The organism is Reyranella sp. (assembly GCF_017305915.1).
Taxonomy (GTDB): Bacteria; Pseudomonadota; Alphaproteobacteria; order Reyranellales; family Reyranellaceae; genus Reyranella.
In genome coordinates this window covers 52,892-102,884 of the sequence record NZ_JAFKJN010000027.1, presented here as the reverse complement: position 1 = coordinate 102,884, position 49,993 = coordinate 52,892, and the positions used below count along the sequence as shown (strand labels likewise).

Annotated in this window: 54 protein-coding genes and 1 pseudogene (1 of these 55 only partly in view); 27 read left to right on the top strand and 28 right to left on the bottom strand. The window is 67.7% G+C overall.

The window, feature by feature from the left end:
- Positions 1 to 116: pseudogene (locus J0J01_RS25260) on the top strand (IS110 family transposase); the annotation flags it as partial.
- Positions 117 to 159: 43 nt separating this feature from the next.
- On the opposite strand, the gene J0J01_RS25255 reads toward J0J01_RS25260, so the two are convergent.
- From J0J01_RS25255 to J0J01_RS25240, 4 genes are all read right to left on the bottom strand, one after another.
- Positions 160 to 1,095, bottom strand: coding sequence for an LLM class flavin-dependent oxidoreductase (locus J0J01_RS25255; RefSeq protein WP_296385781.1), 936 nt, complete (start codon positions 1,093 to 1,095; stop codon positions 160 to 162).
- Positions 1,096 to 1,204: 109 nt separating this feature from the next.
- Positions 1,205 to 1,738 (bottom strand): hypothetical protein, encoded by a 534-nt coding sequence (locus J0J01_RS25250; protein ID WP_296385780.1) that lies wholly within the window; start codon positions 1,736 to 1,738, stop codon positions 1,205 to 1,207.
- Positions 1,739 to 1,864: 126 nt separating this feature from the next.
- Entirely contained in the window at positions 1,865 to 2,800 is a 936-nt protein-coding gene (locus J0J01_RS25245) for an LLM class flavin-dependent oxidoreductase (protein ID WP_296385778.1), read from the bottom strand.
- A gap of 93 nt (positions 2,801 to 2,893) precedes the next feature.
- Positions 2,894 to 3,796, bottom strand: a complete 903-nt coding sequence (locus tag J0J01_RS25240) for an LLM class flavin-dependent oxidoreductase (RefSeq protein ID WP_296385777.1) — start codon at positions 3,794 to 3,796, stop codon at positions 2,894 to 2,896.
- Positions 3,797 to 3,873: 77 nt separating this feature from the next.
- Here J0J01_RS25240 and J0J01_RS25235 point away from each other — a divergent pair, with 77 nt between their 5' ends.
- The gene (locus J0J01_RS25235) at positions 3,874 to 5,463 is read left to right on the top strand and encodes an NAD(P)/FAD-dependent oxidoreductase (protein ID WP_296385775.1); all 1,590 of its coding nucleotides are present in this window, start codon (positions 3,874 to 3,876) and stop codon (positions 5,461 to 5,463) included.
- A gap of 195 nt (positions 5,464 to 5,658) precedes the next feature.
- On the opposite strand, the gene J0J01_RS25230 is transcribed toward J0J01_RS25235, so the two are convergent.
- Positions 5,659 to 6,192 carry a nucleoside-diphosphate kinase gene (locus J0J01_RS25230; RefSeq protein WP_296385773.1) on the bottom strand — a complete coding sequence of 178 codons (534 nt, stop codon included), beginning with the start codon at positions 6,190 to 6,192 and terminating at the stop codon, positions 5,659 to 5,661.
- Positions 6,193 to 6,291: 99 nt separating this feature from the next.
- A complete protein-coding gene (rnk, locus tag J0J01_RS25225) occupies positions 6,292 to 6,747 on the bottom strand; it encodes a nucleoside diphosphate kinase regulator (protein ID WP_296385770.1) in 456 nt (151 codons plus the stop codon).
- Between the two features lie 303 nt (positions 6,748 to 7,050).
- Between rnk and J0J01_RS25220 the strand changes: the two genes are divergently transcribed.
- The 3 genes from J0J01_RS25220 to J0J01_RS25210 all read left to right on the top strand — a co-directional run bounded on the left by J0J01_RS25220 (position 7,051) and on the right by J0J01_RS25210 (position 9,510).
- A complete protein-coding gene (locus tag J0J01_RS25220; RefSeq protein WP_296385768.1) occupies positions 7,051 to 7,947 on the top strand; it encodes a TauD/TfdA family dioxygenase in 897 nt (298 codons plus the stop codon).
- 2 nt (positions 7,948 to 7,949) lie between these two features.
- Positions 7,950 to 8,930: a tripartite tricarboxylate transporter substrate binding protein gene (locus J0J01_RS25215; protein ID WP_296385766.1), complete on the top strand. Its 981-nt coding sequence runs from the start codon at positions 7,950 to 7,952 to the stop codon at positions 8,928 to 8,930.
- 76 nt (positions 8,931 to 9,006) lie between these two features.
- On the top strand, positions 9,007 to 9,510 hold the full coding sequence (locus tag J0J01_RS25210) for a hypothetical protein (RefSeq protein WP_296385765.1): 504 nt from the start codon (positions 9,007 to 9,009) through the stop codon (positions 9,508 to 9,510).
- A 125-nt stretch (positions 9,511 to 9,635) separates the two neighbouring features.
- Here the strand turns inward: J0J01_RS25210 and J0J01_RS25205 are convergent, their stop codons facing one another.
- The 4 genes from J0J01_RS25205 to ggt all read right to left on the bottom strand — a co-directional run bounded on the left by J0J01_RS25205 (position 9,636) and on the right by ggt (position 13,270).
- On the bottom strand, positions 9,636 to 10,265 hold the full coding sequence (locus J0J01_RS25205) for a class I SAM-dependent methyltransferase (protein ID WP_296385761.1): 630 nt from the start codon (positions 10,263 to 10,265) through the stop codon (positions 9,636 to 9,638).
- A gap of 2 nt (positions 10,266 to 10,267) precedes the next feature.
- Positions 10,268 to 10,591, bottom strand: coding sequence for a DUF2218 domain-containing protein (locus J0J01_RS25200; protein WP_296385758.1), 324 nt, complete (start codon positions 10,589 to 10,591; stop codon positions 10,268 to 10,270).
- Complete coding sequence (locus J0J01_RS25195) at positions 10,588 to 11,166, bottom strand: PadR family transcriptional regulator (protein ID WP_296385755.1); 579 nt, start codon at positions 11,164 to 11,166, stop codon at positions 10,588 to 10,590. The genes J0J01_RS25200 and J0J01_RS25195 overlap by 4 nt, the downstream gene beginning before the upstream one ends.
- A 547-nt stretch (positions 11,167 to 11,713) precedes the next feature.
- Positions 11,714 to 13,270, bottom strand: a complete 1,557-nt coding sequence (gene ggt, locus J0J01_RS25190; protein WP_296385753.1) for a gamma-glutamyltransferase — start codon at positions 13,268 to 13,270, stop codon at positions 11,714 to 11,716.
- Between the two features lie 144 nt (positions 13,271 to 13,414).
- Here ggt and J0J01_RS25185 point away from each other — a divergent pair, with 144 nt between their 5' ends.
- The 5 genes from J0J01_RS25185 to J0J01_RS25165 are packed head-to-tail and all read left to right on the top strand — an operon-like array spanning position 13,415 to position 16,678.
- Positions 13,415 to 13,948: an SRPBCC family protein gene (locus J0J01_RS25185; protein WP_296385750.1), complete on the top strand. Its 534-nt coding sequence runs from the start codon at positions 13,415 to 13,417 to the stop codon at positions 13,946 to 13,948.
- Position 13,949: 1 nt separating this feature from the next.
- A complete protein-coding gene (locus J0J01_RS25180; protein ID WP_296385748.1) occupies positions 13,950 to 14,588 on the top strand; it encodes a YceI family protein in 639 nt (212 codons plus the stop codon).
- Positions 14,585 to 15,046: an SRPBCC domain-containing protein gene (locus J0J01_RS25175; protein WP_296385745.1), complete on the top strand. Its 462-nt coding sequence runs from the start codon at positions 14,585 to 14,587 to the stop codon at positions 15,044 to 15,046. The genes J0J01_RS25180 and J0J01_RS25175 overlap by 4 nt, the downstream gene beginning before the upstream one ends.
- Before the next feature lie 4 nt (positions 15,047 to 15,050).
- Positions 15,051 to 16,244: a serine hydrolase domain-containing protein gene (locus J0J01_RS25170; RefSeq protein ID WP_296385743.1), complete on the top strand. Its 1,194-nt coding sequence runs from the start codon at positions 15,051 to 15,053 to the stop codon at positions 16,242 to 16,244.
- 23 nt (positions 16,245 to 16,267) lie between these two features.
- Positions 16,268 to 16,678: a VOC family protein gene (locus J0J01_RS25165; RefSeq protein WP_296385741.1), complete on the top strand. Its 411-nt coding sequence runs from the start codon at positions 16,268 to 16,270 to the stop codon at positions 16,676 to 16,678.
- A 31-nt stretch (positions 16,679 to 16,709) separates the two neighbouring features.
- Here J0J01_RS25165 and J0J01_RS25160 read toward each other — a convergent pair whose 3' ends face one another.
- From J0J01_RS25160 to J0J01_RS25115, 10 genes are all read right to left on the bottom strand, one after another.
- Complete coding sequence (locus J0J01_RS25160) at positions 16,710 to 17,939, bottom strand: PLP-dependent aminotransferase family protein (RefSeq protein ID WP_296385739.1); 1,230 nt, start codon at positions 17,937 to 17,939, stop codon at positions 16,710 to 16,712.
- A 71-nt stretch (positions 17,940 to 18,010) separates the two neighbouring features.
- Positions 18,011 to 19,633, bottom strand: coding sequence for an FMN-binding glutamate synthase family protein (locus J0J01_RS25155; RefSeq protein ID WP_296385737.1), 1,623 nt, complete (start codon positions 19,631 to 19,633; stop codon positions 18,011 to 18,013).
- A 21-nt stretch (positions 19,634 to 19,654) separates the two neighbouring features.
- The gene (locus tag J0J01_RS25150; protein ID WP_296385735.1) at positions 19,655 to 20,734 is read right to left on the bottom strand and encodes a flavodoxin family protein; all 1,080 of its coding nucleotides are present in this window, start codon (positions 20,732 to 20,734) and stop codon (positions 19,655 to 19,657) included.
- Positions 20,735 to 20,764: 30 nt separating this feature from the next.
- Positions 20,765 to 21,115: a LysR family transcriptional regulator gene (locus tag J0J01_RS25145; RefSeq protein ID WP_296385733.1), complete on the bottom strand. Its 351-nt coding sequence runs from the start codon at positions 21,113 to 21,115 to the stop codon at positions 20,765 to 20,767.
- A gap of 9 nt (positions 21,116 to 21,124) precedes the next feature.
- The gene (gene modC / locus J0J01_RS25140; RefSeq protein ID WP_296385731.1) at positions 21,125 to 22,180 is read right to left on the bottom strand and encodes a molybdenum ABC transporter ATP-binding protein; all 1,056 of its coding nucleotides are present in this window, start codon (positions 22,178 to 22,180) and stop codon (positions 21,125 to 21,127) included.
- Complete coding sequence (gene modB, locus J0J01_RS25135; protein WP_296385729.1) at positions 22,177 to 22,863, bottom strand: molybdate ABC transporter permease subunit; 687 nt, start codon at positions 22,861 to 22,863, stop codon at positions 22,177 to 22,179. The genes modC and modB overlap by 4 nt, the downstream gene beginning before the upstream one ends.
- A complete protein-coding gene (gene modA, locus J0J01_RS25130) occupies positions 22,860 to 23,660 on the bottom strand; it encodes a molybdate ABC transporter substrate-binding protein (protein ID WP_296385727.1) in 801 nt (266 codons plus the stop codon). The genes modB and modA overlap by 4 nt, the downstream gene beginning before the upstream one ends.
- A 28-nt stretch (positions 23,661 to 23,688) precedes the next feature.
- A complete protein-coding gene (locus J0J01_RS25125; RefSeq protein ID WP_296385725.1) occupies positions 23,689 to 24,540 on the bottom strand; it encodes a ferric reductase-like transmembrane domain-containing protein in 852 nt (283 codons plus the stop codon).
- 36 nt (positions 24,541 to 24,576) lie between these two features.
- Complete coding sequence (locus tag J0J01_RS25120; RefSeq protein ID WP_296385723.1) at positions 24,577 to 25,110, bottom strand: GNAT family N-acetyltransferase; 534 nt, start codon at positions 25,108 to 25,110, stop codon at positions 24,577 to 24,579.
- Positions 25,110 to 25,781, bottom strand: coding sequence for a DUF4286 family protein (locus J0J01_RS25115; RefSeq protein WP_296385722.1), 672 nt, complete (start codon positions 25,779 to 25,781; stop codon positions 25,110 to 25,112). The genes J0J01_RS25120 and J0J01_RS25115 overlap by 1 nt, the downstream gene beginning before the upstream one ends.
- Positions 25,782 to 25,866: 85 nt before the next feature.
- On the opposite strand from J0J01_RS25115, the gene J0J01_RS25110 reads away from it, so the two are divergent.
- The 3 genes from J0J01_RS25110 to J0J01_RS25100 are packed head-to-tail and all read left to right on the top strand — an operon-like array spanning position 25,867 to position 30,083.
- A complete protein-coding gene (locus J0J01_RS25110) occupies positions 25,867 to 27,051 on the top strand; it encodes a mandelate racemase/muconate lactonizing enzyme family protein (protein WP_296385720.1) in 1,185 nt (394 codons plus the stop codon).
- A 13-nt stretch (positions 27,052 to 27,064) separates the two neighbouring features.
- The gene (locus tag J0J01_RS25105; protein ID WP_296385718.1) at positions 27,065 to 27,703 is read left to right on the top strand and encodes an NIPSNAP family protein; all 639 of its coding nucleotides are present in this window, start codon (positions 27,065 to 27,067) and stop codon (positions 27,701 to 27,703) included.
- A 49-nt stretch (positions 27,704 to 27,752) separates the two neighbouring features.
- The gene (locus tag J0J01_RS25100) at positions 27,753 to 30,083 is read left to right on the top strand and encodes a xanthine dehydrogenase family protein molybdopterin-binding subunit (protein ID WP_296385716.1); all 2,331 of its coding nucleotides are present in this window, start codon (positions 27,753 to 27,755) and stop codon (positions 30,081 to 30,083) included.
- A 3-nt stretch (positions 30,084 to 30,086) separates the two neighbouring features.
- On the opposite strand, the gene J0J01_RS25095 is transcribed toward J0J01_RS25100, so the two are convergent.
- From J0J01_RS25095 to J0J01_RS25080, 4 genes are read right to left on the bottom strand one after another with little or no spacing between them, the layout of a single operon-like run.
- A complete protein-coding gene (locus J0J01_RS25095; protein ID WP_296385714.1) occupies positions 30,087 to 31,052 on the bottom strand; it encodes an alpha/beta hydrolase in 966 nt (321 codons plus the stop codon).
- 28 nt (positions 31,053 to 31,080) lie between these two features.
- Positions 31,081 to 31,806: a DUF2807 domain-containing protein gene (locus J0J01_RS25090; RefSeq protein WP_296385712.1), complete on the bottom strand. Its 726-nt coding sequence runs from the start codon at positions 31,804 to 31,806 to the stop codon at positions 31,081 to 31,083.
- Between the two features lie 13 nt (positions 31,807 to 31,819).
- Positions 31,820 to 32,383 carry a DUF1700 domain-containing protein gene (locus J0J01_RS25085; RefSeq protein WP_296385710.1) on the bottom strand — a complete coding sequence of 188 codons (564 nt, stop codon included), beginning with the start codon at positions 32,381 to 32,383 and terminating at the stop codon, positions 31,820 to 31,822.
- The gene (locus tag J0J01_RS25080; protein WP_296385707.1) at positions 32,380 to 32,739 is read right to left on the bottom strand and encodes a PadR family transcriptional regulator; all 360 of its coding nucleotides are present in this window, start codon (positions 32,737 to 32,739) and stop codon (positions 32,380 to 32,382) included. Before J0J01_RS25080 ends, J0J01_RS25085 begins: the two co-directional genes overlap by 4 nt.
- A 102-nt stretch (positions 32,740 to 32,841) precedes the next feature.
- On the opposite strand from J0J01_RS25080, the gene J0J01_RS25075 reads away from it, so the two are divergent.
- Positions 32,842 to 34,023: an acyltransferase family protein gene (locus J0J01_RS25075; RefSeq protein WP_296385706.1), complete on the top strand. Its 1,182-nt coding sequence runs from the start codon at positions 32,842 to 32,844 to the stop codon at positions 34,021 to 34,023.
- Positions 34,001 to 34,891, top strand: a complete 891-nt coding sequence (locus J0J01_RS25070) for an NAD(P)-dependent oxidoreductase (RefSeq protein ID WP_296385705.1) — start codon at positions 34,001 to 34,003, stop codon at positions 34,889 to 34,891. Before J0J01_RS25075 ends, J0J01_RS25070 begins: the two co-directional genes overlap by 23 nt.
- A 138-nt stretch (positions 34,892 to 35,029) precedes the next feature.
- Here the strand turns inward: J0J01_RS25070 and J0J01_RS25065 are convergent, their stop codons facing one another.
- Positions 35,030 to 36,715, bottom strand: a complete 1,686-nt coding sequence (locus tag J0J01_RS25065; RefSeq protein WP_296385704.1) for an ABC transporter substrate-binding protein — start codon at positions 36,713 to 36,715, stop codon at positions 35,030 to 35,032.
- Between the two features lie 107 nt (positions 36,716 to 36,822).
- On the opposite strand from J0J01_RS25065, the gene J0J01_RS25060 reads away from it, so the two are divergent.
- Complete coding sequence (locus J0J01_RS25060; RefSeq protein WP_296385703.1) at positions 36,823 to 37,809, top strand: ABC transporter ATP-binding protein; 987 nt, start codon at positions 36,823 to 36,825, stop codon at positions 37,807 to 37,809.
- Positions 37,806 to 38,819, top strand: coding sequence for a dipeptide ABC transporter ATP-binding protein (locus J0J01_RS25055; protein ID WP_296385702.1), 1,014 nt, complete (start codon positions 37,806 to 37,808; stop codon positions 38,817 to 38,819). Before J0J01_RS25060 ends, J0J01_RS25055 begins: the two co-directional genes overlap by 4 nt.
- Here the strand turns inward: J0J01_RS25055 and J0J01_RS25050 are convergent.
- The 3 genes from J0J01_RS25050 to J0J01_RS25040 all read right to left on the bottom strand — a co-directional run bounded on the left by J0J01_RS25050 (position 38,808) and on the right by J0J01_RS25040 (position 41,080).
- Positions 38,808 to 39,044: a tautomerase family protein gene (locus J0J01_RS25050; RefSeq protein WP_296385701.1), complete on the bottom strand. Its 237-nt coding sequence runs from the start codon at positions 39,042 to 39,044 to the stop codon at positions 38,808 to 38,810. The two genes, J0J01_RS25055 and J0J01_RS25050, sit on opposite strands and share 12 nt — an antisense overlap.
- Before the next feature lie 195 nt (positions 39,045 to 39,239).
- The gene (locus J0J01_RS25045) at positions 39,240 to 40,127 is read right to left on the bottom strand and encodes an ABC transporter permease (RefSeq protein ID WP_296385700.1); all 888 of its coding nucleotides are present in this window, start codon (positions 40,125 to 40,127) and stop codon (positions 39,240 to 39,242) included.
- A complete protein-coding gene (locus tag J0J01_RS25040) occupies positions 40,124 to 41,080 on the bottom strand; it encodes an ABC transporter permease (RefSeq protein ID WP_296385699.1) in 957 nt (318 codons plus the stop codon). Before J0J01_RS25040 ends, J0J01_RS25045 begins: the two co-directional genes overlap by 4 nt.
- A 128-nt stretch (positions 41,081 to 41,208) precedes the next feature.
- Here J0J01_RS25040 and J0J01_RS25035 point away from each other — a divergent pair, with 128 nt between their 5' ends.
- From J0J01_RS25035 to J0J01_RS24990, 10 genes are all read left to right on the top strand, one after another.
- Positions 41,209 to 42,231 (top strand): aspartate-semialdehyde dehydrogenase, encoded by a 1,023-nt coding sequence (locus J0J01_RS25035; RefSeq protein WP_296385698.1) that lies wholly within the window; start codon positions 41,209 to 41,211, stop codon positions 42,229 to 42,231.
- Between the two features lie 16 nt (positions 42,232 to 42,247).
- Positions 42,248 to 43,606: an LLM class flavin-dependent oxidoreductase gene (locus tag J0J01_RS25030; RefSeq protein WP_296385697.1), complete on the top strand. Its 1,359-nt coding sequence runs from the start codon at positions 42,248 to 42,250 to the stop codon at positions 43,604 to 43,606.
- Positions 43,607 to 43,779: 173 nt separating this feature from the next.
- On the top strand, positions 43,780 to 44,859 hold the full coding sequence (rutA, locus tag J0J01_RS25025; protein WP_296385790.1) for a pyrimidine utilization protein A: 1,080 nt from the start codon (positions 43,780 to 43,782) through the stop codon (positions 44,857 to 44,859).
- Between the two features lies 1 nt (position 44,860).
- The gene (locus J0J01_RS25020; RefSeq protein ID WP_296385696.1) at positions 44,861 to 45,982 is read left to right on the top strand and encodes an ABC transporter ATP-binding protein; all 1,122 of its coding nucleotides are present in this window, start codon (positions 44,861 to 44,863) and stop codon (positions 45,980 to 45,982) included.
- Positions 45,979 to 46,848, top strand: coding sequence for an ABC transporter permease (locus J0J01_RS25015; RefSeq protein ID WP_296385695.1), 870 nt, complete (start codon positions 45,979 to 45,981; stop codon positions 46,846 to 46,848). Before J0J01_RS25020 ends, J0J01_RS25015 begins: the two co-directional genes overlap by 4 nt.
- 13 nt (positions 46,849 to 46,861) lie before the next feature.
- Entirely contained in the window at positions 46,862 to 47,695 is an 834-nt protein-coding gene (locus tag J0J01_RS25010) for an ABC transporter permease (RefSeq protein ID WP_296385694.1), read from the top strand.
- Positions 47,696 to 47,707: 12 nt separating this feature from the next.
- Positions 47,708 to 48,628, top strand: coding sequence for a PotD/PotF family extracellular solute-binding protein (locus tag J0J01_RS25005; protein WP_296385692.1), 921 nt, complete (start codon positions 47,708 to 47,710; stop codon positions 48,626 to 48,628).
- A complete protein-coding gene (locus tag J0J01_RS25000) occupies positions 48,529 to 48,861 on the top strand; it encodes a hypothetical protein (protein WP_296385791.1) in 333 nt (110 codons plus the stop codon). Before J0J01_RS25005 ends, J0J01_RS25000 begins: the two co-directional genes overlap by 100 nt.
- Before the next feature lie 11 nt (positions 48,862 to 48,872).
- Positions 48,873 to 49,628 (top strand): SDR family oxidoreductase, encoded by a 756-nt coding sequence (locus J0J01_RS24995; RefSeq protein WP_296385690.1) that lies wholly within the window; start codon positions 48,873 to 48,875, stop codon positions 49,626 to 49,628.
- A 10-nt stretch (positions 49,629 to 49,638) separates the two neighbouring features.
- Positions 49,639 to 49,993, top strand: partial view of an acetamidase/formamidase family protein gene (locus tag J0J01_RS24990; protein WP_296385689.1) — the beginning only. 587 nt of this gene lie beyond the right edge of the window; 355 of the gene's 942 nt are visible here — the first part of the coding sequence; the start codon lies at positions 49,639 to 49,641; its stop codon lies beyond the right edge, outside the window.

Below are 49,993 nucleotides of genomic sequence, written 5' to 3'. Positions count from 1 at the left end.
TCATCGCTGCCGGCAAGAAGCCCAAGGTCGCCATCGTCGCCGTCATGCGTAAGCTCATCGTCACCCTCAACGCCATGAGCCGACACAACCTCCCTTGGCAGCCTGCCGGCGCTTAGGCCAAAAGACAGTTGCTCCCCATTTGAATGGGGTGGGTTGCTCTCACCAACCCAACGCGCGCCTGATGCGGGCGGCGATGTCGAGGTGGCGCTCGTTGTCGCCGGCGAAGCGCAGCATGATGTGGGTGGCGCCGGCATCGGCGTAGCTCTCGATCCAGGCGGCGGCGGCCGCTTCCGTCCCGGCGAAGCAGCGCTCGCGATTGCGGGTCACCGCGGCCGGCATGCCGTAGTAGCGCACGAGATAGTCGTTCATCCGGGCCTCAGCGCGCGCCGGGTCGTCGTCGATCGCCAGGATCAGATAGATCGCGGCAGTGATCGCCGCCGGATCGCGCCCGGCAGCGCGGGCCGCCGACCGCACGTCTGCCAGATGCGCGGCATACTCCTCGGGCTTCGGCTGGCTGGGGAACCAGCCGTCATACAGCCGGCCCGTGCGCGCGCGGCCCTCCGGCAGGAAGCCGCCGTACCAGATCGGCGGGCCGCCCGGCCGGTGCGGCGTCGGCCCGACGGTGCCCTGCTTCACCGTCCAGAGCTTATCCCAGTCGACCGGCTGGCCGCTCCACAGCGCCCGGCACAGCCGCATCACGTCGTTCATGCGGCCGACCCGCCTGTCGAACGGCACGCCCGTCGCCTCGAAGTCGCGGCGGATCGCCGGCGTGTCGGCGGCGATGCCGATGCCCAGGATCAGCCGGCCCTCGCTGAGTCGGTCGAGCGTCGCCGCCTGGTGCGCCAGCAGCACGGGGTTGCGCAACGCCGGCAGCAGGACGGCGGTGCCGAGCTCGACCTTGCGCGTCCGGGCGGCGACGGCGGCGAGCAGGGCCAGCGGCTCGTGGCGCGGCCGCGCCGTCAGCGAATCGCCGACCCAGATGGAATCGTAGCCCATGCCCTCGGCCTTCTCGGCCAGCGCCAGCAGGGCGCCGGTCTCGTGGTGGCCCTCCATGACGCGCTCGCGCGTCGGCAGGAGGTAGCCGAGCTTGGGCATGCCTCTGCCTATCAGCCGAGATCGCGCTTGATGCGCGCGTCTTCACGCCGCCGCGGCGAATCGCCAATCACGGATGTCTTCATGTCGGCAATCTAGCGCAAATTGCGCGCTAGTTGCGCGTAACGTTGTACCCCGCCGACCTCAAGGCCACCGTTGCGACGGCCGACGCAACCTGTGCCAGCGCCGTCTGCAGGCCGATGTAGCCTGGAAGTTCGCCACCGCAGTAGTTCCATCGTTGATTGTTGTAGCACTGGCAGTAGCCGGTTTCGTAGACATGGCACTGCTGGCTCGCCTGCTGGTTCGCCAGGGGATACCAGTTCGTGATGTGAGTTTGGCCTGGGCTGAGGTTCACGGTATTGGTCGTTGGATCGAAATTGATGACCCAGGTCGCATGGGCGGTGATGGTATTTGGCGGCTGACTCCAGACGAGCACGCCGACGGCCGCGTCGGCACTGTAGATCGTACGACCGCCCGGCCTTTGGACGAACCAGGAGACATCCATCGCCGAGAACGTCGGATTGAGGACCACGAGGCCTCGCCCGTCGGTATAGGTGGTGCTCACCACGACTGAAAACGGTTGGGCTGCGGCGACTTGCGGTATCGCCAAGAGTGCCCCTACGAGAAAGGCCAGGATCGACTTCACTGCAGGCTCTCCCTTCCCTCGAGTTGCGGTCGGTGGAGAGAGTATTGATCGCAATCTGCGGTGGCAACATCGATCGATGTACGCCTGCGGGGCGATGACAGGCGAATCGTCGATGGCCGATCTTGCTTACCAGCCCAGATCGCGCTTGATGCGGGCGCCTACTTCGAGGTGCCGCTCATGGTCGCCGGCGAAGCGCAGCATGATGTGGGTGGCGCCGGCATCGGCGTAGCTCTTGATCCAGGCCGCGGCGCCCGCGACGCCGCCGGCATAGGAGCGCTGGCGGGCGCGCATGCCGGCGGCTGGCACGCCGTAGTAGTTGGCGAGATAGTCGTTGATCTTGTCGTCGGCGCGCTTGGTGTCGTCGTCGATCGCCAAGGTCAGGTACATCGCGCCGGTGATCGCCTGGGGATCGCGGCCGGCGGCCTTCGCCGCCGCGCGCACCTCGGCGATCTGCGCCGGATATTCCTCGGGCGTCGGCAGGTTGGGGAACCAGCCATCATAGAGCTTGCCGGTGCGCTCGCGGCCGGCCGGCAGGCCGCCGCCGAACCACAGTGGCGGGCCGCCGGGGCGGTGCGGCGTCGGGCCAACCGTGCCCTGCTTGACGCTCCACAGCTTGCTCCAGTCGACCGGCTGGCCGCTCCACAGCGCCTTGCACAGCCGCATCGCCTCGTTCATGCGGCCGACGCGCTTGTCGAACGGCACGCCCATCGCCTCGAACTCGCGCCGGATCGCCGGCATGTCGGCGGCGATGCCGATACCCAGGATCAGCCGGCCTTCGGCGATGCGGTCGACCGTCGCCACCTGGTGCGCCAGCAGCACCGGATTGCGCAGCGCCGGCAGCAGCACAGCGGTGCCGAGCTCTGCTTTCTTCGTGCGCGCTGCGACGGCGGCCAGCAGGGTCAGCGGATCGTGGCGCGGCCGCGCCGTCACCGAATCGCCGACCCAGATCGAATCGTAGCCCAGCCCCTCGGCCTTTTCGGCCAGCGCGAGCAGCGAGCCGGTCTCGTGGTGGTTCTCCATGACGCGCTCGCGCGTCGGCAGCAGGTATCCGAGCTTGGGCATCCGTTTCCTCTTTTCGGAAGGAAGCTTACCCTCATGGGACCGCGCCACTCCAGTGGCGCTCATCTCATGAGGCGCCACTGGAGTGGCGCGGTCCTATGAGAAGGCGGCGAACACTTCCTCGAGCGCCTTCATCTGGTTCCCCGCGGCCGACGACGGCACCAGGATCGGCGTGTGCACGCCGGCGTCGCGCCAGGCGGCGACGCCCTCGCGCACCTTGGCGGCCGGGCCGAACAGCGTGTTGTCGGCGAGCCATTTGTCGGCGAGGTACTTCGGCACGTCGTCGTTGCGGCCCTCGGCCAGCGCCTTCTCGATCGCCGTCATCTCCTCGACGTAGCCTGCCTCCTTCCAGTAGTTGCGGTAGTTCGGCAGCGACGCGTAGCGGGTCAGCGTGCGCCGGTTCACCGCCTTCGCCGCCTCGACGTCGTCGCTGATGCAGGTCGGGATCATGTTGCCGATGAAGAAGCCCGCCTTGCGCTTGGCCGCCGGCAGGACCGACAGCGACTGCGCCATGTGGCTGCGGCAGACATTGGCGAACACCACGCCCTCGGCCAGCTCGCCCGCCAGCGCCACCATCTTCTGGCGCAGCGCCGCGACGATGATCGGCGGCAGCGCACCGAAGCTCGTCTCGGCGCGGAACTTCCCGATGAAGGCGCGGGTGTCGGCGAGCGGCTTGCCCGGCGTCACGCCCATGCGCACGTAGGAGGGCCCGTGGGCGATGCCGATGCCGAGGCTGAACCGGCCGCCCGAGACCTCGTGCATCATCGCGGCGCTCTGGCAGAAGTCGATCATGGTGCGCTGGTAGATCGGCACGATCGAGGTGGCGAACGGGATGCGCTCGGTCTGCCAGGAGAGCGCCTCGCACATCGACATGTTGCCCATCGGGCTCGGCACGTAGATGCCGCCGAAGCCGCGTCGCTCGGCCTCGCGGCACAGTTCTATCATCTGCCGGCGGCGGCCGGGCATGGCGATCAGGGTGAGGGCGGGCTTGTCGGTCATGGGGGCAGCTTAGCGGCTCGCTCTGCGAGTGCCAGCCGTGCCTTGCGCGGAGCGAACAGCGCCTTTATCCAAATGGCATGAAAATCGATTTCGATGCCGTGGTGATCGGCGCCGGCTTCGCCGGGATGTACATGCTGCACCGCCTGCGCGGCCTGGGCTTCTCGGCGCGGGTGATCGAGGCCGGCACGGGCGTCGGCGGCACCTGGTACTGGAACCGCTATCCCGGCGCGCGCTGCGACGTCGAGAGCGTGCAGTATTCCTACCAGTTCGATCCGGCACTGGAGCAGGAATGGGAATGGAGCGAGCGCTACGCCACCCAGCCCGAGATCCTGAAATACGCCAACCACGTCGCCGACCGCTTTGACCTGCGCCGCGACATCCAGTTCGAGACGCGGGTCACCCGCGCGACCTTCGACGAGAGCGACAAGGTCTGGCTGGTCGAGACCGACCGCGGCGACCGCGTGCTGGCGCGCTTCGTGATCGCGGCCCTGGGCTGCCTCAGCTCGCCCAACACGCCCAGGATCCCCGGCCTCGCCGACTTCGAGGGCCCGACCTATCACACCGGCCACTGGCCGCACGAGGGCGTCGACTTCACCGGCAAGACGGTCGGCGTGATCGGCACCGGCTCGTCGGCGATCCAGTCGATCCCGATCATGGCGCAGCAGGCCGAGCACCTCACGGTGTTCCAGCGCACCGCCAACTACACCATCCCGGCACACAACCGGCCGCTCGATCCCGCGTACGTGCGCGAGGTCAAGGCGAACTATCGCGAGATGCGCAAGCGGGCGAAGACGCTGCCGGCCGGCATCGACCTGCGCATCAACATGGCCTCGGCGGTCGAGAGCGCGGAGGAGGAGCGGCGGCGGCAATACCAGGAGCGCTGGGACTATGGCGGGCTGGGCTTCATGGCCTCGTTCTCCGACCTGCTGCTGAACGACGAATCGAACAAGACCGCGGCCGACTTCGTGCGCGGCAAGATCGGCGAGATCGTCAAGGACCCTAAGGTCGCCGCGGCGCTGGCGCCGACCAACATCATCGGCTGCAAGCGGCTGTGCGTCGACACCGGCTACTGGGCGACCTTCAACCGGCCCAACGTCACGCTGGTCGACATCCGGAACGAGGCGATCGAGCGCATCACGCCGATCGGCCTCCGGGTGAAAGGCAAGGACTACACCTTCGACTGCCTGGTGCTGGCGACCGGCTTCGACGCCATGACCGGCGCGCTGCTCAAGATCGACATAAGCGGCCGCAACGGCGTGTCGCTGAAGCAGAAGTGGAGCGAGGGGCCCAAGACCTATCTCGGCCTCACCATGGCGGGCTTCCCCAATCTGTTCGCCATCACCGGGCCGGGCAGCCCGTCGGTGCTGACCAACATGCTTCCGTCGATCGAGCAGCATGTCGACTGGATCGCCGACTGCCTCGCCGCGGTGCGCGCCAGGGGCGCCACGGTGATCGAGGCCGAGACCGAGGCCGAGGAGGCCTGGGTCGGCCATGTCGGCGAGGCGGCGGGCAACACGCTGCGCTCGACCTGCAGCTCCTGGTACGTCGGCGCCAACATCCCCGGCAAGCCGCGGGTGTTCATGCCCTACATCGGCGGCCTGCCCGCCTACATCGAGCGCTGCGAGGCGGTGGTGGCGAAGGGGTACGAAGGTTTTTCGGTCGGTTGAGCCAAGAAGCTTTCCACGTCGACTGACAGGGGTCGTCCCTCCTCGACGGAGTCGGAAGGACGCACGGCGCGGCGGGGCAGAGTGCCGTTGTGGGCGGACGACGGCTACGAAGCGGCGCGGCGAAGCGCGTTGTACGAGGCACCTCGATCAAAAGGCATGGTCCGCCCAGCTGATTCCAGCTGGGCGGACTATGCTCTAGGCGGCTGGTGGCCCGCGGTCGTCGTCATCGAGGCCCGCATTGCTGTTGGCCCCGCGAACCCTGGACGTTGTGTACTGCCTCAGGTCCACCAGGGTCGCACCGTTCTTCGGCGACTCCGTAGAACCGTCCCTTCTTTTCGCGCTTTCCGGTTGATAGGCGACATTCTCGAGGGAGACGGTCTCGACGCGCCCATCCGGCCTCTCGATCGAGACGGAGTCACCGGCCGAGAGACCCAGCAGAGCGAGGCCGCGGAGGGTCGAGATTGGGAGAGCGAGCCCGAGGGAGGCGTTGCCCTCATCGTGGACGAGAACGCAAGCCTCGGTGCGGCCGCCATCGATCCGGTACTCGACACGGCTGTTGATGGTCGCGACGTCGGGGGCAACGTCTTCCGGAAGGACGACGATCGCCATCGACAGTTTGCGCCGCAGCAGGCGGAGCAACCGGTCATCGTACGGCGGCGTCCGCCTGATCATGTTTCCGAGGATCGTGAAGTCTTTCGCCGTAACACAGCATTGCGGGGTATTGAACATGGCCCATCTCTGCGAGCTTGATGCGAACGCATCTGGAGGTGGATTCGCTTTTTCCGAGCCCCGCCGCGGGCGTGCGTCTCCTTGACGCCGCGGCAGGGCTTAACCGCCTGCGATCAGGCGGTCGGAAAGGGCAGGCTGCGAGCCGCTGACGGTACCGCTCGGCGGTTGGACCCGAACGACGACCAGCTCACGCACGGAGCCGTCCCGCGCCTCCCAATCGATGGATTGCCCGGTAGACAATCCGATGAGCGCAGCGCCGATCGGGGTGAGAATCGAGATTCGGCCAGCCGAGATGTCGGCCTCCTGCGGGAACACCAGGGTCAGCGGCTTCTGCGGCGCGACGTCGGAGCGAAACTCCACGGTCGATCCCATCTGCACGACATCGGGTGGCGCTGTCGGCACGATGCGCGCGCGGTCCAATTCGGCTTGAAGCGCAAAGGCCGCTTCCGGGAATCGATGGCGTTGCACGGCGAGCAGATTGGAAAGCCGCCGATGATCCTCGGTGCTGATTACGATGTCGGGCTTGCTTGTGAGGCTGTTGAACTTCTGCACCATGGCGACCAATCCTCGAGGCGCGTGAACGCACCCGGAAGCCGGGGCACTGCGCACGTCGTACGGTTTAACTGCGGGAGAAGCGCCAAGAATGCGTGGGCTCAGCGTGCCGCTGAACCATGTACCCCAAGGCTCGGGGGCGCATGGAGCCGAGCCAGGGGGCTAGAAATGCCGGATGAGTCTGATGTCGCGCATGATTGGAGATTTGGTGTTTGCATGACTTTTGTCAAGGCAGCCGCGAACGCGGTGCAGCCCTCGGGCTGCGCAGCGCGTGCTATAAGCCGGCGCAAAAGGAGGAACGTCACCATGGCGCTCACCATCGAGCCGATCGATCCGGCCGCGCCGGCCTTCGGGGGCGAAGTCTCAGGCATCGACCTGACGCGACCGTTGAGCCGCGCGGATGCGGCCGCCGTCGATGCGGGCATGGACCAGTACGGCGTGCTGGTCTTCCACGACCAGGACATCACCGACGCGCAGCAGATCGCCTTCTCGACGACGCTGGGGCCGCTCGAGGTCAAGAAGCGGCCGGGCAACATCCGCAAGGCGTCGGAGAGCCGGCTGGGCGCGGGCATCGGCGATCTCTCCAACCTCGACAAGAACGGCAAGATCATCTCGGCCGAGGACCGCCAGTGGTTCTTCAAGCTGGGCGACCGGCTGTGGCACTCCGACAGCTCCTACGCCGTGGTGCCGGCCAAGTATTCGCTGCTGTCCGGCCGCGTCGTGCCGTCGTGGGGTGGCCGCACCGAGTTCGCCGACATGCGCGCGGCCTACGATGCGCTCGACGCGCGCACCAAGGCCGAGGTCGAGGACCTGATCTGCGAGCATTCGCTGCTCTACTCGCGCGGCGCCATCGGCTTCAGCGAGTTCACGCCCGAGGAAGTCGAGCTCTTCCGGCCGGTGCTGCAGCGCCTGGTGCGCATCCATCCGTCATCGGGCCGCAAGTCGCTGTTCCTGTCGAGCCACGCCGGCACGATCGTCGGCTGGACGATCCCCGAGGCGCGCTCATTCCTGCGCGACCTCACCGAGCACGCGACGCAGCGCGAGTTCGTCTATTCGCATTCATGGAAGCAGCACGACCTAGTGATGTGGGACAACCGCTCGACCATGCATCGTGCCCGCCGCTTTGACCGCACCGAGGTGCGCGACATGCGCCGCACGACCCTGGCGGGCGACGCGCCCACCGTCGAGCAGGTCGACGCCTGATCATGTATCGCCGCAGCCTGTTCGCCGCCGCGTTGAGCGCGGCGCCCCTCTCCGTCGCGCCTTGGGTGGCCGCGCGCGGCCAGGATTATCCGTCGCGCCCGGTGCGGCTGGTCGTCGGCTTCCCGCCGGGCGGCGGCACCGATCTGGTGGCGCGGCCGTTCGCGGCGGGCGCACAGGCGGCGCTCGGCCAGTCGCTGGTGGTCGACAATCGCGGCGGCGCCAACGGCGGCGTCGGCCTCGAGGTCGTCGCCAAGAGCCCGGCCGACGGCTACACGCTCGGCCACGTGAACAGCAGCGTCGTGGTCACCAACCCGCTGCTCTATCGCAACCATCCCGTCGTCGTGGCGCGCGACCTGGTGCCGATCTGCACCGTTGCCGATTCGGCGGTGGTGCTCGCGGTGCCGGCGGACCTGCCGGCCAAGGACCTGCGCGAGCTGGTGGCGCTGGCCAGGAGCAAGCCGGGCGAGCTGCATTTCGGCTCGGGCGGGCTGGGCTCGGTCGACCATCTCGCCTTCGAGGTGGTGAAGAAGCAGACCGGTGTCGATTTCCTGCACGTGCCCTATCGCGGCGGCGGGCCGGCGCTGAACGACATGCTGGGCGGCCGCGTCCAGCTCATGATCTCGAGCTACGGCATGTACAAGGGCCAGGTCGATGCCGGGAAGGTCCGCATCGTCGCCATTCTCGGCCGCTCGCGCCATCCCGCGCTGCCCGACGTGCCGACCGCGATCGAGCAGGGCTGGCCCGACCTCGTCGTCACATCGTGGCAGGGCGTGGTCGCGCCCGCCGGCACGGCGTCTGCCATCCTCGACAGGGTGGAGAGCGCCTACCGCCAGGCCGCTGCCCAGCCGGAGATGAAGAAGCTGATGGAAAGCCTCGGCTACTTCCCGGTCTTCCGCGGGCGCAGCGAGGCGGCGGCCCTGCTGCGCGACGATACGGCGAAGTGGTCGGCGATCATTGGCGAGCTTAAGATCCAGCTCGACTGAGGGCAGCTCGATCGCCACGAACTCGTTGTCAGGCTGGCCGCCGGCGGCCTTTCTCTTCGGCGTCAAGGAATTGGATATGGCCTTCAGGCATTTGGCGTGGCTCGCGGCGTGCGCCCTCGTGACGACGTCCTGCACGAGCGCTTCCTATCAGGAAGCGGCCATGAAGGCCTCGGACGAAGGCGACCAACAGGCTGCGATCGGCCTGGCCCGGAAGGAGGTCGCGCGGTTCTCGACGCCGGATCAATGTTCGCGCACGACCAACAAGAATTGCGGCACGCTCGCGCTGGCCTACAGCAGCCTGGCCGAATACCAGATCCTGGCCGGTGACCGGGCGGCGGGGGAAAGCGGCTTCGGTAATGCGAAGGGCGCACTCGATTTGACGGATCGCGAAGACAGGGCGAGCGCCGCCGCGATGGTCTATCGGGACGTCTCCGAAGCCTTCTGGAAGATGGGCGATCGCAAGCGCGCCACCGCCGTGTTCGATGAGGGCCGGGCCGCGGGCGCCGACAGCTGGCTCTATATGTGCTCCGCGGCGCAGGCCGCCGGTTACGGGCCGACGGGGTCACGCCCCGGATCCTAGAGTTCCTCCCCTTCGCGGAGTCCGCGAAGGGGAGGTGCCCGCGTCACACGCGGGCGGAGGGGTCATGAGCAACACGACTGAGGCTCATGACCCCTCCGACGGCGTAAGACGCCGCTACCTCCCTATCAGAATGGGGAGGAATTCCGTGGCTCGTAGCGGCTGATCTCGATGCCGGTGCCGACCGGCAGCAGCACGCTGGTCATGCCGGGCTTGGCGCGGACGGCGCGGCGGTACGTCTGCACCTCCTCGCCGCCGGGCCGCAGCATGTTGTCGGCGACCACGATCGCGCCCGGATTGAGCTTGGGATAGAAGGCCTCGAGGCAGGGCACGTAGAGGTCCTTCCAGAGGTCGACCAGCACGAAGTCGATGCCGGGCGATAGCGCCTCGATCATCGCGACGGCATCGCCGACGCGGAAGTCGATGTAGTCGGTGAGGCCTGCCTTGGTCGCCATCTCGCGGGCGTGGTTGGACTTGTAGTCCCACAGCTCCATGGTGATCAGCCGGCCGCCGCTTGCGCGGGCGGCGTCGCCCAGCCAGATGCCCGAGTAGCCGTAGGACGTGCCGAGCTCGAGCAGGATCGGCGCTTCGAGGCGGCGCGCCACGATGTTGATCAGCCGGCCGGTCTCCGGTCCCACGGCGAGCAGCGAGCGGTCGCGCCAGTCCTGACCGCGCGGACCCTGGCCTTCCCGGAGCGTCTCCTCCTCGCGCATGCGCGCGTGATAGGCGTCGAGAACGGCTTGCACCTTGGCGTCCATGGTCAGCCCTCGTCCTTCCAGTCGAAGGGCAACGGCGCCTCGCGGAAGGCGAAGCGGTCGACGTGACGCGACACCGCGCCCTTGAGCGCTTCGCGCTGGCCGGGGTCGCTGGTCGCGAGCCGGCATTCGAGGCCGTCGCCGTGCGCCTGCAGGGCGAGCGTCGCATCGCCCGGCCAGTCGGCGCCGCGCGCGTTGCGCGGGAAGGTCACGGCGCCCTTCGTCTCGTCGAACTCGACGGCGAGGTTGTGGGCCCAGTGCTTGCAAAGCTGCTGGAGGTAGCGGCTGGCGTGCGCGGTCGGCACGCGGACGGTGCTGTCGTAGCTCATAGCTTCTCGATCCTTTGCGACGCCTCGTCGAGGATCGCGGCAGCCTGGTGAACGGTGTCGGCCGCCACGTCGTCGCGATCGAAGCGGTAGACCAGGACGGTGCGGAGGTTCTGCATCGCCCGGCGGAGCGGGCCGCCGTCGGTGCGTTGCCGCGCCGAGGAGAGCTCGGCGAGGCGCGCGAGCAGCGCCTCGACGTCGGCCTTGTGCGCGGCGAGATGCGCGGTGCCCTCGGCGGTGACCGAGAAGGCCTTGCGGGCGCCGCCCGACTCGGTCTCTTCGATCTGCGCCATCTCGTGAAGCATCGTCAGCGTCGGATAGACGACGCCGGGGCTCGGGGCGTAGACGCCGCCGCTCAGCTCCTCGATGGCGCGGATCAGCTCGTAGCCGTGCCGCGGCTCGTCGGCGATCAGCTTGAGCAGGACCAGGCGAAGCTCGCCCGAGTCGAAGACCCGGCGGCGCCGGCCACCGCGTCCCTCTTCGTCGCCTCCCCAGCCGTGACGCCGGAAGCCGTGCCGGCTGCCATGCCCATGATGTCGGTGTCCGCCGTGGCGGCCGCGATGATCGTCGTGTCTCAAGGATTGTGCCTTTCTATATTTTAACATATCTAAGATATATCTTGATGCGTTTCGAAGGCAAGGATGTCGAAGACAAATCACGAAATTGCCCTAATCGGCTTGGTCGGCGGGACTGTGGATAAGTTACCGCGCGCGAGGCTCATTCTGGGCAATGGAACGCGAATCGGCGCTGATTTCCGGGCCGAAAAATCGCGGCCATTGCCCAAAATAGGAGTCTGCGCGCGTTGCAGGCAGAGTCCGGTGCATGATCGCGTTGCTCTGTCTGTACCTGTTCTTTCCGCGTCGACCGGAGACGACAAAAAACATCGGGGAGGGGGAGTGGGGGGCCCGGATTTTGGGACTTTCCAGGCAAAAATACCGATTTGCCAAAGGGTTGGCAGTCCCAAGGGTGGGACGGTTTGGTACTCCCTGGCCGCTTCCGGCTCTAGAGCGATTTCCGAGCAGATGGAACCGCTCGCGGTTCCATCTGCTCGGAAATGCGCGCACGGGGGTTGTTGTTGCAGCGGGCATATTCCGTTCGGCTGATTCCAGCCGAACGGAATATGCTCTAATACCCGATCGCCGCGCCGTCGCTCCTGGGGTCGGAGCCGCCGATCCTGAGCCCGCTGGCGGGGTCGACGGTGATGCCGTGGGCGTGGCCGGCATACTCGTGCCAGTCGCCCCAGCGGTTGACCAGGTGGCCGCGCCGCGCGAGCGCGTCGATCGTGCCCGGCGGGAAGCGCGCCTCCATGTGCAGCGTGTCGCGCGCCTCGCCGATGGCGAAGCGGCCGCTCAGGAAGCGCGGCGTCTCGAGCGCCTGCTGGATGTCGCGGCCGTGGTCGATCATCGCCACGTAGGTCTGCAGATGGATCTGCGGCTGGCCGTCGGCGCCCATGCAGCCCACCGCCGCCCACAGCCTGTCGTCGCGCAAGGCGAGCGAGGCGATCAGCGTGTGCAGCGGCGTCTTGCCCGGCTCCAGCCGGTTGGCGCTCTTCGGATCGAGCGAGAAGTAGGCCGAGCGGTTCTGCAGCACCACGCCGGTGCGGCCCGCCACGACCGCCGCGCCGAAGCTGCCGTAGACCGAGTGGATCAGCGAGGCCGCGTTGCCTTCCTTGTCGACCGCGGCGACGTAGACCGTGTCGCCCGCCAGGCTGCCGTAGGAGGGGATCTTGTCCCACGGCAGCGCGCGGTTTGGATCCATCAGCGCCCGGCGCTCGTCAGCGTAGGTCTTGGAGATCAGCCGTTCGGTGGGGACATCGGCGAAGCGCGGATCGGCGATGAACTGGTCGCGGTCGTGATAGGCGACCTGCTTGGCCTGCACCATCAGGTGCACATAGTCGGGCCCGAGGAAGCGTTTGGTGTGGAGCTCGAACGGTTCGAGCAGGTTCAGCATCTCCAGCACCGCGAACCCTTGCGTCGGCGGCGGCGTCTCGTAGATCGTGACGTCGCGATAGGTGCCTTTGATCGGCTCGGCCCAGCGCGCGGTCTGCGCCTCGAGGTCGGCCTTGCCGAAGAAGCCGTCATTGGCCTGGCTCCAGCGGATCATCTCCTTCGCGACGTCGCCGGTGTAGAAGCCGTACCAGCCGTCGCTCGCTATGGCCTGCAAGGTGCGGGCGAGATCGGGGTTCTTCAGCATCGGCCCGTGCTTCAGGAAGATCGCCGCCGCTTCCGGACTCTTCTCCAGGTCGGGCACGGCCATGTTGCGCCAATGGGCGAGCCGCGCCGTCACCGGGAAGCCGTCGCGCGCATAGCCGATCGCGCTGTCGAGGCAGCGGGAAAGCGGCAGGCGGCCGTAGGCGGCGTGCGCCTCGGTCCAGCTCGCCACCGCGCCGGGCACGGTGAGCGTCGCCGGCAGCACGCCCTTGACCGGCACCTCGGCGAGGCCGCGGCGGGCGAAGGCGTCGAGCGTGCCGCTCCGGGTCGCGCGGCCGCCGCCGTCGATGTAGCGGACCTGCCTGGTGCGGGCGTCCCAGATCAGCCAGAAGGCGTCGCCGCCGATGCTGGTCATGTGCGGGTAGAGCACCGAGAGCGCTGCGCTGGTGGCGAGCGCCGCATCGACCGCCGAGCCGCCGGCGCGCAGGACATCGACGCCCGCGGCGCTCGCCAGCGAGTGGGGCGATGTCACCAGGCCGTTCGGCGCTATTGTGGCCGGACGGCCTGTCAGTATTTCTGTCATGAGAAGTTCTTAAGACCTGTGCGAGAGAGTTGACAGGGCAGAGACGTCTTCCTATTTCTTAACCACAAGGTTAAGTGTCGAAAGAGCCCCCCAATGCTCAGAATCGTCGGCATCGTCGTGCTTGTCTTTGTCGTCGCGGTCGCAGGCGTGCTGGCCTATGCCGCGACCAAACCCGACGACTTCCGCGTCCAGCGCTCGATTGCCATCAAGGCGCCGCCGGAGAAGATCATGGCGGTGGTCGGCGACCTGAAGGGCTGGACCGCCTGGTCGCCCTACGAGAAGAAGGACCCTGGCATGAAGCGCGCCTATGCCGGTGCGCCGGCGGGCAAGGGCGCGATCTACGAATGGGACGGCAACAAGGATGTCGGCCACGGCCGCATGGAGATCCTGGAGTCGACGCCGTCGAAGGTCGTGATCAAGCTCGATTTCATCACACCCTTCGAAGCGCACAATACGGCAGAGTTCACCGCCGCTCCTCGAGGTGACAGCACCAACGTCACCTGGGCGATGTACGGTCCCAGCCCTTACATGGCCAAGGTCATGCAGACCGTCATGAACATGGACAAGATGATCGGCACCGATTTCGAGGCCGGTCTCGCGAGCCTCAAGACCGTCGCCGAGAAGTAACATGATCCGCATCGCTCTTCTGAGCCTCGCCCTGGCGGGGATGGCCGGCGGCGTGGCCGCGCAATCCTCCTCCGACAAGTCCGCCCAGGACCTGCCGCCCGGCGTCTACATGGGCGGCAAGGACCTCGCCGACGCCCGCGCCGGCACCTACAGCATCGATCCCGACCACAGCGCCGTGCTCGCCCGCGTGGCCCACATCGGCTACTCGTGGAGCGTCTTCCGCTTCGATCGGGTGAGCGGCAAGCTCGGCTGGGATCCGGCGGCACCGGAGAAGTCGACCTTGTCAGTCGCGGTGGTGGTCGAATCGATCACCTCCAGCGTCAAGGGCTTCGCCTCGGAGCTGGCGGGCGACAACTACCTGAAGGCGGCCAAGTTTCCCGAGGCCACCTTCGTCTCGACGGCCTTCCGGAAGGGCGATGCCACGCACGGGCTGGTCGACGGCAACCTCACCCTGATCGGCATCACCAAGCCCGTGACCTTCGAGGTCGAGCTGGTCGGCGCCGGCAAGGGCTGGGCCGACATGCCGCGGCTCGGCGTGCATGCCGTCGCGCGTATCGTGCCCACCGATTTCGGCCTGCCGGCGTTGTTCGGCAAGACGATCGAGATCGTCGTCGATACCGAGTTCCAGAGGACGCCATGAATGTGCCGATGAAGCCCGGCGGCGAGCAGCTCGAGCTCAGCCGCGTCTACAACGCGTCGCGCGAACGGGTGTTCGCGGCCTGGACCGATCCCGACAAGGCGGCGCGCTGGTGGGTGCCGCAGGACTGCGAGCTGGTCTCGACCAAGATGGACGTGCGGCCGGGCGGCGGCTGGCATCGGCGCATGAAGGTGCCGGACGGCACGATCATCGCCAAATGGGGCGAGTACCTCGAGGTCGTCTCGCCCGAACGGCTGGTCTTCACCTACAACAGCCAGTATGCCGACGGCACGACCGATCCCGAGACGCTGGTGACCGTGACCCTAGAGGCGCTGGCCGGCAACCGCACGCGGCTCACCCTGCGCCACGAGCGCTTCTGGTCTGACTCGGCGCGGATCGGCCATACCGGCGGCTGGACCGGCGCGCTGGAGCGGCTGCTCCTGCACCTGTCGGAGGGCTGAAGCGGTGGCCGGCGGCTTTTCCAAGGAGCGCTTGCCGCGCCTGCACCAGGCGCTGGCCGCGCATGTCGCCTCGCGCGACTTGCCGGGCGTGGTGGCGCTGGTCAGCCGCCGCGGCGAGGTCGAGGTCGAGGCGGTCGGCGCGCAGGCCTTCGATGGCGCGCCGATGCGCCGCGACACCATCTTCCGCATCGCCTCGATGACCAAGCCGGTCACCGCGGCGGCGACCCTGATGCTGGTCGAGGAGGGCAAGCTCAGGCTCGACGATCCGGTCGACGGCTTCCTGCCCGAGCTCGCTCACGCCAAGGTGCTGAAGGCGATCGACGGTCCGGTCGAGGACACCGTGCCGGCCCGGCGCGCGATCACCACGCGCGACCTGCTGACCTTCACCTTCGGCATGGGCGCGGTGGTGGTGTGGCCGGCCCAATATCCGATCCAGCACGCGGCGGCGGCGGCGGGCCTGGCGCCCGGGCCGTTCCAGGCCGACTTCACGGCCGAGGAGTTCATGAAGCGGCTGGGCGGCCTGCCGCTCTTCTATCAGCCGGGCGAGCGTTGGCTCTATCACACCGGCTCCGACGTGCTGGGGGTGCTGATCGCGCGGGCGAGCGGGTCGTCGTTCGAGGCCTTCCTGCAGGAGCGGCTGTTCGCGCCGCTCGGCATGCGCGACACCGGCTTCCAGGTGCCGGCGGCCAAGCTCGATCGCCTGGCCAGTTCCTACATGGCCGATCCGCAGACCAGGGTGCTGGGCTTCTTCGACGATGCCCGTAACAGCCGCTGGGCCAAGCCGCCGCCGTTCGCCGCCGGCGGCTCGGGGCTGGTCTCGACGGTCGACGACTTCCATGCCTTCTACCGCATGCTGATGAACCGCGACGTGCACGGTCGCGAGCGCCTGCTGTCGCGGCCGACGGTCGAGCTGATGATGAGCGACCAGCTCACGGCCGAGCAGAAGAAGGGGGCCGAGCTGTTCTTCGGCCACGGCGCCGGCTGGGGCATGGGCGGCGCGGTCGTGACGCGGCGCACCGACATCTTCGCCACGCCCGGCCGCTTCGGCTGGGACGGCGGCTACGGCACCTCGGCCCATCTCGATCCGGCCGAGGACATGATCGGCGTCCTGATGACCCAGCGCATGATGGAATCGCCGGTGCCGCCCAAGGTGTTCCGTGACTTCTGGACGGCGGCCTACCAGGCCTTCGACGACTAGATCGCTCAGCAGAGGAGAAGACGATGAACGTTCAGCCTTATCTGTCCTTCGAAGGCCGCGCCCAGGAGGCCATCGACTTCTACAGGAGCGCCCTCGGCGCCCAGGTCGAGGCGATCATGCAGTTCAAGGACGCGCCGCCCGACATGCAGGCGAACATGCCCAACAAGGACAAGGTCATGCATTCGGCCTTCAAGGTCGGCGACACCACGATCATGGCAACCGACGGCCAGTGCAGCGGCAAGTCCGAGTTCTCGGGCATCACGCTGACGATCAACGCCAGCAGCGACGCCGAGGCCGAGAAGCTGTTCAACGCGCTGGCCCAGGGCGGCAAGGTCAACATGCCGATGGCGGAGACCTTCTTCGCCACCCGCTTCGGCATGGTCGCCGACAAGTTCGGCGTCGGCTGGATGGTGCTGCACGCCAAGCAGCCCTGAGCTTTCCGCCCCGTCCCGATGGGGAGGAAGGCTACTTCTTCTCGACGTTGGCGCTGCGCAGCGGCACGCCGAACTCGCGGCGGCAGACCTCGGCCAGGACCTCGACGCCCTTCTTGATGGTGGCGGGGTCGGGATTGGCGAAGCAGAGCCGCAGGCGGGACCTGGCATAGGCCTTGTCGGTCGACCATTCCGGCCCCGGATTGAGCGCCACGCCGGCAGCTTGCGCGGCCTGGAACAGCTTCTGCGTGTCGACCTGGTCGGGCAGCTTGACCCAGAGATAGATGCCGCCCGGCGGATCGCCGAACTCGGCGGCGGTGCCGAACTGCTCGGCCAGCGCCTCGCGCAGCACCTGCAGCTTGTGGCTCAGTACCTTGTTGAGCTTGGGCACATGGTTGGCGAAGTGCTTGGCGCAGAACTCGGCCAGCACCATCTGCTCCAGCGCGCCCGAGCCCGCGTCCTGCTTCAGCCCGAGGATGCGAGCCAGGATCTCCCACTTGGCGACGATGTAGCCGACCCGCAGCGCCGGCGCGATCGACTTGGAGAACGAGCCGACGAAGATCACGCCCTCGCCGCCGGCCAGCGCATGGATCGAGGGCGGCCGCTCGCCGTTCCACACCAGGTCGGAATAGCACTCGTCCTCGAAGATCATCGTGCCGTAGGCGCGGGCGAGCGCGATCATCTCCTTGCGGCGCGCCACCGGCATGATCGAGCCGGTCGGGTTCTGCACCGTCGGGATGGTGTAGATGTACTTGGGCGTGATGCCTTTGCCCTTGAGCTCCTCGAGCTTGGCCTCGAGCGCATCCATCCGCATGCCGTCGCCGTCGAGCGGGATGCCGACGATGTCGACGCCGAACTTGGCGAGCCGCGTCAGCGCGCCGCCGTAGGTCTCCTGCTCGATCAGGATGGTGTCGCCCTTGCCGAGCAGCAGCGTGTTGACCAGGTCGAGGCCCTGCAGCGAGCCCGAGGTGATCAGGATCTCGTCGGGCGAGCAGGCGATGCCGGCATGGCTCTTGAGCTTGCCCGCGAGGAACTCACGCAGCGGCCGGTAGCCGAGCGGGCCGCTGTTGAGGCCGTAGGTCGCGAGCGTCGGGCCCTCGCGGCGCAGCACCGTCGTCGCCGCCTCGATCAGGGCATCGACCGGCACGTTGTCGGCGTCGTTATGGCCGCCGACGAAATTGTACTTGGGGAAGCCCTTCCACAGGACGGCGGGCGCGGGCGTGCCGGGCGCGAGCAGGGGCGCGAAATCGAACGGGGCGGTCATGGGTGTTTCCCTCGAGGATAGTCTTGCTTCTGCCCATTGCTGGGCCAAGACCGCCCGTCTTGCAAGAGACCTCAGCCCACGGCGCGGAACGACTCGGCGCTCGCCATGTTCCAGGGCGCCAGCCAGCGCGGATTGTTGGTGCCCTCCAGCAGCTCGCGCTCGCGCAGCGCCGGGTAGAGGTCGGCGAAGGTCGCGACCTCGCTCGGCGACAGCCGATGGGAGATGTGCCAGGGCCGGAACTCGTTGGGATGCTCGAGGCCGGCCGCGGCGGTCAGCTCGGCCAGCGCATGCACCGTCGCCTTGTGGAAGTTGGCGACGCGGCTGAGCTTGTCCTCGACCACCAGCGCCTTCTGGCGGTGCTTGTCCTGGGTCGCGACGCCGGTCGGGCAGCGGTCGGTGTGGCAGCTCTGCGACTGGATGCAGCCGACCGCGAACATGAAGCCGCGCGCGGCGTTGCACCAGTCGGCGCCGAGCGCCATGGCGCGGGCGATGTCGAAGCCCGAGATGATCTTGCCCGAGGCGCCGAGCCGGATCTGCTGGCGCAGGCCGACCCCGACCAGCGCGTTGTGCACGAACGAGAGGCCCTCGCGCATCGGCTTGCCGATATGGTCGATGAACTCCAGCGGGGCGGCGCCGGTGCCGCCCTCCTTGCCGTCGATCACGATGAAGTCGGGCGTGATGCCGGTCTCCAGCATCGCCTTGCAGATCGCCAGGAACTCCCATTCGTGGCCGACGCAGAGCTTGAAGCCGGCCGGCTTGCCGCCCGACAGCCGGCGCATCTCGGCGATGAACTGCATCATCCCGATCGGCGTCGAGAAGGCCGAATGGCGCGACGGCGAGATGCAGTCCCGGCCGGTCGGCACGCCGCGGGTCAGCGAGATCTCGGCGCTGACCTTGGGGGCGGGCAGCACGCCGCCATGGCCGGGCTTGGCGCCCTGGCTCATCTTGAGCTCGACCATCTTGATCTGGTCGTTGCTTGCCGCCTCGGCGAACTTCTCAGCCGAGAAGGTGCCGTCGGGATTGCGGCAGCCGAAGTAGCCCGAGCCGATCTCCCAGATGATGTCGCCGCCGCCCTCGCGATGGTACGGGCTGTAACCGCCCTCGCCGGTATCGTGCGCGAAGCCGCCGAGCCTGGCGCCGCCGTTCAGCGCCCGGATGGCGTTGGCCGACAGGGCGCCGAAACTCATCGCCGAGATGTTGAACACCGAGGCCGAATAGGGCCTGGCGCATTGCGGGCCGCCGATGGCGATGCGGAACGGATCCTTGATCAGCGCCGCGGGCGCCATCGAATGGTTCATCCATTCGAAGCCGGGCTGGTAGACGTTGTAGGTCGTGCCGAACGGCCGCACGTCGAGCTGCAGCTTGGCGCGCTGGTAGACGACCGAGCGCTTGTCGCGGCTGAACGGCAGGCCGTCCTTCTCGTCCTCGAAGAAGTACTGGCGCATCTCCGGCCGGATCGCCTCGAGGATGAAGCGCAGATGAGCGGCGATCGGATAGTTGCGCAGCACCGAATGGTGGGTCTGCGTGATGTCGTGCAGCCCGACCAGCAGGAAGAAGCCGGTGACGGCGAGGCCGATCCAGAGCCAGACCTCGTGCGGGTCCATCGTGACCAGGAGGGCGAACGTCGCGGTGAGCGTGATCGCCATGATGAACGGCAGCAGCCGCAGCTTGAAGATCAGGAACAGTCTGGACATCGGCTCCCCCGTTACGCACGCCTACTTCGGTCTCGGATCGACCAGCCCGTCATCGGGCTGCGGGAAGTCTCCCCGCCGCAGCAGCCTGACCGCCTTCACGAGTGCCCGAGCCGCGTTGCGCGTCTCCTCCTGGAAGGCCTTGTCGTCGTCGAGCGCCCGATGGCTCTCGGCATAGGTCTCATAATAGCCGACATAGCGGTCGATGGCGGCAGCGTGGCCTGCGCCCATCAGGCCCATGTCGGCCAGCCAGTCCGACAGCGAGCGGCGCAGGGTCTCGGCCCCCGCCGCATCGCCGTGCACGACGATCGCGTAGGCGCGGCCGGCGAGATGGCGCGGGTAGTCCCAGCCCTTCATCTCGAGATCCTTGGCCTTCTGCGCATCCTTGCCGCCGGTCGAGGTCGGGTCGGGATTGCCGCCGTCGGCGCACACCAGACGATCCATCATGGCCTTCAGCACGGTCGGTGCCTGATACCAATGGACCGGTGTCACGATCATGACACCGTGCGCTGCCGCCCACATCGGATAGATCGCGTTCATCCAGTCGTTGGTCTGGCCCAGCGAATGGTTGGGATAGCAGGAGCAGGGCCAGTGGCAGAGCGGCATCGCCGTCGAGACGCAGCCCTTGCAGGGATGGATCTGGATGCCGAATTCCGAGGTCTGGCGGTCGAGGTCGAGTCGCTCGACCTCGAAGCCGCGCTCGCGCCGGATGACCTCCTCGGCGATCTCCATCAGCCGGAAGCTCTTGGACATCTCGCCCGGGCAGGTCTGGTCGCTGCGCGGCGAACCGTTGATCAGCAGGATACGCGACTTGGAGGAGGGCGAGCGCTGCTGCCGCTCGGCGCGGCGGATGGCGTTGCGCGCGGCGGTCCACTCGACCGAGAGCTCGTATTTGGGATCGGCAAAGCCCCTGCCGGCGGGACGGGTGCGCGGCGACTTGCGGCTGTCGTCGTAGCCGTCCCATGCCGCGGCGACGATCTTGGCGATCTCGGCTTTCAGCGGCTCGAAGGCAGGATCGTAGAAGCGCTCTTGCAGGCGTTCGGCGAAGCGGGCCTTGGCGAGCTGCACGCTCGGCATGCCCTTGCGGACCTTGATCCGTGCCATGTTTCCTCCCTGGCCAGGGGAAGATAACGCTTACGCCCGGCGGGGGCTGCGGGAAATCGCCTGCAGGGCCTTGAGATGCGCCGCCGTGGCCGACAGCGCCTTGCGCTCGATCGCGCGGTAGTGGCGGATCAGCTCCTGGCCGCGCGGCGTCAGCGCCGCGCCGCCGCCGGCGCGCCCGCCGGTCTGCGCCGTCACCAGCGGCTCCTCGAAGGTGCGGTTGATCTCCGACACCAGCTCCCAGGCGCGCTTGTAGGACATGTTCATCGAGCGGCCCGCCGCCGAGATCGAGCCCTCGCGCTCGATCTGCTCCAGCAGGGCGACCTTGCCGGGGCCGAGCCGGCCCTCGTCGTCGAAGTCGATGCGGATGCTGAGGTGTGGCATCGGACGCTCCTAGCTGCGCTCGAAGGATACACTTTTGATCACGGCATACACCGGCCGGCCGGGGGACAGTGCCAGCCGCTGCACCGACTTGGCGGTGAGGCGGGCGACCAGGGTCGCGCCGTTGCAGTCGAGCCGCACGTCGGCTTGCGCACCGCTCTCGCTGATCTGCGAAACCTTGCCGCTCAGCACGTTGAGCGCGCTGATGTCCTGCGGCGGCTGCAGCGACAGCATGACGTCGCGCGAGCGGATGTAGGCGCGCACGACGGAGCCGGTCTCGGCGGCGAGCCGCGGCACCTGCAGGTCGCCAGCGCGCGAGCCGAGCGTGGTGAGCTGGAAGGCGTCGTCGTGGCGCGCCACGACCGCCTCGAGGACGCTGCCGCCGTCGCTCGCCTCGGCGAGCGGCAGGATGTCGAGCACTGGCCCGACCGCCGTGACCTTGCCCTCGCTCAGGATGACCACGGTGGTGGCGAGCCGCGCCACCTCGATGACGGAGTGGCTGACGTAGAGGATTGGCACGCCGATGTCGCGCAGCCGCTCGATGTAGGGAAGGATCTCGGCGCGGCGCTGCTCGTCGAGCGACGCCAGCGGCTCGTCCATCAGCAGCAGTCGCGGATGGGCGAGCAGGGCGCGGCCGATCGCGACGCGCTGCTTCTCGCCGCCGGACAAGGAGTCGGGCTTGCGCTCGATCAGCGGCGCGATGCCCAGCAGCTCGACGATCGAGCCGAAGTCGCCCGCGACGCCGCCATCGCCGCGCGAGAACCAGCGGCCGTAGAGCAGGTTCTGGCGCACGCTGAGATGCGGGAACAGGCGGCTGTCCTGGAAGACGTAGCCGACCCGGCGGCGGTGCTTGGGGGCGAACACGCCGCGCGCGGTGTCGACCAGGGTCGTGCCGTCGATGACGATGCGGCCGCGCTGCGGCCGGATCAGGCCGGCCACGATGTCGACCAGGGTCGACTTGCCCGAGCCCGAGCGGCCGAACAGCGCGGTCACGCCGGGCTGGGCGGCGAACGTGGCGGCGAGCCGGAAGGTGCCGCGCGCGTGCTCGATGTCGACGTCGAGGCTCATGTCGCGACGCGGCGGGCGCCGATGCGGCGGGCCAGCAGCTCGGAGCCGAGCAGGGCGGCCATCGAGATGACGATCGACACCAGCGTCAGCCTGAGCGCGCCGGCGTCGCCGCCCGGCACCTGGGTGAAGGTGTAGATCGCGGACGGCAGCGTCTGGGTCTCGCCCGGGATGTTGGAGACGAAGGTGATGGTGGCGCCGAACTCGCCCATCGACTTGGCGAACGAGAGGATCGCGCCGGCGATCACGCCGGGCAGGCAGAGCGGCAGGGTGATGGTGGCGAACACCCAGAGCGGGTGGGCGCCCAGCGTGCCCGCCGCGCTCTCCAGCCGCGTGTCGACCGCCTCGATCGACAGCCGGATCGCGCGCACCATCAGCGGGAAGCCCATCACCGCGCAGGCCAGCGCCGCGCCGGTCCAGCGGAAGGCGAAGACGATGCCGAAGGTCTGTTCGAGGAATTCGCCGATCGGCCCGCGCCGGCCGAACGAGATCAGCAGCAGGTAGCCGGTCACGACCGGCGGCATGATCAGCGGCAGATGGACGACCGTGTCGAGCAGGCTCTTGCCCCAGAACCGGCCGCGCGCCAGCAGCCAGGCGATGGCGATCCCGGGCGGCAGGCTGGCCGCCGTCGCGGTGACGGCGACCAGGAGGCTCAGCCGGACGGCCGTCCATTCCTCTGCCGTCATGTCGAGCTGGCGGACTTCACCAGGACCGTGAACCCCTGCTTCTCGAAGGCCGGCCGCGCCTTGCTGCTCTTCAGGTAGTCGAGGAAGGCCTTGGCGTCGGGCGACTTGGGGGCCTTGGTCAGCGCTGCCGGATAGATGATCGGCGGATGGGAGTCGCCGGGGAATTCGCCGACGATCTTGACGTTCGGCTCGGCCGCGGCGTCGGTCGCATAGACGATGCCGAGCGGCGCCTCGCCGCGCGCCACCAGCAGGAGCGCCGCGCGCACGTTCTCGGCCTGGGCGACGCTGCCCTTGACGCCGTCCCACGCGCCGAGCTTCTCGAGCGCCGACTTGCCGTACTTGCCGGCCGGCACCGCGTCGACGTTGGCCATCGCGAGCTTGCCGCCAGCTCCCTTCTCGCTGTTGAGCGCCTTGGCGAGGTCGAAGCCCTGCTTCACCGCGACCGTGGTCTTGGAGTCCCGGGGCGCGATCAGCACGATCTTGTTGCCCAGCAGGTTGAAGCGCGTGTCCTTCTGGATCAGGTCCTTCTTCTCGACATGGTCCATCCAGTCGAGGTCCGCCGAGATGAACATGTCGGCCGGCGCGCCCTGCTCCATCTGCTTGGCGAGCGCCGAGCTCGCGGCATAGGAGAGCCTGGGCGCCGGCTTGCCGGTCTCCTTCGACCAGGCTGACGCGATCTCGTCGAGCGCGTTCTTGAGGCTGGCGGCGGCGAAGATCACCATGCCGTCCTGCGCCCAGGCGCCGGCCGGCGCCATCGCGATCGCCGCGGCGAGGCCGAGCCATGCGCGACGCTTCATCCAAAGACCCATACGCAACCCTCCCTCTTCAGGAAGTCGGTATAGTCTTATGGATATAGCGCTTCGTCCAGAGGCGTTTTCCGTGGTTGGCGAGACGCCATAGGGCGGTCAGCACGATCGCCGTCAGGCTCGCCAGCAGCGCCTTGTGCACCGGCCGCGGTGCCAGGTCGGGATCGGCGTCGGCGGTGAGGATGCGCATCGGATCGACGTGGTTGACCAGCCCGTACCATGCGATCTCGAACGCCAGCGCCGCGATCGTGGCGCCGACGGCGAGCAGCAGCAGGCCGAGATACTGCGTGCGCAGCCGCGTCGGCATGAAGCGCCAGATCATCAGCCAGGCGAACAGGCCGGCGGCGACGGTGGCCTCGCCGACATTGGCCTTGGACTGGATGAAGAAGTGAAGGATCGCCAGCACCGCGGCCGGATAGATCAGCATGTGCAGGCGCTTCCAGTTGCGCTTCAGCCGCTTCTGCCAGCCGTTGGTCGAGGTGATGGCGAGCGCGGTCAGCGCCAGCAGCGCGGTGAAGCCGATGGTGAGGTAGAAGCGCCTGGCGATCTCCAGCGCCACCACGACCAGGTTCCACTTCTGGTCGGCGACGTAGATGAAGAAGTGCAGGCCGGCATAGAGCGCCGCCGCGACGCCGACCCGGCGGCGGATCTGGACCAGCGGCATCCAGTCGAACACCGCGCGCGCCGGCGTCAGCGCCAGCGAGCACAGCAGGAAGATCACCGCCCAGTCGCCGGTGATGTGCGTGGCGAGCGTCACCGGCCGCGCGCCGAGATCGTCGGTGAACCAGCGCCAGGCGAGGTTCAGCGCCGGCAGGCAGAGCCCGACCAGCGCCACCAGCCGCAGCCAGAACACGACACGGACGATCGACATGGCCCGACCTTAGCGGATCGGACCTTCAACCGGCGCTCAAACTTGCGTCACGTCTCGCCGCATTTCTGCCACCCAGACCAGCCCGTGCCACGGCGTGTCGCCGTACAGGGTGTCGAAATCGCGCGCCGGATCGCGCCGCATCGCGAGCCGCGCCATCACCGCCTGCGAGCGCGCATTGTCGGCGGCGGTGTAGGCCAGCAGCTCGCGGATGCCGAGGCGGGCGAAGGCATCCTCGAGCACGGCTCGTGCGGCTTCGCTGGCGTAGCCCTTGCCCCAGGCCGCACGCACCAGGCGCCAGCCGATCTCGGTGTGCGGATGGCCGGGCGTCGAGGGCATCACGCCGGCATAGCCGGCGAACACCTGCTGCGCGTCCTCGATCGCCAGCCGGCCGAAGCCGTGCCGCTCGAAGGTCGGGCGATAGCGGTCGAGCTTGGCGTCGCTTGCGGCGCGCGCCAGCGGGCCGCCGAGATCCGCGGCGACCTCGGGATCGGCGTTCAATGCGGCGAAGGCCGGCCGGTCCGCCTCGCGCCAGGGTCTCAGCGTGAGCCGGGCCGTCCGGAGCGGCGCCATCAGCGCGCGTTGCCGAACACGAAGCGGTAGGTGCCGATCACGGCCGGCCTGGCGACTCCGAACGGCTTCAGCGCCGAGCTCGTGAACAGGCTGCGGGCGGCGCTCGCGGTCGCCGCGGGCTCGGCGCCCTCCAGCATCACCATCCATTCGGCCTCGGGCTTCGGCCGGTCCATGCTCGACGACCGCTGCGGCGCGTCGGCGATCTCGACGTCGTTCTCCAGCACCGCGGCGCCGACCATGTCGGGCCGGGCGATCGCCGCCGGCAGCGTCTTCCTCAGCCAGGCGATCAGTCGTCGCCGTTGCGGCGGCTGCGGCACGAAGCGCACGGTGGTCAGCGCGCCGCCCTCGCCGTGGGCGAGGTCGAGCTGGACCCGCATGGTCATGCGATGGAAGTGCGTGAAGCGGCCGATCACCCGCCGGCTCCACGGCGTCTGGTTGGCCAGCACGTCGAGATAGCGCGGCGTCGCGAGATCGTCGGCGCGGTCGCATTCGTAGGTGGCGAGATACTTGGGACCGCCCTTCACCGCGACGTAGCGGCGGGCGCGATGGAAGCCCGGCAGCTCGACGCGCTCGTCGATGTGCTCGCGGTTGTACCATTCGTTGAGGTCGCGCTCGTGGCGCGGCGCGCTCTCGGTGTAGACCGCCAACATGCCCTTGCCGCGCAACGCCATGGCCGTTCCCCCCGCGATTGGCTTTGTCGCCAGCCGTCGGGCCGGAGCATACTGCAGCAAGCAACAAGGGTCACGGGACGGAAACATGAAGATCGCCAAGATCGAGGACTTGCATTGCGACGCCGGCTGGCGCGATTTCTCGTTCCTCAAGATCACCACCGACGACGGCATCGTCGGCTGGTCGGAATACAACGAAGGCTACGGCAGCGCCGGCCTCACCGCCGTGATCCGCCGCATGGCCGCCGGCCTGATCGGCGAGGACCCGCGCGCCGTCGAACGCATCATGTCGATGCAGTACGCCATCACCCGCCAGGCGCCGGGCGGCATCAACCAGCAGGCGATGGCGGCGATCGAGAACGCGCTGCTCGACGTCAAGGCGAAGTCGCTGGGCGTGCCGGTCTACGAGCTGTTCGGCGGCAAGGTGCGCGACCGCCTGCCGCTCTACTGGTCGCACTGCGGCAGCTACCGCTTCCGCAACGCCGCGATGATGGGCGTCGAGCCGGTGCGCTCGTTCGACGACGTCGTGAAGCTCGGCAAGCACGTCAAGGAGCGCGGCTTCAAGGCGCTCAAGACCAACATCTTCCGCTTCGACCTCGATCCGCCGAACATGCACCAGCCGGGCTTCGGCCGCACGCCGGGCGGCCCCGAGCTCAATGCCGATGGGCCGACGCTGGCGGCGATCGCCGACGGGCTGGCCGCGTTCCGCCAGGGCGCGGGACCGGACATGGGCATCCTGCTCGACACCAATTTCAACTTCAAAACCGAGGGCTACATCAAGGTCGCGCGCACCTGCGAGCCCTACAATCTGTTCTGGCTCGAGATCGATTCCTACGATCCGGAGGGCCTGCGGCTGATCCGCGACCGCAGCACCATGCCGATCGCGTCGTGCGAATCGCTGTTCAGCCGGCGCCAGTTCCGGCCGTTCTTCGAGAACCGCTCGATCGACGTGTCGATCATCGACGTGCCGTGGAACGGGCTGGCCGAGAGCCACAAGATCTCGACCATGGCGGAAGCCTACGAGATCAACTGCGCGCCGCACAATTTCTACGGCCACATGTCGACGCTGATGAGCGCCAACCTTTGTGCCGCGATGCCGAACTTCCGTATCATGGAAATCGATATCGACGACGTGCCCTGGAAGGACGATCTGGTCACCCATCCGCCGGTCATCCAGAATGGCGAGCTGATCGTGCCGACCCGGCCGGGCTGGGGTGCCGACATCAACGAGGAGGCGGTCAAGGCGCATCCGCCGAAGAACCCGCATCCGTGAGAGGAAAATCGAGATGGTCTACGAGCTTCGAACCTACACGCTCATTCCCGGCAAGATGCCGGAGTATCTCAAGGCGGCCGAGACGATCGGCCGGCCGGCGCGCGGCAACAACTATGGCGTCAACCACGGCTACTGGACGTCGGAGTTCGGCGCACTGAACCAGATCTGGCACCTCTGGAAGTACGACAGCTACGAGGAGCGCACGCGGCTGCGCGCCGAGCTGCAGAAGAACAAGGACTGGACCGAGAAGTACGTGCCGATCGTCAAGACCTGCCTGCAGCGCCAGGACCTGCGCCTGATGAACCCCGTGGTCGACATCAAGCCGAGCGACAACACCACCGGCAACATTTACGAGCTGCGCGTCTATCGCTGCAACCTGGGCGGCGCGCAGCAGTACGGCAAGGACTTCAAGGAAGTGCAGGCCGCTCGCGAGAAGTACTCGCCGATCTGGGGCGCGTGGACCGGCGAGTTCCCGCAGCCCAACGAGTGGATCCACCTGTGGCGCTACAAGAACCTCGAGGAGCGCTTCAAGGCGCGCGGCGACGCGATGAAGGACCCGGCGTGGCAGGCCTATCTCGCTAAGGGTCCGGCCAAGCTGCAGGAGATGTACTCGACCTTGCTGCTGCCGACCAACTACTCGCCGCTGAAGTAGTCTTTGGACCGCGCCACTCCAGTGGCGCGGTCCAATAAGGAGTACGCGTATGGATTCGTTCGACGATACCGCCCTTGCCCTGACCAGGTTCGGCGTCGGCCAGCCGGTATCGCGCCTGGAGGATCCGATCCTCCTGCGCGGCAAGGGCAGCTACACGGACGACCAGAACCTGCCGGGCCAGGCCTACGCGGTGATGGTCCGCAGCAGGCACGCGCACGGCATCCTGAAGGGCATCGACAGCACGGCCGCCGCGGCGATGCCCGGCGTGCTGGTGATCCTGACCTACGCCGACCTCGAGGCCGCGGGCTTCGGCCCGATGAAATGCGGCATGAACATCCCGCAGCGCGACGGCTCGCCGATGAAGACGCCGCCGCGCCATTCGCTGGCCAAGGACCGCGTGCGCTATGTCGGAGAGGCGGTCGCCTGCGTCGTCGCCGAGACGGCGGTGCAGGCCAAGGATGCCGCCGAGGTCGTCGAAACGGATATCGAGGCGCTGCCGGCAGTCACCACGCCGGCACAAGGGCTGGCCGCCGATGCGCCGCAGATCCATGACGAGGCGCCCGGCAATATCGCGATCGACTTCCACTACGGCGACGCCGAGGCGGTGAAGAAGGCCTTCGTCGAGGCCGCGCATGTCACGCGACTGGAAATCAACTCCAACCGTATCGTCGTCAATCCGATGGAGCCGCGCTCGGCGATCGGCAATGTCGAGAACGGCCGCTGGGTGCTGCGGGTCGGCTGCCAGGGGGTGATGGGCCTGCGCGGCGGCCTCGCCAAGGACGTGCTCAACACCACGCCCGACAAGGTGCGGGTGCTGACCGGCAATGTCGGCGGCTCGTTCGGCATGAAGAGCCAGGTTTATCCCGAGTACGGCCCGCTGCTGTTGGCCGCCAGGAAGCTCGGCCGGCCGGTGAAATGGACCGACGAGCGCTCCGAAAGCTTCCTGAGCGACCATCACGGCCGCGACCATCAACGCGTCGCGGAGCTGGCGCTCGACGAGGACGGCCGCTTCCTCGCCGTCCGGCTCAGCGGCACCGGCAACGCCGGCGCCTACATCTATCCGCCGATGCCCGCGACCACCAATGCGGTGAAGAACCTGATCGACGTCTATGCGACGCCGGCGATGGAGGTGAATTCCAGGGTTGTGTTCACCAACACCACGCCGATCGCCGCCTATCGCGGCGCTGGCCGGCCCGAGGCCAATTACTACATGGAGCGGCTGATCGATACGGCGGCGCGCGAGATGGGCATCGACCGGATCGAGCTGCGCCGCCGCAACCACATCGCGCCGAATGCGATGCCCTACAAGGCGCCGTCGGGCATGAACTACGACTCAGGTGAATTCACCACGATCCTCGACAAGGCCGTGGCGATCGCCGACTGGAATGGCTTCGACAAACGCAAAGCCGAGAGCGCCAAGCGCGGCAAGCTGCGCGGCCGCGGCATCGGCCAGTATCTCGAGGTCACCGGCCCGCCGAGCAAGGAGTATGGCGGCATCCGCTTCGAGGACGACGGCACCATCACCATGCTGTCGGGCACGCTCGACTACGGCCAGGGCCACGCCACGCCGTTCGCCCAGGTGCTGGGCGACCAGCTCGGCATCCCGGTCAACCGCTTCCGCCTGCTGCAAGGCGATTCGGACCAGCTCAAGGTCGGTGGCGGCACCGGCGGCTCGAAGTCGGCGCTGGTCGGCAGCCAGGCCTTCCTCGAGGCCGGCGACAAGCTGATCGAGCAGGGCAAGCAGATCGCTGCCCACGTGATGGAGGCCGCCGTCGTCGACATCGAGTTCGCCAACGGCCGCTTCACCATCGCCGGCACCGACCGCGGCGTCACCATCCTCGAGCTGGCCGACAAGCTGCGCAAAGGCCTGAAGCTGCCGCCTGACATCCCGCAGTCGCTCGATGTCAGCCACATCTCCGACAACCCGCCATTCTCGTTCCCCAACGGCTGCCACGTCGCCGAGGTCGAGATCGATCCCGACACCGGCACGATCGAGGTGGTGCGCTACTTCATGGTCAACGACTTCGGCACGGTCATCAATCCGATGCTGACCGCGGGCCAGGCGCATGGCGGCGTCGTCCAGGGCATCGGCCAGGCGCTGATGGAGTACGCGCGCTACGACGAGCAGGGTCAGCCGATCACCGGCTCCTATATGGACTACGCCATGCCGCGCGCGACCGATGCGCCGGGCTTCTCGATCGAGAACCATTCGGTGCCGTGCAAGACCAACCGGCTGGGCGTGAAGGGCTGCGGCGAGGCGGGCTGCGCCGGCGCGCTGCCGTCGGTGATGAACGCGGTGGTCGATGCGCTGGGCGTGCCCCACATCGACATGCCGGTGACGCCGGAGAAGGTCTGGCGGGTGCTGAACGGCGCGCGCTGACGTTCACTTCCGGCCGTTCAAATTGAACTGAAGGAACTTCACGGCGGCGGCGTTGAATTCCTTGTGGAAGGCTGCCCGGTCGAAGCCGTTTGGGTCGGTGCACAGGTCAGGATAGGCTTGCGCCAGGGCCGGCGGGCAGAGAAAGAAGGCGAAGTGTCCGGCATTTCGCACGACATGATATTCGTGCGGCGCCGACAGGTTCGTGTCGAGCGGCGCGACATCCCGCAAGAACACGCCGTCGCCGCCCAGCTCCGAGGCCCAGAGCTGCACCGGCGCCGTGATCGGCGCCAGGGCTTCGGCCGTGAAGAAGACTGCGAGCGGGTCGGCGACGACGGCGGCCTTGATGCGCGAGTCGTGTGGTATCGGCCCGGGGAATTCCTTGCCGCGGATTTGCTGGCAACCGCGCGCCGGTGAGTCGCCGCAATAGCCGGTGGCGTTCGCCCAGTCGGCGTTGGCACCGATGACAGCGAGCCCGGTATAGCCGCCGCGCGAGAAGCCGAAGAAGCCGATGCGGGAGGGATCGATGAAGGGCGCGGCGGGCGAGGCGCCGAGCATATGGTCGACCAGCCGCTTGATGTCGGCCGGCCGCGAGACATAAACCGAAAGCTCGGTAGCACGGCTCTTGTCCGAGGCTGTATCGCCCGGATGGTTGATGGCGGCGACAATGAAGCCCGCGTCGGCGAGCGCCTCGACGGTGTCGTGGTGGCCCAGGAAGGTGCCCCCGCGGCCGTGCGAGACGACAATCAGCGGGTGCTTCTCGCCGCTCAGCGGGCAATCCTTCGAGACGCTCAGCGCGTAGGGGCCAAGCTGCACCGTGCCGGGCGGCTCGGCGCAGGGGTACCACAGGGCGCCGGTGAGGGCGGGTCCCTTGGCATCGGCAGGGACATCGACGAAGCGAAAGCCCGCCGCAAACGACGGCATCGCCAGGGCGCACAGCGCGATCGCGACAACGACTGGTAGGATACGCATGGGGTCGAGCTCCGTGAAGGTTCCGGCGCTACTTCTTGTCCGCCGACTCCAGCGGCGGCTGGATGATGCGGCCGGCGCCCGACACCTTGCTGTGCAGGCTGGCCGGGCGGGTCAGCAGCCTGACCTTGCCGGAGCCGGCCAGCTTGAGGTCGGCTTCCTCCTTGGGCCCCGCCTCGACGCTGCCGCTGCCGGAGATCTTGGCGTCGAGGCGCTTCATCGTGACGTCGCCCAGCCGCACGTCGCCCGAGCCGGAGATGGTGGCCGACACGCGCTCGACGCTGCCGTGCGCCTCGATCTGGCCGCTGCCGTTGATCCTGAGCTCGAGCTCGCGCTGGTCGAGCTTCTCCAGCGTCACGTTGCCCGCGCCCGAGATGCGCACATGGCGCAGCGCCCGCGCCGGCAGCGCGACCTCGACCGGCCCCTCCAGCCGGCCGCAGGAGAACAGCTTGCCGCCGCGCACCTGCAGACGCGCGACCGCCTCGGGCGTGCCGCGCAGGACGACGTCGCTGCCGTCGCTCGCGATCAGTCGCAGCGGCACCGGTGTCGTGACCTCGATCTTGTCGCCGCCGGTCCAGGGCAGGCGGCGCTCCGGGCCGGCGACCGCCACCGTGTCGTCGCAGGAATGCCAGCCGAACCGCTCTTCGGCGATCACGCGGCGGATGTCTTCGCGGCCGCCGAGGACCCAGGCGAGCGACAGCGAGACGATGCCGACGCCGAGGCCGATGACGGCGATCCTGCCGAGGGTGCTGTTCATGGGACTCTCCTCCTCAGGCCGCTTCGCTGCGCTGGAGCAGCGTGTAGTGCAGCCGTGCGAAGCGGGCGAGCAGGCGCACCACATAGTCGACCGCCATCAAGAGCAGCGCGCCGCCGCCGACGCCCAGCCCGAGCAGGCCGATGCCGCTCAGGATGCGCGTCAGGTAGCCGAGCGACAGGCCGTGGAAGCTGAACAGCTTCATCACCAGCGCCAGACCGGCGATGCACAGGCCGAGCAGGGCAAGGCCGATCACCAGCGCCGCGATGGCGAGCGCGCCGAGCAGCGGCAGCAGGAACATGAAGTCGACCGCGATCAGCGCCAAAAAGCCGATCATCGCGGCGTAGAAGTTGGCCGGCGTGCGCGCGCTCTCCCAGCGGCGCAGGCCCGCCTCGGCGCGCAGCTCGCGGGCGAGTCGCACCGGATCGCCCAGGGCGGCGGCAATCTCGGCCTCGCTGCGGCCGGCGGCCAGGCCTTCGGCGAAATGGCTGTCGTAGTCGTCCATCAGCTCTTCGATCTCCGGCGCGGGCAGGCCGCGCAGGCGATCGTGCAGGATCGACAGGAATTCGGCTCGGGTCATCGCGCCCCTCCGGCGGTTCTCGCAGATGGTGTGGGATTGTCGGCCAGCACCCGGGCGACCGACGCCACGAAGCTGGTCCATTCGGTGCGCTGCGCGGCGAGCGCGGCGTGGCCGGCGCGCGTCAGCTGGTAGTACTTGCGCGGCGGGCCGCTGCTCGATTCCTCGAGATAGGTCTTCACCAGGCCATCGGCCTGCATGCGCCGCATCAGCGGATAGATCGTGCCTTCGCCCATGCCGATGTCCTGCGCCAGGCGGCTGGCGATGTCGTAGGCATAGCCGTCCTGCTGCGCCAGCATCGCCAGCACGCACATGTCGAGCACGCCCTTGCGCAATTGCACCAGCAGCGAATCCGTCACAGCGACTGCACTCTCGTGTTAAACATGGTACCTTGCAAAACAAGGTAGTGAGGCGTAGACAGCCTGTCCAGTGCGATCACGCGCGAGAGGAGAGGAAGACCGATGCGCCGCTATCACGCCCTGGACGCGCTCCGTGCCGCGATGATGTTCCTCGGCATCTATCTCCACGCTGCCGTCGCCTATTCGCCCAATGGCGGCTGGTTGTGGAAGCAGGCCGAGCAGACGCGCCTGCTCGACTGGTCGACCAGCGCCATCCACGTCTTCCGGATGCCGATCTTCTACGCCATGGCCGGCTTCTTCACGGCGCTGCTGATCGCCCGCTACGGCTCGCGCCGCGCGGCCTGGAACCGCTTCCTGCGCATCGTCGTGCCGTTCGTGGTCGGCTGGATGGTGGTGTGGCCGCTGTCGATGTTCCTCGCGGGCCTCGGCCATTTCGGCCTCGAGCGCACGCTGGCGGGCTTCGCGTCAGGGTTGGTGTTCGCCTACGTCATTCCGCTGCATCTGTGGTTCCTCGAATACCTGATTCTGCTGTACCTCCTGGCCGCCGTGGCAGTGGCGCTGGTGCCGCTGCTGCTGTCGGAGGGTGTCCGCCAGGCTACCCTGCGGGCGTTCCGCGCGATCGTGCTGTCGCCGTGGGCGCCGCTGGCGCTGGCGGTGCCGTCGTTCGCGGCGCAGCTCCTGATGCCCGATCCCTGGATCGAGGATCCGCCGGGCTTCGTCCCGGTGTTCCGGATCGTCGCGGTCTATGCCGTCCCGTTCGCCGTCGGCTGGCTGCTGTTCCTGCAGAGCGATCTCCTGGAGACGATCGCCCGGCGCGCCTGGCTCTACGCGGCGCTGGCGGTCGTGGCGAGCGTCGCCTATCGCTACAGCTACGGCCTGCCGCTGGATCGCGCCGTGCTGTTCTACCTGATCCGCGGCGTGCATGCGGCGGCCGAGTGGCTCCTGATCCTGGGCGTCGCCGGCCTGTTCCTGCGTTACCTCTCGGACCACAGCCCGTACCGGCGCTATCTCTGCGATTCCTCGTACTTCCTCTACATCGCCCACATGCCGGTGATCCTGGCCTTCCAGTTGCTGCTGAAGGACGTGCCGCTGCCGCCGCTGGCCAAGTTCGCGATCACGCTCGCCGGCACCGTCGCCGTGCTGCTGCCGGTCTACCGCTTCGGCGTGCGGCCGACCTTCATCGGCGCGATCCTGAACGGCCGGCGCTATCCGTCGACCATCGGTCCCGTGGTAGAAGGCGGTCCTCAGCTGGAGGATCGCCGTGCCCAAGACGCTGTTCATTGATTCGACACCGGACATCGACAAGGTCTGGAAGCGCGTCCACGGCGCGAACGACATCCCCGTCACCGTCGGCATGGGCCCGGTCGACGAGCCGGACGTGCCCGCGAAGATCGCGGGCTACGACACGGTGATCAACGACGCGACCTACTTCAGCGCTCCGACGCTGGCGAAGTGCGCGGGGCTGAAGCACATCGTCTTCCTCGGCACCGGCGCGGCGAGCTTCGTCGACGTCGCGGCCGCCCAGAAGCTCGGCATCAAGGTCTCGACCATCTCGGGCTACGGCGACACCACGGTGGCCGAGCACGCGATGGGCCTGGTGTTCGCCGCGGCCCGTCATATCGCCACCATGCACGGCATCGTGCGCGGCGGCGCCTGGCGGCCGATGCAGGGCATGGAACTGCGCGGCAAGACGCTGGGCATCGTCGGCCTGGGCGGCATCGGCCGCGAGATGGCGCGACTCGGCACCGGCATCGGGCTGAACGTGCTGGCCTACAACCGCACCGCCAAGCCGGGCACGGTGCCGATCGACGAGCTGCTCGCCCAATCCGACATCGTCAGCCTGCATCTCGGCCTCAACGACCAGACCCGCGGCTTCCTGAATCGCGAGCGGATCGCCAGGACCAGGCCGGGCGTGATCGTCGTCAATACCGCGCGCGCCGGCGTGGTCGACGAGCCGGCGCTGATCGCGGCGCTGAAATCAGGCCATGTCGGCCACTACGCGACCGACGTGTTCGGCAAGGAGCCGCCGTCGCCCGACGAGCCGTTGCTCAGGGTCGACAACGTCACGCTGACGAGCCACGCGGGCTACAACACCCCGGAGGCGGCGATGACCATGTATCGCCGCGCCATCGATCTGGCGGCCAAGGGCTAGAAAATCCTCCCCATTCAAATGGGGAGGTGTCGGCGTCTTACGCTGACGGAGGGGTCAAGGGCGGCGGACGGAGGCGCATGACCCCTCCGTCGCGGATTACCGCGCCACCACCCCATCTGAATGGGGAGGGTTGGCCTCCTACTTGTCCAGCCAGAACGTGTCGAAGCGGACGCAGTCGTAGATGCCGAAGTACTCGTACGGATTGTGGCCCTTCACGTAGTTGAACCAGATGTCGTTGATCTTCTCCCACGACACCGGCAGCACCGGCGGGTCGGCCTCCATGATCTCCTCGGCCTGGCGGATCAGTCCGAGGCGCTTCTTGACGTCGACCTCGCGGTCGATCTGCGGCAGCAGCTCGTTGAACTTGGCGTTGTCCCAGAAGCCGTAGTTCTGCGGCCCGTCCTTCTTGTACCAGGCGTTGAAGTAGTCCGACGGGTCGAGCAGGGTCGAGACGATCGCGCCGATGGCGAGATCGAACTTGCCGGTCTTGATGTCGTCGAACCACACCGATTCGACCACCGTGCGCAGGGTGCACTCGACGCCGATCTGCTGCAGCATCGCCTGGATCGCCTGCGCCCACAGCTTGAACGAGGCGACGTCGCGCACCAGGAAGTCGAGCCCCTTGATGCCGCCGGGATGGCCGGCCTGCGCCATCAGCGCCTTGGCCTCCTTGATGCCGGCGGCGGTGTCGTCCTGGTAGCCCAGCCGCTTCTTGAGCTGGTCGAGCGGCGTCGCCCATTCGGAGAACGGGTAGATCATGCCGCCCATCATCATCGGCGCCACGTCCTTGACGACGTCGACCAGCACCGGCCGGTCGAGGCTGAGATGGATGGCGCGGCGCACCCGCACGTCGTCGAGCGGCTTCTTCTTGTTGTTCATCCAGGTGCCCTGGATGACCGACTGGTAGAAGGCCGTGGTCGACATGCCCTTGGTATCCTTGGCCTTGCGCGCCGTCACCGGATCGCAGATGCGAGCGTAGTCGACGCGATTCGACAGGATCGCCGAGCCCAATTCGGGCGAGAACGGCAGGGCGTGATAGAACTCGATGCCGTCGAGATAGGGCAGGCCCTTGTTCCAGTAGTTGGCGTTCTTCTCCATCACCCAGATCTCGTTCTCGACCCGCCGCTTGCTCTTGAACGGGCCGGTGCCGGGGATGTCGACGACGCGGCGCAGGTTGTACTGGTTGTCCTCCAAGGTCTTCTTGCGGACGATGCCGTTCCAGCCCGACGCGAACGCCGCCATCATGAAGCTGGCCGGGCGCGGCTCGCTGAGCTTGAAGATCACCGTCTTCTTGTCGGGCGCCTGGATCTCGCTGACCGTGGTGAACAGCGTCGAGCGCGGGATCATCACGCCCTGCGGCGGCTTGGCGATGCGGTCGAAGGTGGCCTTCACGTCCTCGGAGGCGAACTCCGCGCCGTCGCTGAACTGCACGCCCTCGCGCAGATGGAAGGTGTAGGTCTGGCCGTCCTTCGAGATCTCCCAGCTATGCGCCAGGTCGGGAATGATGGTCTTGCCCGAATCGCGCGGGTCGCGCCGCACCAGGTTGTCGAACATGCACCCCTGGCTGCCCAGGCTGTTGATCGTGCCCGACTGGTGGAAGTCGAAATGCGGCGGGCGCGAGGTGATGGCGTATTTCAGCACGCCGCCCGACTTGGCGTTGGGCTCCGGCGCCTTGAGCTGGAATTTCGAGCCGTCGAACTCGTTGGGCACGCCCTGGGCGAGGGCCTGCCACGGCATGCCGAACACGGTCGCGCCCAATGCGGCCGAACCCCCCTTGACGAACTGACGACGATTTACGCTGGAACGCTCCTTACGCTGGTCCATGGCGCTACCTCCCATTTGGCCTTTTGCAGGCCACGCACAATGTGCTCAGATGGTTTGTCCATCCTCATGAACCAAAAACTAACACGGGTGGTTTTAGGGAGTCTCGCGTGAATCCAGCGGTGCTGGAGGTCGACGGCCTGCAGACGCATTTCTTCACGGCGATCGGCACCGTGCGGGCGGTCGATGGCGTGAGCTATTCGCTCAAGCCCGGCGAGACGCTCGGCGTGGTCGGCGAATCGGGATGCGGCAAGAGCGTGTCGGCGCTCTCCATCCTGCGCCTGGTGGCCAATCCGCCCGGGCGCATCGTCGGCGGCCAGATTCGCTTCCAGGGCCGGAACCTGCTCGATCTTTCCGAACCGGAAATGGAGCGGGTGCGCGGCAACGACATCTCGATGATCTTCCAGGAGCCGATGACCTCGCTCAATCCGCTCTACACGGTGGGCGGACAGATTGCCGAAGCCGTGGCGCTGCACCAGGGTCTGTCGCGCAAGGAGGCGTGGGACCGCGCCGTCGAGATGCTGCGCCGGGTCTACATCCCCGAGCCGGAAAACCGCGCCCACGCCTATCCGCACCAGCTTTCCGGCGGCATGCGCCAGCGCGTGATGATCGCCATGGCGCTGTCGTGCAATCCCAAGGTGCTGATCGCCGACGAGCCGACCACGGCGCTCGACGTCACCATCCAGGCGCAGATCCTCGACCTGATGCGCGAGCTGCAGGAGACCACCGGGACGGCCATCGTGCTGATCACCCACGACATGGGCGTGGTCGCCGAGAACGCCGACCGCGTGGTCGTGATGTATGCCGGCCGCAAGGTCGAGGAGGCGCCGGCCGCGGTGCTGTTCGACCGGCCGGGCCATCCCTACACGGCGGGGCTGCTGGGCTCGATCCCGCACCTCGATGAGGTCGCGCGCAGCGGCGCCCGGCGGGCGCGGCTGAACGAGATCAAGGGCATGGTGCCGTCGCTGTTCAACCTCCCGCAGGGCTGCAGCTTCGCGCCGCGCTGCGCCAAGGCGACCGACCGCTGCCGCGAGGCCGCGCCGCCGCTCGAGGAGCATCGCTCCGGCCACTTCATCGCCTGCTGGAACGCCGCATGAGCGAAGCCCTGCTCGAGGTCCCCCTTCTCGAGGTGAGCGGCCTCAAGAAGCATTTCCCAATCTACAAAGGTGTTTTCTCCAAGGTCTCCGGCTACGTCTACGCCGTCGACGGCGTGTCGTTCCGCATCGGCCGCGGCGAGACGCTGGGGCTGGTGGGCGAGAGCGGCTGCGGCAAGTCGACGGTCGGGCGGACTCTGCTGCGCCTGCTCGAGCCGACCGCCGGCACGGTCAAGGTCGCGGGCGAGGACATCACCCATCTCGAGGGCGAGCGCCTGCTGCCCTACCGGCGGCGCATGCAGATGATCTACCAGGACCCTTATGCGTCGCTGAACCCGCGCATGACGGCGGGCGAGATCGTCGGCGAGCCGATGGTGGTGCACAGTGTCGGCACGCCTGCCGAGCGGCGCGAGAAGGTGGCGAGCCTGTTCGATCGCGTCGGCCTGCGGCCGGAATCGGCCGGCCGCTATCCGCACGAATTCTCGGGCGGCCAGCGCCAGCGCATCGGCATCGCCCGCGCGCTGGCACTCAATCCCGACCTGATCGTCGGCGACGAGCCGGTGTCGGCGCTCGACGTCTCGATCCAGGCGCAGATCATCAACCTCTTGATGGACCTGCAGGACGAGTTCGGCCTGTCGTACCTCTTCGTCGCCCACGACCTGGCGGTGGTCGAGCACATCAGCCACCGCGTCGCGGTGATGTATCTCGGCCGCATCGTCGAGATGACCGACCGCAAGAGCCTGTTCGAGATGCCGCTGCATCCCTACACGGAAGCGCTCTTATCGGCGGTGCCGATCCCCAAGGCGTCGGCGCGCGGCCGCAAGCGGGTGATCCTGACCGGCGACGTGCCGAGCCCGATCAACCCGCCCTCGGGCTGCCATTTCCACGCCCGCTGCCCCTACGCCATGGCGCGCTGCAAGGTCGAGGCGCCGGCGCTGCGCGAGGTCGTCCCTGGCCATGTCGCCGCCTGCCATCTCCACGATGGCGGCGTGAAGTTCCCGCTATCGGCCTGACGTCGCGTCGTCGACACCGGCTCTGCCGTAGCCAGGACCGAGCTTGTCGAGTTGCAGTCGGCCGCCGACCGCCCAGTTCTCACGCTCGACTTCGTCGATGATGAGGGTCACCCAGTCGGGCGGCACGTCGAGAGCCCCTGCGACCGCCGTGGTTACGGCATCGGCAAGCGCCCGCTTCATCTCCAGTGGACGACCCTTTTCCATCTGAATGGTGACGACAGGCATGACTCCCTCCGGCATCGAGGAGACATGAGACGACGCACTTGGAATTCAAGCAGGGTAATTGCAGTCTATCGTCCGCCGCGTCCGCACGCGTCCGGCCTGGGGGGGTGGGGGCGGATTCCCGGACTCGCGTCAAAAACCCTTATGGAATCGGCATCGGAGGTGTCCGGGAGTCCGCCGGATTCCGGCCGGACGGCTCTACACCGAGCCGCGCAGGCGCGGGTCGAGCAGGTCGCGGATGCCGTCGCCGAGCAGGTTGAAGGCGAGCACCGTCAGCGTGATCGCGGCCCCCGGGAACAGCACCAGCCACCACGGCGGCACCAGGCCGGCGTTCAGCGAATCGGCCAGCATGTTGCCCCAGGTCGGCGTCGGCGGCGGGATGCCGACGCCGAGGAAGCCGAGCGACGCCTCGATCACGATGGCGACGCCGAGATGCGTCGTGGCGAGGATGAGATAGGGCGCCACGCACTGCGGCAGGATGTGGCGGAACATCAACCTGACGTGGCTGGCGCCGATGCCGCGCGCCGCCTCGACATACTGCATCTCCTTGAGCGACAGCACGACCGAGCGGATCACCCGGCCGCCGAACGGGATGCGGGTGATGGCGATCGCGGCGATCACCGTCGCCATGCCGCCGCCCAGCGCCATGGCGATGGCCATCGCCAGGATCAGGTCGGGGAAGGATTGCAGGAACTCGATGACACGCTGACTCGCCATGTCGAAGCGGCCGCCGAAATAACCGCAGGCCAGGCCCCACAACGCGCCGACCGTGGTGCCGAACAGCACCGCGCCGAACGCGACCATCAGCGAGATCTGGCTGCCGTGGATGACGCGGGAGAGTGTGTCGCGGCCGATCTGGTCGGTGCCGAACCAGTGCTTCTCCGACGGCGGCTTCTGCATGGCGCGGAAGTCGGACTTGAGCGGCGGGTAGGGTGCCACCACCGGCGCCGTCGCCGCCATGGCCACGATCAGCGCGGCGATTATGCCCCAGAAGGCCGAGAGCGGCGCGCGGCGGACGAGGCTGCCGATGCGGCGCCAGGCGGCGCGCCAGCGCGGCGGGCTGAGGGACGGGGCAATGGCGGTCATCTGAGGCGAATCCGGGGATCGAGGAAGGCGATGGTGACGTCGATCAGGATGTTCAGCAGCACGAACACCGTGGCGTAGAGGAACACCAGGTTCTGCATCACGAAGATGTCGCGCTCGTTGACCGCGATGAACATCGCGAAGCCGAGGCCCGGCGTGGCGAAGGCGCGCTCGACCGGGATCGAGCCGGCGAGGACCAGGCCCATCAGCACGCCCGACAAAGTGATCACCGGCAGCAGCGCGTTGGGCAGCGCGTGCCAGGCGATCACCAGCCGGCCGTTCAGCCCCTTGGCGCGGGCGGTGCGGACGTAGTCCTCGCGGATCACCTCGAGCAGCGCCGAGCGGCCCATGCGCGCGATGTAGGCGGCCTGGCCGAGGCCGAGCACGACCGCGGGGCCGATCACCAATTCGAAGTTGGCCTTGGGGTCGACGAACAGCGCGGCGCCGGTCAGCGGCGCGCGATAGCCGAACCAGAACAGCAACCCGAGCACGATCAGCATGCCGATCCAGAAGCCCGGCACCGCGAGGAACAGGATGCTGAGGAAGCGGGCGGTGCTGTCGGCCACCGTGTTGGGCTTGAGCGCGCTGACGATCGCCACCGGGATGCCGACCAGCCACGAGATCACCACCGACAGCAGGGCGATCTCGGCGGTCAGCGGGCCGCGCCGCAGCAGCATGTCGGCGACGTTCTCCGAGCGGAAGAAGGAGCGGCCGAAATTGCCCTGGGCGATGTCCTTCACCCAGGCGAGGTACTGCACCCAGAGCGGGTCGCTGAGGCCGAGGTCGCGCATGTAGTTGGCGCGCTGCTCCTCGGTCAGCTTGGTGAAGCCCTCCGGCCCGAAGATCGCCACCAGCGGGTCGCCGGGCAGCACGCGCATGATGACGAACACCATGATCGACACCCCGACCACGGTGATGGCGCCGAACGCCAGTCTGCGGGCGATGTAACTATACATTGCGCCTCAAGACGTTAGCCTCCCTTAGGCCATTTATCGCAGGCCATTAGGCCCGTTCTTGTTGTGCCCATCATAGGGCCGGATTAAATGTCGGCCAGCACTTTTGCCCAACTGAAAGCCCAAGGAACATGAGGCCCCAGAACATTGCCGTGGTCGGCGCGACCGGCGCCGTCGGCGTCGAGATCCTGCGCGTTCTCGAGCGTCGCAACTTCCCCGTCGCCAGCCTCAGGCTGCTGGCCTCGAAGCGCTCGGCCGGCAAGACCCTGGAGTTCAAAGGCAAGCCCCACACCGTCGAGGAGCTGACCGCCGCGGCGTTCAAGGGCGTCGACATCGCCTTCTTCTCGGCCGGCGCCACGCGCAGCCGCGAGTTCATCCCGGCGGCCAAGGCGGCGGGCGCGGTGGTGATCGACAACTCGTCGGCCTTCCGCATGGACCCCAACACGCCGCTGGTCGTGCCCGAGGTCAACCCGGGCGACCTGCGCAAGCACAAGGGCGTGATCGCCAACCCCAACTGCACGGCGGCGATCCTCGCCGTCGCGGTGTGGCCGATCCACCAGACCGTCGGCATCCGCCGCATCATCGTCTCGACCTACCAGTCGGCATCGGGCGCCGGCGCCGCAGCGATGCAGGAGCTCGAGGAGCAGACGCGCGAGTATGCCGGTAGCCAGGAGATCACCCACTCGGTGTTCCCGCACCAGATCGCCTTCAACGTGTTCTCGCACAACACCAAGGTGGCCGACAACGGCTACAACGAGGAAGAGAACAAGGTCGTCGAGGAGACGCGCAAGATGTTCCATGCGCCCGACCTGCCGATCGTGCCGACCTGCATCCGCGTGCCGGTGCTGCGCGCGCATGCGGAGTCGATCGTGCTGGAGCTCGAGGCGCCGATGTCGCCCGAGGAGGCGCGGGCGCTGCTCGCCCGCTCGCCCGGCATCAAGATCGTCGACGATCCGGCGGCCAACCACTTCCCGATGCCGCTCGAGGCGAGCGGCGATCTCGACGTGCATGTCGGCCGCATCCGTCGCGACGTCAGCAACCCGAACGGGCTCGCCCTGTTCGTGGCCGGCGACCAGCTGCTGAAGGGCGCCGCCTGGAACGCCGTGCAGATCGCCGAGGAACTCGCTAAGCTCGAGGTTCTCGCGGCCGAGTAACAGGGGGTTCCACACGATGGCGCCGCAGAAACGCATGATGCATCTCGGCGCCTTCGTGCACGAGACCGGCCAGCATGTTGCCGCCTGGCGGCATCCCGAGGCGCACTACCATTCCGGCGTGCGCTTCGCCGACATGGTCGAGACCGCGCAGCTCGCCGAGCGCGGCAAGATGGATTTCCTGTTCCTCGCCGATTCGGCGGCAGTCGATCTGCAGGGCAATCCCGATGCGCGCGGCCGCATGGGCAAGGTGGTCAAGTTCGAGCCGATGACCATCCTGTCGGCGCTCGCCGCGGTCACCAAGAACCTCGGCTTCGTCGCCACCTCGACCACGACCTTCAACGAGCCCTATACGCTCGCCCGCCAGTTCGCCTCGCTCGATGCGATCAGCGGCGGCCGCAGCGGCTGGAACCTCGTGACCTCGAACAACGAGCAGGACGCGCTGAACTACAGCCGCGACCAGCACATGGGCCACGGCGACCGCTACGAGCGGGCGATCGAGTTCGCCGAGGTGGTGCAGGGCCTGTGGGATTCGTGGGACGACGACGCCTTCATCCGCGACAAGGACTCGGGCGTCTTCTACGACACCACGAAGATGCATGTGCTGAACCACAAGGGGAAGCACTTCCAGGTGCGCGGTCCGCTCAACGTCGCGCCGTCGCCGCAGGGCCGGCCGGTGCTGGTGCAGGCCGGCGCCTCGGGCACCGGCCGCGACGTCGCCGCGCGCCTCGCCGAGATCGTGTTCACCGCGCAGACCACGCTCGACCAGGCGAAGGAGTTCTACGCCGACGTCCATGCGCGGCTGCCGCGCTTCGGCCGCTCGTCCAACGAGGTGCGGGTGATGCCGGGCTTCTATCCGGTGGTCGCGCCGACCCGATCGCAGGCGCAGGAGAAGTTCGACTACCTGCAGTCGCTGATCCAGGTGCCGGTCGGCGTCGCGGTGCTGGAGCACACGATCGGCGTACACGATCTCGACAAGCTGCCGCTCGACGGTCCGGTGCCGGAGATGCCCGACACCAACGGCCCGCTCAGCCGCCAGCGCCTGCTGCTCGAGCAGGCCAGGCGCGACAAGCTCACCTTCTGGGAGCTCTGCCTCGCCAATGCCGGGCCGCGCGGCCACGTGCTGTCGATCGGCACGCCGGCCCAGGTCGCCGACGAGATGGAGCACTGGTTCCGGGAGGGCGGCGCCGACGGCTTCAATGTCATGCCGGCTTACCTGCCGGGCTCGCTCAAGGATTTCGTCGAGCTGGTGATCCCCGAGCTGCAGCGCCGCGGCCTGTTCCGCACCGAGTACGAGTCGACGACCCTGCGCGGCAATCTCGGCCTGCCCAAGCCCGCCAACCGGCACCACGCGCGCTCCGCCGACGCGGCGGAGTAATTTACGCCGCGCGTTGCGGGAAAGAATTCCCGTCGCCGGGCTGTAGTGTTTTCATCAGGCAGTCTGCCTCGCGGCGTGCACTGCGCCCTGCCTGAGCGCGCGAATCGCCTGAAAAATTCCATGGCATAAGAGTTGCTGCGCTGCAGCGTGTAACAGTCACGCTGAGGTGCATGATGGAGATCGGCGTCTTCATTCCCATTGGGAACAACGGCTGGCTGATCTCGACGACATCGCCGCAATACACGCCGAGCTTCGATCTCAACAAGGAGATCGTGCTGCGCGCCGAGAAGTACGGCTTCGACTTCGCGCTGTCGATGATCAAGCTGCGCGGCTTCGGCGGGCCCTCGCGCTTCTGGGACGACAACCTCGAATCCTTCACCCTGATGGCGGGCTTGGCGTCGATCACCTCGCGCATCGAGCTGATGGCGACGGTCGCCGTTCTCACTTTGCCGCCCGCGCTGTGTGCACGCATGGCGATGACCATCGATTCGATCAGCCACGGCCGCTTCGGCGTGAACCTCGTCACCGGCTGGCAGAAGGCCGAGTACGACCAGATGGGCCTGTGGCCGGGCGAGGAACACTACAAGTACCGCTACGACCTGCTCACCGAGTACGCGACCGTGATGCAGGAGCTGTGGGCGACCGGCCGGTCGGACCTCAAGGGCAAGTACTACACCATGAACGACTGCCGCCTCGGGCCCCTGCCGTCGCGGCAGATCCCGCTGATCTGCGCCGGCACCAGCGATTCCGGCATCGCCTTCGCCTCGAAGTTCTGCGCCTACAACTTCTGCAGCGGCGTGGGCCAGGTCAACGATCCGCGCGACTGCGCCGACGCGGTGACGCGACTCAAGGCCCAATCGGCCGCGGCCGGCACCGACACCAAGGCGCTGGCGCTCACCATGATCATCGCCGACGAGACCGACGCGGCGGCGATGGCCAAGTGGGAGCACTACCTCGCCGGCGCCGACCACGAGGCGATCGAATGGAGCCGCGCCCAGGCGAGCGGCGACAAGTTCGCCGCCGACAACTCAACCGCCGGCCGCATCCGGCGCCGCACCGGCGTGCCGTTCGGCGGCTCGCGGCTGATCGGCTCCTACGCCACGGTGGCGCGCCTGCTCGACGAGATGGCCGAGATCGAGGGGCTGGCCGGCGTGATGCTGACCTTCGACGACTTCGTGATCGGGGTCGAGCAGTTCGGCCAGCGCATCCAGCCGCTGATGCGCAGCCGGGCCAAGCTCGCGGCGGCGGCCTGACATGGACGCGCTGGCGCAGGCGGTCCGCGAGGCGCCGGCAACGGCCCGGCCGCAGCTCGATCTCGAGCTGCGCGGCATCCGCAAGCGCTACGGCGGCTTCACGGCGGTCGACGGCGTCTCGCTCAAGGTGCCGAAGGGCCGGTTCGTCTGCCTGCTCGGCCCCTCGGGCTGCGGCAAGACCACGACCTTGCGCTGCGTCGCGGGCCTCGAGGATCCCGACGACGGCGACATCCTGATCGGCGGCAAGGAGGCGACCCGCGATCCGCCGTGGGAGCGCGACATCGCCATGATGTTCCAGGACTTCGCGCTGTTCCCGCACATGACCGTGGCCAAGCAGGTCGGCTTCGGCCTCGAGATGCTGAAGAAGCCGAAGGCGGCGATCGCCGAGCGGGTCAAGCAGGTGCTGGCGTCGTTCGAGATCGCCCAGCTCGCCGATCGCAAGCCGGCGAACCTGTCGGGCGGCCAGCGCCAGCGCGTGGCGCTGGCCCGCGCCATGATCACCGAGCCGCGCATCCTGCTGCTCGACGAGCCGATCGGCGCGCTCGACTACTCGCTGCGCGAGACCGTGATGCTGGAGCTGAAGCTCTTGCAGCAGCGCACCGGCATCTCCTTCATCTGGGTGACGCACGACCAGAACGAGGCCTTCTCGCTGGGCGACCTGGTGGTGGTGATGAACCACGCCCGCATCGAGCAGCAGGGCTCGCCGGAGGAGATCCTGCAGCGTCCGGCGACCGCCTTCGTCGCGAGCTTCGTGCAGGGCAACAATGTCTTCCACGGCCGCGTGGTGCGGGCCGGCGACGGCCTGTTGCTGGTCGAGACCGCCTGCGGCTCGTTCCTCGTGCCGGGCCGGGGGCCGACGATCGGCAGCGAGGTCTCCTTCTCGGTGCGCGCCGAGCTGATCACCGATCTCCTGGCCGACCCGCATCTCAATCGGCTGGCGGCCCGCTGCACGGCGGTCGAATACTTCGGATCGCTGCGCCGCCACGTCTTCGAGCGGCCCGACGGCGAGGTGATGAAGGTCGACCAGTTCGGCGCGTACGCCGCGCGCATCGTTGCGGGCCAGCGGGTCGAGCTCGGCTGGCGACCGCAGGACACCGTGCTGCACACCGGCTCGGCTGAATGAGCACGATCCGGGCCCGCTCCGCCGCCAGCTACTGGCTGGCCGTTCCGGCGGCGCTATGGATGCTGGGCGTGGTGGTGGTGCCGATCGTGCTGCTGGCCTGGGTGTCGCTGTGGGGCGGCCGCACCTTCTCACCGGCGAGCCCGCTCACCTTCGACAACTACACCAAATTCTTCGCCAACAAGACCTACCTGCAGCTCGCGCTGTCGACGGTCGGCCACACCGCCGTCCTGATGGCCGTCACCGGCGTGCTCGGCTACGGCATCGCCTACTTCCTGACCATGAAGGTCAGGAGCCCGCGCTGGCGGCTGGTGCTGTTCCTGGCCTTCGTCGTGCCGTTCTGGACCTCGACCCTGATCCGCGGCATCGCCTGGGTGCCGTTCCTGGGCGTCAACGGCGTGATCAACCAGGCGCTGATCTTCACCGGCGCCACGCGCAGCCCGATCGAGGCCTTCCTCTATTCGCGCTTCGGCATCTCGATGGCGCAGGCCTCGCTCTACACCATGATGGCGGCGGGCCCGGTCGTGTACATGCTGAACGCGATCCAGCCGGCACTGCGCGAGGCGGCGATGACGCTGAAGGCGCCGCCGCTGGTCGTGTTCTGGCGCATCGTCTTCCCGCTCACCCTGCCGGGCGTGGTGATCGGCCAGGTGCTGGTGTTCCTCAACGTCATGGCCGACTTCGCCACCGTCGCCACGGTCGGCGGCAACAAGCACGCCATGCTGCCCAACCTGGTGCTGCTGTTCTACGAAGGCTCGCAGCATCGCGCCGCCTCGGTCGTCGCGGTGCTGCTGATGGCCTGCATGCTAATCGGCGTGATCGCCGCGCTGCGCGTGGTCGACATTCGCCGCCTCGGGGCCGACCGATGAGGGGAGCCGACCGATGAAGCTCGGCTGGAAGCTCCGCTCCGACATCGTCGGCTGGGCGCTGGGCACCCTGACGGTCGTCTTCCTCGCCTATCAGTGGCTGCCGATCCTCACCCTCGGTCTCTTGTCCTTCGCGGGTCCCACCGGCGGCACGACCTTTCCGATGAACGGCGTCTCCCTCCACTGGTACGCGGAGCTGTGGAAGGCGACGGTGATGAACGACTTCAAGCCGCCGCTGGTGCGCTCCTCGCTGCTCGCCGCGGCGTGCGCGCTCACCACCATCGTGCTGTCGGTGATGTCGGCCCAGGCGATGCGCGGCAGGTTCCGCGGCAACAACTGGTTCTTCTACCTGATGCTGCTCGGCATCATGGCGCCCGGCATCCTGGTCGGCTTCGGCTTTGCCGTGCTGATGCGGCTGCTGGGCATCGAGCTCGCCTGGAACACCACGACCTTCCTGGTGCAGGTGTCGTGGACGCTGCCGTTCGGCTTCCTGACCATGCTCGCGGTCTTCAACCGCTTCGATTCGCGGGTCGAGGAGGCGGCGCTGACGCTCGGCGCCTCGCGGATCACCGCCTTCCGGCGCATCACCTTGCCGCTGATCCTGCCCGGCGTGATCGGCGCCGGCCTGTTCGGCTTCTCGCTGAGCTACGACGAATATCCGCGCAGCATGTTCACGACCGGCCCGGACCAGACCCTGCCGCTCGCGATTATGGCCCAGCTCGACCGCCAGCTGACGCCCGAGATCTACGCCATCGGCACCACCACCACCGCCTTTTCGCTGATCGCCGTGTTGATGTGCAGCTCGGCCCTGTGGGCGATGCGGCGCTCGACCTCGGCCCGGAGATCCTGAAGGAGACAGCCCATGCTGATCAAACGCCGTTCCCTGCTGGCTGCGTCGGGCGCCGCCGCGCTGGCTGCGCCGTCGGTCCTGACGCCTGCCTCGGCGCAGTCCAAGCAGATCTTCCTCGCCGGCGCGAGCTACGACATGCGCGACGCCATCCTCGGCGAATTCGCCAATCGTACCGGCATCACGCCGCGGCCCTTCGTCAGCCCCTCGACGCAGGCGCGCGTCGACCGCATCCGCACCGCGCCGCTCGACTGCGTGCTGCTCGATGCGCCGTTTGCGGCTTACGCCAACAGCGAGAAGCTCCTGATGCCGATCGATACCTCGCGGCTCAAGAACTGGGACAAGATGCATCCGCTGCTCAAGGACGGGCAGGCCGCACCCGGCGCGCCGCTCGGTATCGGCGCCAATCCCGGCCGCATGATGTACCTGGACGAGGCCCGCACGAAGATTTCCTTCATGCCCGGGTTCTTCCAGATGGATTCGATCGGCTACAACGCCGGCAAGATCAAGACTGAGAACAACGAGCTGTCCTGGGGTGACCTGTTCAACCCCAAATATCGCGGCAAGGTCGCGATGTACGGCATCGACTGGCTTGGCATGCTGAATGCCGCCATGGGCATGCAGGCGCTTGGGCTCTTCAAGCCGATCGACATGAGCAGCATGACCGAGAAGGAGGTCGACACCGTCGTCGCCTTCCTCAAGGAGAAGAAGAAGGAGGGCCACTTCCGCGCCATGTGGAAGGCCTACGGCGAGCTGGTGAACCTGATGGCCTCGGAGGAGGGATCGCCGACGCCTGGTGGCCGGTCGTCGTCGAAGTGTCGAGCAAGGGCATTCCGGTGCACTACGCCGTCGCCAAGGAAGGTTATCGCGCCTGGTGCAACGGCTACGGCATTGCCGCGACTTCCAGGAACGTCGACCTCGCCTATGAGTGGCTGAACTTCTGGATGGACGGCTATCCGGGCGCGCAGCAGTCGAAGATCGGCTACTTCTCGACCTCCGGCGGCTACGACAAGTATCTCGAGCCCGACCTGATCAAGCAGGTCTATGGCGGCGTCGGCCGCGACGGCGGCTCGCTCGAGGAGCGCGCCAAGCGGGTCTATGTCTGGAATACCCGGCCCAAGAATCTGGAGTATTATACGGAGAAGTGGAACGAATTCCTCGCCGCTTGATCGGGGGATGCATGGATCTTGGGCTGAAGGGCAAGAAGGCCGTCGTCACCGGCGGCAGCAAGGGCATCGGTCGCGCCATCGCCGACACATTCGCCGCTGAAGGCGCCGACGTCGCGCTCTGTGCCCGCAACGCGGCCGAGGTCGAGGCGACCGTCGCTTCGCTCAAGGGCAGGGGCGTCAAGGCGTTCGGCCGCGCGCTCGACGTCGCCGACGGCGAGGCGCTCAAGACATGGGTTGCCGACTCCGTCGGCGCGCTGGGCGGCATCGACGCGCTGGTCTGCAACGTCAGCGCGCTCGCAGTCGGCGATTCGGCCGAGAGCTGGGAGAAGTCGTTCAAGACCGACATGATGCACACGGTCAACGCGGTCGCATCGGCGGTGCCGTTCCTCGAGAAGTCGAGCTCGCCCTCGATCGTGCTGATCTCCAGCGTCTCGGGCTTCGAGGTCGACTTCGCCGCCGGCTCCTACGGCGCGATCAAGGCGGCGCTGATCCATTACGCCAAGGGCCTGAGCCGCCAGCTCGTCGGCAAGGGCATCCGGGTCAATTGCGTGTCGCCCGGCAACACCTATTTCGACGGCGGCATCTGGCAGAACATCGAGAAGAACATGCCCGACCTGTTCGCCAGCACGCTCAAGGTCAATCCGACCGGCAAGTTCGGCACGGCGGAAGAGGTCGCCAACGGCGTGGTCTTCATCTCCAGCCCGATGGCGAGCCGCATCTCCGGCACCAACCTCGTGATCGACGGCGCCCTCACGGTCGCCGTGTAAGGAGCCGCCGATGCACGGCCATGCCAAGCATACGATCCATCGCGATCATATCCATCATGGCTGGAACAACGCCTTCAAGCCGGTCCTCAAGATCGCACCGGGCGAGACCATCCATTTCGAAACCAAAGACGCCTCGTCGGGTCAGTTGTCGAAGACCTCGACCGCGGCCGATATCGCCAAGCTCGATCTCGCCTTCGTCAATCCGGTGACCGGTCCAGTCTTCATCGACGGCGCCAAGCCCGGCGACGCGGTCAAGGTCACAGTGCTGAACTTCAAGCCGTCCGGCTGGGGCTGGACCGGCAATATCCCGGGCTTCGGCCTGCTCGCCGACCAGTTCCCCGAGGCCAGGATCCATCACTGGAACT

Excerpts from the sequence above, each read along its gene's own strand:
- J0J01_RS25125 (WP_296385725.1), bottom strand. The coding sequence starts at position 24,540 with ATGTCGATCGTCCGTGTCGTGTTCTGGCTGCGGCTGGTGGCGCTGGTC.
- J0J01_RS25185 (WP_296385750.1), top strand. The coding sequence starts at position 13,415 with ATGCTCAGAATCGTCGGCATCGTCGTGCTTGTCTTTGTCGTCGCGGTC.
- J0J01_RS25055 (WP_296385702.1), top strand. The coding sequence starts at position 37,806 with ATGAGCGAAGCCCTGCTCGAGGTCCCCCTTCTCGAGGTGAGCGGCCTC.
- J0J01_RS24995 (WP_296385690.1), top strand. The coding sequence starts at position 48,873 with ATGGATCTTGGGCTGAAGGGCAAGAAGGCCGTCGTCACCGGCGGCAGC.
- J0J01_RS25210 (WP_296385765.1), top strand. The coding sequence starts at position 9,007 with ATGGCCTTCAGGCATTTGGCGTGGCTCGCGGCGTGCGCCCTCGTGACG.
- J0J01_RS25020 (WP_296385696.1), top strand. The coding sequence starts at position 44,861 with ATGGACGCGCTGGCGCAGGCGGTCCGCGAGGCGCCGGCAACGGCCCGG.
- J0J01_RS25160 (WP_296385739.1), bottom strand. The coding sequence starts at position 17,939 with ATGACCGCCCCGTTCGATTTCGCGCCCCTGCTCGCGCCCGGCACGCCC.
- J0J01_RS25255 (WP_296385781.1), bottom strand. The coding sequence starts at position 1,095 with ATGCCCAAGCTCGGCTACCTCCTGCCGACGCGCGAGCGCGTCATGGAG.
- J0J01_RS25215 (WP_296385766.1), top strand. The coding sequence starts at position 7,950 with ATGTATCGCCGCAGCCTGTTCGCCGCCGCGTTGAGCGCGGCGCCCCTC.
- J0J01_RS25010 (WP_296385694.1), top strand. The coding sequence starts at position 46,862 with ATGAAGCTCGGCTGGAAGCTCCGCTCCGACATCGTCGGCTGGGCGCTG.
- J0J01_RS25245 (WP_296385778.1), bottom strand. The coding sequence starts at position 2,800 with ATGCCCAAGCTCGGATACCTGCTGCCGACGCGCGAGCGCGTCATGGAG.
- J0J01_RS25155 (WP_296385737.1), bottom strand. The coding sequence starts at position 19,633 with ATGTCCAGACTGTTCCTGATCTTCAAGCTGCGGCTGCTGCCGTTCATC.
- rnk (WP_296385770.1), bottom strand. The coding sequence starts at position 6,747 with ATGGTGCAGAAGTTCAACAGCCTCACAAGCAAGCCCGACATCGTAATC.
- J0J01_RS25075 (WP_296385706.1), top strand. The coding sequence starts at position 32,842 with ATGCGCCGCTATCACGCCCTGGACGCGCTCCGTGCCGCGATGATGTTC.
- J0J01_RS25175 (WP_296385745.1), top strand. The coding sequence starts at position 14,585 with ATGAATGTGCCGATGAAGCCCGGCGGCGAGCAGCTCGAGCTCAGCCGC.
- J0J01_RS25100 (WP_296385716.1), top strand. The coding sequence starts at position 27,753 with ATGGATTCGTTCGACGATACCGCCCTTGCCCTGACCAGGTTCGGCGTC.
- J0J01_RS25145 (WP_296385733.1), bottom strand. The coding sequence starts at position 21,115 with ATGCCACACCTCAGCATCCGCATCGACTTCGACGACGAGGGCCGGCTC.
- rutA (WP_296385790.1), top strand. The coding sequence starts at position 43,780 with ATGGAGATCGGCGTCTTCATTCCCATTGGGAACAACGGCTGGCTGATC.
- J0J01_RS25040 (WP_296385699.1), bottom strand. The coding sequence starts at position 41,080 with ATGTATAGTTACATCGCCCGCAGACTGGCGTTCGGCGCCATCACCGTG.
- modA (WP_296385727.1), bottom strand. The coding sequence starts at position 23,660 with ATGAAGCGTCGCGCATGGCTCGGCCTCGCCGCGGCGATCGCGATGGCG.
- J0J01_RS25035 (WP_296385698.1), top strand. The coding sequence starts at position 41,209 with ATGAGGCCCCAGAACATTGCCGTGGTCGGCGCGACCGGCGCCGTCGGC.
- modB (WP_296385729.1), bottom strand. The coding sequence starts at position 22,863 with ATGACGGCAGAGGAATGGACGGCCGTCCGGCTGAGCCTCCTGGTCGCC.
- J0J01_RS25105 (WP_296385718.1), top strand. The coding sequence starts at position 27,065 with ATGGTCTACGAGCTTCGAACCTACACGCTCATTCCCGGCAAGATGCCG.
- J0J01_RS25150 (WP_296385735.1), bottom strand. The coding sequence starts at position 20,734 with ATGGCACGGATCAAGGTCCGCAAGGGCATGCCGAGCGTGCAGCTCGCC.
- J0J01_RS25015 (WP_296385695.1), top strand. The coding sequence starts at position 45,979 with ATGAGCACGATCCGGGCCCGCTCCGCCGCCAGCTACTGGCTGGCCGTT.
- J0J01_RS25240 (WP_296385777.1), bottom strand. The coding sequence starts at position 3,796 with ATGACCGACAAGCCCGCCCTCACCCTGATCGCCATGCCCGGCCGCCGC.
- J0J01_RS25165 (WP_296385741.1), top strand. The coding sequence starts at position 16,268 with ATGAACGTTCAGCCTTATCTGTCCTTCGAAGGCCGCGCCCAGGAGGCC.
- J0J01_RS25235 (WP_296385775.1), top strand. The coding sequence starts at position 3,874 with ATGAAAATCGATTTCGATGCCGTGGTGATCGGCGCCGGCTTCGCCGGG.
- J0J01_RS25120 (WP_296385723.1), bottom strand. The coding sequence starts at position 25,110 with ATGGCGCCGCTCCGGACGGCCCGGCTCACGCTGAGACCCTGGCGCGAG.
- J0J01_RS25095 (WP_296385714.1), bottom strand. The coding sequence starts at position 31,052 with ATGCGTATCCTACCAGTCGTTGTCGCGATCGCGCTGTGCGCCCTGGCG.
- J0J01_RS25085 (WP_296385710.1), bottom strand. The coding sequence starts at position 32,383 with ATGACCCGAGCCGAATTCCTGTCGATCCTGCACGATCGCCTGCGCGGC.
- J0J01_RS25220 (WP_296385768.1), top strand. The coding sequence starts at position 7,051 with ATGGCGCTCACCATCGAGCCGATCGATCCGGCCGCGCCGGCCTTCGGG.
- J0J01_RS25045 (WP_296385700.1), bottom strand. The coding sequence starts at position 40,127 with ATGACCGCCATTGCCCCGTCCCTCAGCCCGCCGCGCTGGCGCGCCGCC.
- J0J01_RS25110 (WP_296385720.1), top strand. The coding sequence starts at position 25,867 with ATGAAGATCGCCAAGATCGAGGACTTGCATTGCGACGCCGGCTGGCGC.
- J0J01_RS25200 (WP_296385758.1), bottom strand. The coding sequence starts at position 10,591 with ATGAGCTACGACAGCACCGTCCGCGTGCCGACCGCGCACGCCAGCCGC.
- J0J01_RS25030 (WP_296385697.1), top strand. The coding sequence starts at position 42,248 with ATGGCGCCGCAGAAACGCATGATGCATCTCGGCGCCTTCGTGCACGAG.
- modC (WP_296385731.1), bottom strand. The coding sequence starts at position 22,180 with ATGAGCCTCGACGTCGACATCGAGCACGCGCGCGGCACCTTCCGGCTC.
- J0J01_RS25090 (WP_296385712.1), bottom strand. The coding sequence starts at position 31,806 with ATGAACAGCACCCTCGGCAGGATCGCCGTCATCGGCCTCGGCGTCGGC.
- J0J01_RS25050 (WP_296385701.1), bottom strand. The coding sequence starts at position 39,044 with ATGCCTGTCGTCACCATTCAGATGGAAAAGGGTCGTCCACTGGAGATG.
- J0J01_RS25230 (WP_296385773.1), bottom strand. The coding sequence starts at position 6,192 with ATGTTCAATACCCCGCAATGCTGTGTTACGGCGAAAGACTTCACGATC.
- J0J01_RS25005 (WP_296385692.1), top strand. The coding sequence starts at position 47,708 with ATGCTGATCAAACGCCGTTCCCTGCTGGCTGCGTCGGGCGCCGCCGCG.
- J0J01_RS25065 (WP_296385704.1), bottom strand. The coding sequence starts at position 36,715 with ATGGACCAGCGTAAGGAGCGTTCCAGCGTAAATCGTCGTCAGTTCGTC.
- J0J01_RS25205 (WP_296385761.1), bottom strand. The coding sequence starts at position 10,265 with ATGGACGCCAAGGTGCAAGCCGTTCTCGACGCCTATCACGCGCGCATG.
- J0J01_RS25115 (WP_296385722.1), bottom strand. The coding sequence starts at position 25,781 with ATGGCGTTGCGCGGCAAGGGCATGTTGGCGGTCTACACCGAGAGCGCG.
- J0J01_RS25180 (WP_296385748.1), top strand. The coding sequence starts at position 13,950 with ATGATCCGCATCGCTCTTCTGAGCCTCGCCCTGGCGGGGATGGCCGGC.